This window comes from Streptomyces sp. NPDC048383, assembly GCF_040651775.1.
GTDB lineage: Bacteria > Actinomycetota > Actinomycetes > Streptomycetales > Streptomycetaceae > Streptomyces.
In genome coordinates this window covers 1-42154 of the sequence record NZ_JBEZKS010000068.1, presented here as the reverse complement: position 1 = coordinate 42154, position 42154 = coordinate 1, and the positions used below count along the sequence as shown (strand labels likewise).

At 72.5% G+C, this 42154-nt stretch carries 33 protein-coding genes; 19 read left to right on the top strand and 14 right to left on the bottom strand.

The window, feature by feature from the left end; translation table 11 throughout:
- Positions 1-134: 134 nt before the first annotated feature.
- Entirely contained in the window at positions 135-1649 is a 1515-nt protein-coding gene (locus AB0D46_RS33470) for a glycosyltransferase family 39 protein (protein WP_362883112.1), read from the bottom strand.
- A gap of 305 nt (positions 1650-1954) precedes the next feature.
- On the opposite strand from AB0D46_RS33470, the gene AB0D46_RS33465 reads away from it, so the two are divergent.
- From AB0D46_RS33465 to AB0D46_RS33455, 3 genes are all read left to right on the top strand, one after another.
- Entirely contained in the window at positions 1955-3319 is a 1365-nt protein-coding gene (locus tag AB0D46_RS33465) for an acyltransferase (RefSeq protein WP_362883111.1), read from the top strand.
- 99 nt (positions 3320-3418) lie between these two features.
- Positions 3419-4501 carry an NDP-sugar synthase gene (locus tag AB0D46_RS33460; RefSeq protein WP_362883109.1) on the top strand — a complete coding sequence of 361 codons (1083 nt, stop codon included), beginning with the start codon at positions 3419-3421 and terminating at the stop codon, positions 4499-4501.
- A gap of 114 nt (positions 4502-4615) precedes the next feature.
- Positions 4616-5332 (top strand): polyprenol monophosphomannose synthase, encoded by a 717-nt coding sequence (locus tag AB0D46_RS33455; protein ID WP_267091545.1) that lies wholly within the window; start codon positions 4616-4618, stop codon positions 5330-5332.
- Between the two features lie 96 nt (positions 5333-5428).
- Here AB0D46_RS33455 and AB0D46_RS33450 read toward each other — a convergent pair whose 3' ends face one another.
- Positions 5429-6769, bottom strand: a complete 1341-nt coding sequence (locus AB0D46_RS33450; RefSeq protein WP_362883107.1) for an LCP family protein — start codon at positions 6767-6769, stop codon at positions 5429-5431.
- Between the two features lie 106 nt (positions 6770-6875).
- Here AB0D46_RS33450 and AB0D46_RS33445 point away from each other — a divergent pair, with 106 nt between their 5' ends.
- Positions 6876-7412 carry an acyl-CoA thioesterase gene (locus AB0D46_RS33445; RefSeq protein WP_362883105.1) on the top strand — a complete coding sequence of 179 codons (537 nt, stop codon included), beginning with the start codon at positions 6876-6878 and terminating at the stop codon, positions 7410-7412.
- 24 nt (positions 7413-7436) lie between these two features.
- On the opposite strand, the gene AB0D46_RS33440 is transcribed toward AB0D46_RS33445, so the two are convergent.
- On the bottom strand, positions 7437-8813 hold the full coding sequence (locus AB0D46_RS33440) for an LCP family protein (protein WP_362883103.1): 1377 nt from the start codon (positions 8811-8813) through the stop codon (positions 7437-7439).
- 276 nt (positions 8814-9089) lie between these two features.
- On the opposite strand from AB0D46_RS33440, the gene AB0D46_RS33435 reads away from it, so the two are divergent.
- On the top strand, positions 9090-10115 hold the full coding sequence (locus AB0D46_RS33435) for a glycosyltransferase family 2 protein (RefSeq protein WP_362883101.1): 1026 nt from the start codon (positions 9090-9092) through the stop codon (positions 10113-10115).
- Positions 10116-10186: 71 nt separating this feature from the next.
- Here the strand turns inward: AB0D46_RS33435 and AB0D46_RS33430 are convergent, their stop codons facing one another.
- The 4 genes from AB0D46_RS33430 to AB0D46_RS33415 all read right to left on the bottom strand — a co-directional run bounded on the left by AB0D46_RS33430 (position 10187) and on the right by AB0D46_RS33415 (position 16357).
- On the bottom strand, positions 10187-11698 hold the full coding sequence (locus tag AB0D46_RS33430; protein WP_362883116.1) for an LCP family protein: 1512 nt from the start codon (positions 11696-11698) through the stop codon (positions 10187-10189).
- 455 nt (positions 11699-12153) lie between these two features.
- Positions 12154-13896, bottom strand: coding sequence for an LCP family protein (locus tag AB0D46_RS33425; protein ID WP_362883100.1), 1743 nt, complete (start codon positions 13894-13896; stop codon positions 12154-12156).
- Positions 13897-14119: 223 nt separating this feature from the next.
- Positions 14120-15382: an LCP family protein gene (locus AB0D46_RS33420; RefSeq protein WP_362883098.1), complete on the bottom strand. Its 1263-nt coding sequence runs from the start codon at positions 15380-15382 to the stop codon at positions 14120-14122.
- A gap of 231 nt (positions 15383-15613) precedes the next feature.
- Entirely contained in the window at positions 15614-16357 is a 744-nt protein-coding gene (locus AB0D46_RS33415) for a TIGR03089 family protein (protein ID WP_362883097.1), read from the bottom strand.
- 139 nt (positions 16358-16496) lie between these two features.
- Here AB0D46_RS33415 and AB0D46_RS33410 point away from each other — a divergent pair, with 139 nt between their 5' ends.
- Positions 16497-17924, top strand: a complete 1428-nt coding sequence (locus AB0D46_RS33410; RefSeq protein WP_362883095.1) for a peptidoglycan recognition protein — start codon at positions 16497-16499, stop codon at positions 17922-17924.
- A gap of 491 nt (positions 17925-18415) precedes the next feature.
- The gene (locus tag AB0D46_RS33405) at positions 18416-19414 is read left to right on the top strand and encodes a DNA-3-methyladenine glycosylase 2 family protein (RefSeq protein WP_362883093.1); all 999 of its coding nucleotides are present in this window, start codon (positions 18416-18418) and stop codon (positions 19412-19414) included.
- 91 nt (positions 19415-19505) lie between these two features.
- On the opposite strand, the gene AB0D46_RS33400 is transcribed toward AB0D46_RS33405, so the two are convergent.
- Genes AB0D46_RS33400 through AB0D46_RS33390 form a run of 3 tightly spaced genes read right to left on the bottom strand, consistent with a single transcriptional unit; the run spans position 19506 to position 22352 of the window.
- Entirely contained in the window at positions 19506-20810 is a 1305-nt protein-coding gene (locus AB0D46_RS33400; RefSeq protein WP_362883091.1) for a coenzyme F420-0:L-glutamate ligase, read from the bottom strand.
- Positions 20807-21766: a 2-phospho-L-lactate transferase gene (gene cofD / locus AB0D46_RS33395; RefSeq protein ID WP_362883089.1), complete on the bottom strand. Its 960-nt coding sequence runs from the start codon at positions 21764-21766 to the stop codon at positions 20807-20809. Before cofD ends, AB0D46_RS33400 begins: the two co-directional genes overlap by 4 nt.
- A gap of 13 nt (positions 21767-21779) precedes the next feature.
- A complete protein-coding gene (locus AB0D46_RS33390; RefSeq protein ID WP_362883087.1) occupies positions 21780-22352 on the bottom strand; it encodes a cysteine dioxygenase family protein in 573 nt (190 codons plus the stop codon).
- Between the two features lie 638 nt (positions 22353-22990).
- Here AB0D46_RS33390 and AB0D46_RS33385 point away from each other — a divergent pair.
- The 3 genes from AB0D46_RS33385 (at position 22991) to AB0D46_RS33375 (ending at position 28541) form a co-directional block, all read left to right on the top strand.
- Positions 22991-23254: a WhiB family transcriptional regulator gene (locus AB0D46_RS33385; RefSeq protein ID WP_003983763.1), complete on the top strand. Its 264-nt coding sequence runs from the start codon at positions 22991-22993 to the stop codon at positions 23252-23254.
- Between the two features lie 215 nt (positions 23255-23469).
- On the top strand, positions 23470-27066 hold the full coding sequence (locus AB0D46_RS33380) for a glycosyltransferase family 2 protein (protein WP_362883085.1): 3597 nt from the start codon (positions 23470-23472) through the stop codon (positions 27064-27066).
- Positions 27063-28541, top strand: coding sequence for a DUF5719 family protein (locus AB0D46_RS33375; RefSeq protein ID WP_362883084.1), 1479 nt, complete (start codon positions 27063-27065; stop codon positions 28539-28541). The genes AB0D46_RS33380 and AB0D46_RS33375 overlap by 4 nt, the downstream gene beginning before the upstream one ends.
- A gap of 82 nt (positions 28542-28623) precedes the next feature.
- On the opposite strand, the gene AB0D46_RS33370 is transcribed toward AB0D46_RS33375, so the two are convergent.
- Positions 28624-29007 (bottom strand): metallopeptidase family protein, encoded by a 384-nt coding sequence (locus AB0D46_RS33370; protein ID WP_281210154.1) that lies wholly within the window; start codon positions 29005-29007, stop codon positions 28624-28626.
- Positions 29008-29272: 265 nt separating this feature from the next.
- On the opposite strand from AB0D46_RS33370, the gene AB0D46_RS33365 reads away from it, so the two are divergent.
- The 6 genes from AB0D46_RS33365 to AB0D46_RS33340 all read left to right on the top strand — a co-directional run bounded on the left by AB0D46_RS33365 (position 29273) and on the right by AB0D46_RS33340 (position 34952).
- A complete protein-coding gene (locus tag AB0D46_RS33365) occupies positions 29273-29692 on the top strand; it encodes a DUF3499 domain-containing protein (protein WP_362883114.1) in 420 nt (139 codons plus the stop codon).
- Positions 29693-29771: 79 nt separating this feature from the next.
- Complete coding sequence (locus tag AB0D46_RS33360) at positions 29772-31142, top strand: phosphomannomutase/phosphoglucomutase (protein ID WP_362883082.1); 1371 nt, start codon at positions 29772-29774, stop codon at positions 31140-31142.
- Between the two features lie 176 nt (positions 31143-31318).
- Positions 31319-31504 carry a Trm112 family protein gene (locus AB0D46_RS33355; protein ID WP_362883080.1) on the top strand — a complete coding sequence of 62 codons (186 nt, stop codon included), beginning with the start codon at positions 31319-31321 and terminating at the stop codon, positions 31502-31504.
- Positions 31505-31603: 99 nt separating this feature from the next.
- Entirely contained in the window at positions 31604-32737 is a 1134-nt protein-coding gene (locus tag AB0D46_RS33350) for an SIS domain-containing protein (protein ID WP_362883078.1), read from the top strand.
- Positions 32738-32783: 46 nt separating this feature from the next.
- Complete coding sequence (gene manA / locus AB0D46_RS33345) at positions 32784-33941, top strand: mannose-6-phosphate isomerase, class I (protein WP_362883076.1); 1158 nt, start codon at positions 32784-32786, stop codon at positions 33939-33941.
- 75 nt (positions 33942-34016) lie between these two features.
- Positions 34017-34952 carry a cation diffusion facilitator family transporter gene (locus AB0D46_RS33340; protein ID WP_362883074.1) on the top strand — a complete coding sequence of 312 codons (936 nt, stop codon included), beginning with the start codon at positions 34017-34019 and terminating at the stop codon, positions 34950-34952.
- An 81-nt stretch (positions 34953-35033) separates the two neighbouring features.
- Here the strand turns inward: AB0D46_RS33340 and AB0D46_RS33335 are convergent, their stop codons facing one another.
- On the bottom strand, positions 35034-37103 hold the full coding sequence (locus tag AB0D46_RS33335) for a fructose-specific PTS transporter subunit EIIC (protein ID WP_362883072.1): 2070 nt from the start codon (positions 37101-37103) through the stop codon (positions 35034-35036).
- 357 nt (positions 37104-37460) lie between these two features.
- Here AB0D46_RS33335 and ahcY point away from each other — a divergent pair, with 357 nt between their 5' ends.
- Complete coding sequence (gene ahcY / locus AB0D46_RS33330) at positions 37461-38897, top strand: adenosylhomocysteinase (protein ID WP_362883070.1); 1437 nt, start codon at positions 37461-37463, stop codon at positions 38895-38897.
- 125 nt (positions 38898-39022) lie between these two features.
- Complete coding sequence (locus tag AB0D46_RS33325) at positions 39023-39643, top strand: hypothetical protein (RefSeq protein ID WP_362883068.1); 621 nt, start codon at positions 39023-39025, stop codon at positions 39641-39643.
- Here the strand turns inward: AB0D46_RS33325 and AB0D46_RS33320 are convergent.
- Positions 39640-40578 carry an RDD family protein gene (locus AB0D46_RS33320; RefSeq protein WP_362883066.1) on the bottom strand — a complete coding sequence of 313 codons (939 nt, stop codon included), beginning with the start codon at positions 40576-40578 and terminating at the stop codon, positions 39640-39642. The two genes, AB0D46_RS33325 and AB0D46_RS33320, sit on opposite strands and share 4 nt — an antisense overlap.
- A gap of 110 nt (positions 40579-40688) precedes the next feature.
- On the opposite strand from AB0D46_RS33320, the gene AB0D46_RS33315 reads away from it, so the two are divergent.
- Entirely contained in the window at positions 40689-41696 is a 1008-nt protein-coding gene (locus tag AB0D46_RS33315; RefSeq protein ID WP_362883065.1) for a stage II sporulation protein M, read from the top strand.
- A 182-nt stretch (positions 41697-41878) separates the two neighbouring features.
- Here AB0D46_RS33315 and AB0D46_RS33310 read toward each other — a convergent pair.
- Positions 41879-42154: hypothetical protein (locus AB0D46_RS33310; RefSeq protein WP_362883063.1), on the bottom strand; the 276-nt coding region annotated here is incomplete at its 5' end.

Genomic DNA, 42154 nt, shown 5'->3' with positions numbered 1-42154 from the left:
CTGGGGTTCTTCTGGGCGAGCACCCTGCCTAACCCCCACCGGGCGGCCGGGGCGCCCGCGAGACCGCCCGCGGGGTGCGCCGGGGGCCTTCTCGTGCGTTCGCGCCGTACGTCGCGCGGGGGCGGTCCGTGCGCTCAGCGCTCCAACAGGGTGATGGTCATTCCGGGCACCTTGGTCACCGTCCGCCGGGGGAACGCCCGGTCGAGCGCCTTCACCTCGGCCGGCTCCAGACCCTGGAGCGGCGCGCCCTCGGGGGTGTCCTGCGTCACGGCCCAGATCCGAGGCGTCGTACCGATGCAGGCGGCCGGATCCGCGCACATCCGCGCGTACAGGTCGCCGCGTGCGGCGGAGCTCTCGGCGACGAGGACGTCCTTCAGCCGGACGTCGGACGGGAGGTAGTAGTCGAGGGCGATGTTGAACTGCAGGTACTTCAGATCGCCGCGGATCGTCACGAGCCCGTCCCCGGGCCGGTGGTGCTTCGCGATGACGGAGGCCGCCGCGCGGGCGTCGAAGTTCTCCCGGGAGAACGGCTCGCGGATCAGGCGTTGGCCCGCCATGCCCAGGACGAGCACCGAGACCAGGCCCAGGGCCGCGAGCGCCCGGGGCCGCAGGGCCGTCAGGCCCGCGCCCGCGAGGACCGCCCAGGCGGGCAGCGTGAAGAGCAGGTAGCGGTCCAGGAAGTAGGGCGTCGAACCCTGGGAGGCGATCCACAGGGCGAGGATCGGCAGGGCGGCGGTCGCGCCCATCTCGTAGGCCGGGCGGCGGCCCTGCCGCCACGCCAGGGGCAGGACGGCCATCGCCAGGAGGCACAGGCTGACCCAGGCCGAACCGTACAGACCGCGCCAGAAGACGTCACCGACGTACTGGAGGCTCGGCCTCACCAGCCAGTCCAGCTGTCGGCCCACCTGGCGCTGACCCAGGATCACGAGCGGCACCATGGGGAGCAGGGCGACGACCACCGAGAGGAAGAACCCGGTGAGGACCCGTCGCTCGCGTCCGTCCCACCACCGGCCCAGCACGATGAGCCCGTGCGCGCCGAGGAACACCAGCGAGACCATGTGGAAGAGGCCGGCCCCGGCGACGGCGGTGGTGTAGAGCGCCCAGCGCCCGATCGTCGGTCGTTCCAGAGCGCGCAGCAGCAGGAAGGTCGCGGCAGCCGCCGCGAGCACGACGAACGCGTACCCGCGGGCCTCCTGCGCGTAGCGCGAGACGGACGGGATCAGGGCGAACAGCAGGCCCGCCACCAAGGCGGTACGGGTGTCGAACAGTTTCCTGGCGGTCAGCGCGACGAACGCCGCCGCACCGGCCATCGCGAGGGCGGACGGCAACCTGAGCATCGGCAGCGAGTGGCCGAACAGCGAGGTCCACTGCTGGATGAGGAGGTAGTAGAAGCCGGTGACCGCGTCGAGGTTGTCCAGCAGGTGCAGGAGTTCGCGGGGGGAGCGGTCGATGGCGTTCCAGGTGGCCAGCTCGTCACGCCAGAGTCCGACGCGGCCGCTGCCGTGGAGGCCGAGCGCGAGGGTCAGCAGGGCGGGCCACAGCCAGACGGGGCGCAGGACGCGGGCGACGACGTCCTTCGTCCCGCGGCGGCGTCCGGAGTGCCGTTGCCCGTCGGCCGGATCACCGACCGGGGGAGCACTGCTGGTCATGTGCACGCTCATTGCGGCAAAGCCCCTGACATGTCTCGCCGGGACCTGGCCGATCCCTATGCATACGAACTTTCACGGATGACGCTCGCGCCGGCCCGACAAGGCTCGTGCGGCGACGGAGGCCGTGCCACGGCGCCGGCGCACCCACCCCAGTATGGCCGCCCCCGAAACCGATTCTCCCTGTCCCGATGGCGGCCGCGGAACCATGGAGAAAGGTAACAAGTGGACTACGGTTGGTCCTCAGGCCCTGGGCGGAGCCGCCGATACGAAGGGGCGGCCGATCTTCTGGGCTAGCCTGCACTGCTGTGACCGTGATTGAACAGCAGTCGGAAACCCGACCGAACCGCACCGGCGCCGTCGTCGCCGATCGGCCCGTGGTGCGGCTCGGCTGGCTCGACGCCCTCCGCGGAATAGCCGCACTGCTCGTCGCCGTACACCACTTCCGGATTCTGGAACTGATACCCGGCGGCACGTTCTTCACCAGGAACTTCGATCTCGGTATCTACTCCGTGATGCTGTTCTTCCTCGTCAGCGGATACATCGTGCCGGCCTCGCTGGAACGCCGCGGTGACGTACGGGGATTCTGGATCGGCCGGATCTTCCGGATCTACCCGCTGCTGATCGTCGTGATCGCGGTGTCCCTGATCGTCCTGCCCGCCGCTCATTCCGCGGTGCCGGACGTGGTCGTGGACCACCCGGTGCGATCCACCCTCGCCAACGCGCTGTTGATGCAAGAGGTGCTCAATGTGCCCAGCGCGATCGGTGTGATGTGGACCCTCTCCTACGAGATGGTCTTCTACTTCTTCGTCACCGCCCTCTTCGTGATCGGCCGCCACCGCCTGAGCGCCCAGGTCTCCCTGTTCTTCGCCGCGGTGGGCCTGCTCTTCGGCGGCGCCGTCGCCTCGCAACTGATCACCGCGGACCGGGTCTCGACGCGCAACCTCATCCTCGCCTGCTCCGTCGTCATGGTCATGGGCCTGTTCTGCGTGCTGAGCGGCCGCAAGGAACTCACCCGGGTCGGCGCGCTGCTGCTCGGTGGGCTCGGCCTGGTGCTGATGCTCACCAACGCGCGGGCGCCGTTCTTCGAGACCATGGTCATCTTCGCGACGATGTTCGCGGGCACGGCCGTCTACCGCATCCAGAACCATCAGGGCGACCGCCTGGTCGGCCTGCTGTGCTGCGGGTTCGTCCTGGTCGCCGGCCTCGCCGCCGGATACATGTACAACCGCGGCCCGGCCAGGCACCAGACGTGGACCGAGGGATGGGTCGGCTTCGTGCTGCCGTACTTCGCCGCGTGGTTGACGTTCGGCATCGGCATGCTGCTGCGCGGGGCGCGGTTCCCGCGGGTGCTCACCTGGCTCGGCGCGATCAGCTATTCCGTCTACGTCACCCACGTTCCCGTGCTGCACGGCGTGCGCTGGATGGTCGAGGGCATGGACATTCCCAAGTCCGGCCCCGGCAAATTCATCCCGACCGTCATCTTCCTGGCCCTGGTCTTCCTCATGAGCCACCTGACCTACAAGCTCGTGGAACTGCCCGGACAGCGCCTCGGCAAGCGTCTGCTCACCCACCTGGCACGTAGGCGCAGCGACGGATCGGCGAATGTGTCGAAGGACGCCCCGGGTCTCGGGGAACCGGCGGCGCCCCGGTATTCATCCCTGCCGAAGTAGGGACCGGGACCGGTCGGGGCGCTTCTGCCCGGCCTTCGCAAGCCCTCCGATGGGCTAAATTTGACGCTTCGTACGCCTGAACCGTTTGGGGAGAAAATAATGACGGAAGCGATCCTGCTGGTCGGTGGGCAGGGGACGCGACTGCGCCCCGTGACGGTGAACACGCCCAAGCCGATGGTTCCGGCCGCAGGAGTCCCCTTCCTCGCCCACCAGATAGCCAGGGCCGCGGCCGCCGGCGTCACGCACATCGTGATGGCCACCTGCTACCTCGCCGAGGTCTTCGAGCCCTACTTCGGCGACGGTTCCGACTTCGGCATCACCCTTGAGTACGTCGTCGAGGACGAGCCCCTCGGCACCGGCGGCGCCATCCGCAACGCCGCGCAGCGCCTGACCGGCGGCCCGGACTCCTCCGTGCTCGTCTTCAACGGCGACATCCTCACCGGCCTCGACATCGCCGGCCTCGTCGAGTCCCACCGGACCGCCGACGCGGACGTCTCCCTGCACCTCGTGCGGGTCGAGGACCCGCGCGCCTTCGGCCTGGTGCCCACGGACTCCGAGGGCCGCGTCCTCGCCTTCACCGAGAAGCCGCAGACTCCCGAAGAGATCGTCACCGACCAGATCAACGCCGGCTGCTACGTGTTCCGCCGCAGCGTGATCGACTCCATTCCGGCCGGCCGATCGGTATCCGTCGAGCGGGAGACCTTCCCGGGTCTGCTCGCCTCCGGTGCCAAGCTGCACGGCGTGACCGAGGACACCTACTGGCTGGACCTCGGCAAGCCCGAGTCCTTCGTCCAGGCCTCCGCCGACCTTGTCCGCGGCATCGTGGCCTCCCCGGCCGTCCCCGGCCCGCGCGGTGAGTCCCTCGTGCTCCCGGGTGCCCATGTGGCCGACGGCGCGAAGCTGTCGGGCGGCACGGTGGTGGGCGCCGGCGCCCGGATCGAGGCCGGCGCGAGCGTCCACGGTTCGATCGTCCTGGACGGTGCGGTCCTCGGCACGGACACGGTGGTGGACGCCAGCCTCATCGGCGCGGGCGCCTCGGTGGGCCCGCGCACGGTGGTGAACGGCGCGGTCATCGGCGACGGCGCCGTCGTCGGGGCCGACAACGAACTTCGCGCGGGGGTGCGGGTGTGGTGCGAGGCGGAACTTCCCGCTGCCGCCGTCCGCTTCTCCTCGGACCGGTGACCAACTCCAGTGAGGCATAACCCTGTGATAGGCGAGCAGCAGACTCCCCGCGCGACCGACGTCGCGAGCACGAAGCTTCCGGACACCTGGGCGCACACGCCGCTCACCGTCGTCATGCCCACGTACAACGAGGCGGGCAACCTGCCGGGCATGGTCGAGCTGCTGATGGGCCTCGACCAGCCGGGCCTGCGCCTGCTGATCGTCGACGACTCCTCGCCCGACGGCACCGGCAAGATCGCCGACGAGCTCGCGGAGGGCTTCCTCACCGAGGACGGCAAGCCGCGCATGTCGGTGCTGCACCGCACCGCGAAGGACGGCCTCGGCCGCGCCTACGCCGCCGGCATGGCCAAGGCCGTCGAGGACGGCGCCGAGTACGTGCTCCAGATGGACGCGGACGGCTCCCACCCCGCCGGCAAGATCGCCGAGATGCTGGGCGTCGCCCGCTCCACCGGCGCCGGTCTCGTCGTCGGCAGCCGCTACGTTCCGGGCGGCACCCTGTCCGACGCCTGGGGCGCGCACCGCAAGCTGCTGTCCCGCTGGGCCAACGCCTACGCGAGCACCATCCTGGGCACCCGCGTCCGTGACATCACCGGCGGCTTCAACCTGTGGAGCGCCGACGCGCTCAAGGCCATCGACCTGGCGTCGATCGGCAGCGCGGGCTACAGCTTCCAGGTGGAGATGAAGTTCAAGGCGCTGCGCCGGAACTTCCAGGTCATGGAGGTCCCGATCCACTTCGAGGACCGCACCGTCGGCGAGTCCAAGATGAACCTCGCGGTCCAGCTGGAGTCCATCGCGATGCCGTGGAAGCTCCGCGCCCGCGCCGGCAAGTAACCGCGCCGACCGGCCCGTCGTACGGAAAGGGGCACCCCCGAGGGGGTGCCCCTTTCCGTCATGTCCGGCCCGGACGCCATGTCCGGCCCGGCCCGGTCACTGACCCCGGACGGTGACCTTCTCGTCGTTCTGGATCTGCTTGACGAGCTGCTGGACCTTGGCCTTGTCCCAGACCAGGTTGCCGCCCCGCTGGCCGGAGATCGGCATGTTCATCGAGACGCCGTCACCGCTGTTGACCCCCTTCATCGCGAAGAACATCTGGCCCAGGTCCCACAGGCCCATGTCCTTGTCCACGATCAGGGTGTCCAGACCCGCCCCCATCACCGGGTACAGCGAGAACGGGTTCAGGACGGTGGTCGGGGTGGCCGCCTGGCTCGCCAGCGCGCCGAGGAACTTCTGCTGGTTCTTGGTGCGCTGGAGGTCGGACTCCGCGAAGGCGTAGCGGGTCCGTACGAAGGCCAGCGACTGCTCGCCGTTGAGGGTCTGGCGGCCCGCCTGGAAGTCGGCGCCGGACTTCTCGTCCTTGAAGGCCTTCTCGATGTCCAGTTCGACCCCGCCGAGCGCGTCCACGATGTTCGCGAAGCCGGCGAAGCCGATCTCGGCGTAGTGGTCGATGCGCAGCCCCGTGTTGAACTCCACGGTGCGCACCAGCAGCTCGGGGCCGTCCTCCGCGTACGCCGCGTTGAGCTTGACCCGTCTGCCCTGCGCGGGGAACTTCTTCCCGGACTGCGAGCCGACGAAGGAGGGGATCTCCACGTCGGAGTCGCGCGGCAGGGAGATCATCGTGTTCCCGCTGGAGCACTTCGCCAGGATCATCATCGAGTCCGTGCGCTTGCCCTCGGCGGAACCCGTGTGGAGCTTCTTCTTCTCCTCGTCGGACATGCCCTCGCGGCTGTCGGAGCCGACGATCAGATAGGTCGTGCAGTCGCCCTCCTTCGGGCGCTCGACCACCTTGGAGAGGTCGACCTCGCGGCGCACCTTGGAGTCGGCCCAGAAGTAGGTGCCGATCGTGGTCACCACGAGGACGGAGACCACGACGATCGAGCCGACCTTGATGCGCCGGCGCCAGTCGACGGGTCCGCGGGCCGGCCCGGGTCCCCCGGTGCCACCGCCGCCCGGCGGTCGCTGCCCCGGGCCGCCGGGGCCCGACGGCGAGCCGTAGACCTGGCCGGTGTTCCAGCCGCCGTCGTGGCCGTCGGGGCCGCCCTGACCGCGGGTCTGCTGCGGCGGGACCCCGTACGCGGGCGGGCCCGCCGGGGGAGCGGACTGCGGCGGGACCGGCGGCCGGGCCGGGCGCTGCGGCGGCTGCGGCTGCCGTTGGACGTGCCGCATCCGCTGCGCGCCCTCCGGCTGGGCCTGCCCGCTGCCGTGTCCGTACCCGTCATCGCGGCGGCCGCGCGCATCGCGCTCGCCGCTCCACCCGTCCCAGTCACTCATGCGGACAAGGATGCCCGCACCGGCGTGTCGCTCGACACCCCGGTGGGGGGTTCGTACCGGTGCTGTTGCACACCTGATGCCTCCGGTACCGATTTAAGGTGTCCGTATGACAGACATACCGGTCGAACCGCAGGGCAAGCCCGTCTCGGCCTCCCGCACCACGCTCAGCCACATCATGACCGCGAGCGATACGAACCTCCTGGGCACCGTGCACGGCGGCGTGATCATGAAGCTGGTGGACGACGCGGCCGGCGCCGTGGCCGGCCGGCACTCCGGCGGTCCGGCCGTCACCGCCTCCATGGACGAGATGGCCTTCCTCGCCCCCGTCCGGGTCGGCGACCTGGTCCACGTGCGGGCGCAGTGCAACTGGACCGGCCGCTCCTCCATGGAGATCGGCGTACGGGTGCTGGCCGAGCGGTGGAACGAGTCCACCCCCGCCACCCAGGTCGGCAGCGCCTACCTCGTCTTCACCGCCGTCGACGCCGAGGGCAAGCCCCGCCAGGTGCCGCCGGTGCTCCCGGAGACCGGGCAGGACAGGCGCCGCAACCAGGAGGCCCAGATCCGCCGCACCCACCGGCTCGCCCGGCGCCGCGCGATCACCGAGCTCCGCGAACGGCGGACCGCCGAGGGCCTCGACGACTGACCGGCCGCGCCCCGCCCGCAGCGGTCACTTCCCGCACACCACCTGGTCGCCCGTCACCACGCCGAACGTGCCCTGGTACGGGTCCTCCGCCCGTACCGGCACCACCTTCTTGAAGTCCGTGCCCGCGATGACCAGCACCGTCCGGCCCTGGCGCGGCACCGCGCGCAGCTCGCTGCCGGGCAGGGCCGTGGCGACCGTCCGGGCGGTGCGGTCCCACCGGGGGTCGTACGCGATCACCGTGCGCCGCACGTCCCGGCCGGCGCCGTTGCCCGGGGCGCCGGTGGTGTTGAAGCCGGTGGCGCGCAGCGCGGAGTCGACCCGGCCGCCGAGCCCGTCGATCCGGGTCCCGTTCTCCACCTGCACCTTGATCTGGCCCGGCGGCACGTCCACCGGTGTCGCGGCGGGCCGCCGGGTCCCCGCGGCGCGGGCGGGGGCCAGCGGCCGGTCCTGGCGGACCGACTCGAACAGCTGGGCGGCCTTCGCCGCGTCCCACTTGACCGTCGACCCGATGCCCTTGACCGGGTACGAGGGGTCCCCGACCGGGACCGAGGCGAACTCGGACGACGAGGGCGTGAAGTCCCGCATGGCCTGCCCCAGGGCCAGCATCTGCTCCGAGCCGAAGTCCCGGTCGGCCCGTACCGAGCCCAGCAGCGTCGAGCTGACCTCCTTGAACTTCACCGGGTTCAGCAGCACCCCGCCCCCGGTGGCCTGCTTGATCAGGGCCGCGACGAACCGTTGCTGGCGCTGCATCCGGCCCAGGTCGGAGGCCCCGTCGATGTGGCGCGAGCGTACGTACTGCAGGGCCTGGCCACCCGTCAGCCGGTGCGTGCCGGGGAGCAGGTCGAGGCCGGTGGAGGAGTCGCGCATCGGCTTGGCCGTGCAGATCTCGACGCCGCCCATGGCGTCGACGGTCTTCATGAAGCTGGTGAAGTCGACCTCCAGGTAGTGGTCGATCTTCACCCGGGTCATGTTCTCCACCGTGCGCACCGTCAGGTTCGGCCCGCCCTCGGCGTAGGCGGCGTTCAGCTTCACCGGGTGCGGCTTGTGCGGCTTGCCCGTCACCAGGTCGTGGTGGGCGGGCACCTCGGCGTAGCTGTCGCGGGGCAGGCTGATCACGCTCGCCCGCTCCTTGTCGGCGGACAGGTGCACCAGCATGATCGTGTCGGTGCAGTGGCAGGGGGCGCCGCCGAGGCGGTACTCCCGCTTCTCCTCCTTGGTGATCCTGTCGCGGCCGTCGGTGCCGACGAGCAGGAAGTTCAGGCCGTGCCCGGCCTGGGGGCGGTTCTTCATGTCCTTGAAGGGGTCCACCCGCTGGATCCCGGTGTCCAGGCCGGTCATCACCGCGTGCCCGACGGCCCCGGATCCGAGCACCACGACCGCCACCCCGGCCGCGATCCGCACCCCCCACCGGGGTCTGTCCCCCCGGCGCCGGGCCTGCGGGCCGCCCCGCCGCGCACGCTGTGGCTGGGGTGGCCTGGCGGGTCGGGTGGGACGGTGCGGCTGGGGCACGAGGGACACCTCCGCGGGGGAACGGCAGGGACACGGTCGGCTGATTCTTAGGATTCGTCAGAACAGTAGGCCCATACGATCAGCTGCTGTCCGTACCGCTCGTCCGGCGCGCACCCGTTTCCCCCGTACGCGGTAACGTGACACCGATACCCGACCTTGAAGGACCACATGCCCGCGCAGCAGCCCGCAGTCTCGGTGATCATGCCGGTGCTCGACGAGGAGCGCCATCTGCGCGACTCCGTCCGGCACATCCTCGGACAGGAGTACGCAGGCGAGATGGAGGTGGTGATCGCACTCGGGCCGTCCACGGACCGCACCGATGAGATCGCCGCCGAGCTCGTACGCGAAGACCCGCGTGTCCACCCCGTCCCGAACCCCACCGGCCGGACGCCCGCCGCCCTGAACGCCGCGATCGAGGCCTCGCGCCACCCGATCGTCGTCCGCGTCGACGGCCACGGCATGCTCTCCCCGAACTACATCGCCACCGCCGTCCGCCTCCTGGAGGAGACCGGCGCCCAGAACGTCGGCGGCATCATGCACGCCGAGGGCGAGAACGCGTGGGAGCAGGCCGTCGCCGCCGCGATGACCTCGAAGATCGGCGTCGGCAACGCGGCCTTCCACACCGGGGGGCAGGCCGGCCCGGCCGAGACCGTCTACCTCGGCGTGTTCCGCCGCGAGGCCCTGGAACAGCAGGGCGGGTACAACGAGGAGTTCATCCGCGCCCAGGACTGGGAGCTGAACTTCCGCATCCGCGAGGCCGGCGGCCTCATCTGGTTCTCGCCCGAGCTGAAGGTCCGGTACCGCCCCCGCCCGTCCGTGCGGGCGCTGGCCAAGCAGTACAAGAACTACGGCCGCTGGCGGCACGTGGTGGCCCGCTACCACTCCGGTTCGATCAACCTGCGCTACCTGGCTCCGCCCGCCGCCGTCTGCGCGATCGCGGCCGGCCTGGTGGCGGGCGCGACGCTGACCCCGTGGGCCCTCGTGGTGCCGGCCGGCTACCTCGCGGCGATCACCGTCGGCTCCGTACCCGCCGGCAAGGGGCTCCCGCTGCGGGCGCGCGCGCAGATCCCCGTGGCCCTGGCCACCATGCACATGAGCTGGGGCTTCGGCTTCCTGACCAGCCCGCGCTCGCTCGCGGCGAAGGTCATCGCCAGCCGCCGCCCGTCGGTGCGCCGGGACTCCTCCGAGGTCTGAGCGGAACGCGCGCGGGGTGACCCCGTCCCACACGGGACCGGGTCACCCCTCGCGTCCGCCCACCGCCGGAGCTACCAGCGGTACGGCTTGTAGACCTCCATGCAGGCCCCGCTGTCGGAGCCGTTGATCGCGTCGGCCGTGTCCGGCACCGCGCCGGCCTCGGGCGGCGCCTGCTGCGGGAACGTCGCGCCGTCGCGCCAGTCCGCGCCCACGACCAGCGTGAGCCGGGAGACCGTCGCCGACTGCTGCGCCGCGCTCGCCGGGATCCCCAGCGCGGTCGCCACGGCCTGGGCCTCGTCGGCGAGGTCCGCGGTCGGGTAGCGCACGACGGTGGTCTTCTCCGGGGTCAGCGCGCTGTCCGCCCGGGCCGCGGTGAAGCCCTTCGCGACCAGGGCCTCCGTCACCGCGGCCGCCCGTCCCGGCGCCAGCGGCATCCCGGCGGCGGTGCCGTTGACCACGTGCACGGCGATCTTGTCGTTGGCGGTGACCGGCGCCTTCGACGGCTCCTGCACGGTCCCGCCGGGCTGCGCGGAACTCGCGACCGGCTGCGGGGTCCCCGCGGCGGGCGAGCCGGTGTCGCCGGGCTCCTTGGCGGCGCCGTTCTTGTCGAAGGCGACGTCCTTGCGGAGCATCGTCCACATCTTCTCGGCGTCCGTCGTGTTCACCACGAGCCGGTTCTGGTCCCGCGGGTCCGGGAAGGTCGGCATCGTCGTCATCGTGATGCGGTTGGTCGGGACGTGCTTGAGCTCCATGGCCAGGTTGAAGAGCTTCTTGACCGACCCGATCTCCTCGGAGACCTCCAGCGCCCTGGTGCCCGCCTCGGCCAGGGCCGTGATGCGGCCGACGTCGGTGAAGGCGTTCTGGCCCTTGAGCTCGCGCATCATCGAGTTCATGTACATGTGCTGCGCCTGGGCCCGGCCCAGGTCGCTGCTGAAGGCGTGGCGGGTACGCAGCCACTGCAGGGCCTGTTCGCCCTTGACCTTCGTGGTGCCGGCGGGGAGCTTGAGGCCGGAGCCGCCGCCGTCGGTGCCGAGCGCGCGGTCCCAGACGTTGTCCTTGACGCAGACCGGGACCCCGCCTATCGCGTCGGCCATCTGCACCACACCGGTGAAGTCGATCGTCATCCAGTGGTCGATGTAGATGTTGGTCAGCTTCTCCCAGGTGGCCAAGGTGCAGCCGGGACCCCCGCGCCCGAGGGTCTCGTTGATCATCGCCGTGGTCTTCTTGTACTTCTCGCCGGTCTTCGGGTCCGTGCACTCGGGTATCTCGACCCGGGTGTCGCGCGGGATGCTCACCACGGAGGCGTTCTCCCGGTCCGCCGACACGTGCAGCAGCATCTGCACGTCCGCCAGCGGCGGCGCCCCGACGCTGTCGTGGCTGCCGCCGAGCGCCAGGTTCTCCGGCTTGTTCCGGCTGTCGGAGCCCAGCAGCAGGATGTTCAACGGGCGCTGGCCCTTGGCGTTGGCCCGGGACTTCTCGACGCCGCTGTCCCCGCTCAGGCGCTGCCCGCTGCGGATGTTCCCGTCGAGGTGGCGGTACCAGAGGTAGCCGGCCGCCGAGGTCCCCAGGATCAGGAACGCCATGACGGACGCCACCCAGAACAGGGTCCGGCGCTTGCGCCGCCGGGCCGGTCCGCCACCGGGGGTCCCGGAGCCGCCGGAACCCCGTCTCTGCGGGGGTACCGTGCCGCCCGCCTCCGCACCGCCGGATATGCCTCCGGCGGCCCGGTCGGGCGTCCCCTCCCCCCGCACGCTGCTGTGCCTCACGCGTCCCCCCTCAAGATCACTATCGTGGTGTGGTGCCGGTTCCACCGGCTACTGCCCGCCATGTTCGGCGATCATCCTGTGCGCCGCCGCTGAGCGCGGTCGGGCGTCGCTCGCCGGTCGGTGCGCCGGTCCGTTCTCGTGCGCCGGTTCGTTCTAGTGCGTCGGTCCGTGCTGGTGCGTTGGTCCGCGTTCGTGTCCGTGTCCGTGTGCGTGTGCGTCGCCGGGCCCGCGCGCCGAGCGGGTCCGGCGTCTCGCCGGACCCGGTCGGTCGGTCACTTGGCGCAGACCGCCTTGTCCGCCTCCAGGCGCTGGAGGCCCTCCGGCGCCTGCGGCGGAGTCGCCGCGGCCGGGTTCAGCGGAGCCCCCGGCTCCTTGAAGTCGGCGCCCAGCGTCAACTTCATCGGGGCCTTCGGCGCCGCGTCCGTCGTACCGATCTTCAGGGCGGACGCGGACAACCCCATCATGTCCGCCAGCGCCCGGGCCTGGTCGGCCTGGTTGGGGGCGTACTCCAACTGCGTGCTGCCGAGCTTGACGGCGGCGTTGCCGTGGTTGCTCGCCCGGTAGACGCCCTTGCTCTGCTGGAGCCAGGTCAAAGTGGTGGAGGCGGAGCCCGAGGGCCCGCCGCCGTTGTAGACCTCCACCCGGACGTCCCCGGCGGGTGCGCGGTTGCCCTGGAGCAGCGCGTCCTGCTTGCTCTTCGCCTCGCTGTCGGCCGCCTCCTTGGCGGCCTCCTTCTGCTTCTCCACCTCGGTCAGGGACACGTCACCGCGGATCATCTCCAGCAGCGGATCGGCCTGGGCGGAGTTCACGACCACCGTCAGGTTCTGGTTCGGGGGATCGTTGGGGTTGTCGAGCACCGGCAGCGTCGTGAACGTGACGTTCTTGAGGTCGATGTCCTTCAACTCGCCCGCCAGATCGGTGAGCTTGCCGATGGACCCGAGGCCCTGGTCCACGGTCAACGACTTGGTGGCGGCCTCGGCCAGCGAGAAGAACTTCTTCGGACTGGTCAGCGTCTCCTTGGACTTCATCTCGCGCATCATCGAACCCAGGAACTGCTGCTGGGTCTTGATCCGGTCGAGGTCGCTCTTGAGGCCGAACGCGTGCCGGGTCCGTACGAAGGCCAGCGCCTGCTCGCCTTCCAGCCGGTGCTCGCCGGCCTTCAGGTCGAGCTTGGAGGCCTGGTCCTTGACGTCCTTCTCCACACACACCGGAACGCCGCCGACCGCCGTGCTCAGGCTCTTCACGGCGTTGAAGTCGACCATCATGAAGTTGTCGACCGGGACACCGGTGAGCTCCTCCACCGTCCGCATCGTGCAGCCCGGGTCCCGCCCCTCCTGGCCCAGGCTGTTGTTGAAGCGGGTGGCCTTGGTGGCGGGGATGTCCTTGACCGACCCGTCCACCTTCGTCGGGCAGGCCGGGATGTCGGTGATCAGGTCGCGCGGGATGGACAGCGCGGTGGCGTTCGAGCGGTCCTTCGACACGTGGAACAGGATCGTGGTGTCGGCGTGGCCGACGCTGTCCGTGTCCCCGTACCCCTGGTTGCCGGCGCCGCTGCGCTTGTCGGTGCCGATGACCAGGATGTTGATCGGCTGGTCCCTCTTGAAGCTGCCCGCCTTGCGCCCCGTGTCGATGACGTTCAGGTTGCTGTTCAGGTGCTCGAAGTACAGGTACGCCCCCACCGAGCCGCCGACCAGCAGGAACGCCACCGTCCCGCCGGTGATCGCCAGCCGCTTGCGGCGCCGCTCCGAGGCGCCGCCGGCCTTGCGCGAGCGTCCGCCGCGCCGTCCGCCGGGCGGTCCGTCGCCCCGACGGGGCTTCGGGACGGCCGGGGAGGGAACCGCGGGCGCGGCCGGCGCGGCGGGGGTTCTGCGGCGGGATCGGCGCGGTGGCGCGACGGTGGGCTGCTGCGCAGGGGAATGGTCCAGTTGCAGTTCGTAGTTGCCAGTGCGGGGATTGAGGACCCACTGGTCTGCGGGGTCGATCTCGTCCGCCCGCCCACGGCTTTGCGCATCCACGGTTGCTCGAATCCTCCGTCGGTGCTTCGCGACGCGCCTCCCCCCAGGCACGCGGTCAACGATCCGGCTGCTGGTGCGCGGCCTCTTGAACGGCCGGTGCACCGGATCGCTCACCTTATCCGGCCTGGTCGGCAGCAAACCATGCCGGGGACAAAATCCACTCCCCTCATAACGGCCCAAAACCCCCAAGCGGCTCGGCGGGGTCCCGGCTTTTTGGATTGCTTTACCGGCAATCGACCTGACCTGCGGTCGTTCCCGTGAAAGTGGGGACGGGGGTGGGGGTCGCGCCGGTTCCGATTTTCTCGCCCTCGTCGTCCCTGTCGGCCGCCCGTTCGCCCTCCGCGCGCCCGTCCGCACGTTCCCGCAGCTCCTGCCCGTCGTCCCGACCCGACTCCGACTCCGACTCCGATTCGGGGTCGGGCGGGGTGACCGTCAGCGGGCGGTCCTCGCGCAGTTGCCGGAACAGCCGGCCCGCGTCCGGCTCGACCAGTTCGTCCCGGTTCGGGTTGCTCGGGTACGGATGCCGGGGCACCGTCAGGAACTTGACCTGCTCGGTCGGTATGTCCCGCACGCTGCGTACGAGTTCGTACAGGCCGCGCAGCGAGGCCAGCCCGGGGTCGGTGGTCACCGAGGACGTCGCCGCGTCCAGCACCGGGTACAGCCGCGTCGGATTCAGCAGCACCCCGTTGCCCTGCACCTTCTTCACGAGCGAGCCGAGGAACTGCTGCTGGCGCTGCATCCGTTGGGTGTCGCTGCCGTTGCCCAGGCTCTGCCGGGCCCGGACGAATCCCAGGGCCTGCTCGCCCCGGAGCACGTGGCGCCCCGCCGTGAGCCGCAGCCGCGCCTCGGTGTCGTCCACCGGCTCCTTGAGGCACACCTCCACCCCGCCGACCGCGTCGACCATCCGCTTGAACCCGCCGAAGTCCACCACCATGTGGTGATCGATCCGGATCCCGGTGAGCTTCTCCGCCGTACGGATCGTGCAGGCGGCCCCGCCCCACTCGAAGGCCCAGTTGAACTGGACGAACCGCTCGCCGGTGCGGGTGCCGTCGGGCTTGAGGCAGCTCGGGACGTCCGTCATCAGGTCCCGCGGTATCGACACCGCCGTCGCGCTCTTCCGGTCCTTGGGCAGGTGCAACAGGATCGTGGTGTCCGAGCGCTGGGTGCCGCGGTCCCGGCCGTACCCGGAGTTCCCCTTGCCGGCGCGCGAGTCCGAGCCGATCAGCAGGATGTTCTGCGCGCCCGTCGCGAGGTGGGCCGGGCGCTCCCGCTCGTAGCGCTCCAGCTCGGCGGCGGCCGAGGCGTCCGCCGTGATGTTCCCGTCGAGCTTCACGTACAGCCACCAGCCCACCGCGGTGCCGGTGAGCACCAGCAGGGCAGCGCCGAGGGCGATCCAACGCAGCAGCCGGCGCCGGCGGCCGGTCAGGGGCCTCCAGGAGCCCCCGGCCGGCCCGGCGCCGTCAGGTATGCCCGCGCGGTCGGTCACTCGCGTTCCGTCCCCTCGGCCGCCGTGGAACTACGGGCCGTGCGGGTGAGCACGACCTGGAGCCGAGTCTCCCCCGGGGCGCCGGGACCGGCCCGGGGACGGGGTGCCGTCAAGGGCCATGTGGGTGACAAATAGCCCGAAGTGGGGCAGGTGGAGGCGGGGGAGGGGCGTACGCGTCAGGCGGACGTACGGGGGAGTGGATGGACGGGCGGGCCCGGGTCGGTCGGCCGGTCAGAGCGTGTGCGTGACGCGCTCGCTCTCCACCCGTTGCGCCAGCCCGGCCTGTGACAGGGCGTCCAGGTTCCGGCACAGCACCACGGACCCGCCGCCGGCCAGCGCCGCGAAGAGCCCCGCCGACAAGCCCTCCCAGGTGTCGTAGCCCAGCCCCGACAGCACCCGGGCCCCGTCGCCGCGGCCGGCCGCGTCCGCGCGGGCCCGCGCGACGAGCTCCGCGTACGAGAGCTCCTCGCCGCCGACCACCAGGCCCGGCCCGTCCGCGTCGACGGGGGCGAACGGCGCGAACCGGTCGCCCTGCCCCGGCACCTCCACGGCGTAGTCCACGAACCCGGCGGGCGGCTGCGGGAAGCGCCCGCCCAGCGGGCGCAGCGCGAGGGCGACCCGCTCGCCCTCGCAGGCGCGGGCCGCGTCCAGCGTGTCCGGACCGCTCACCACGAGGTCCGCCCCGGCCGGATCACCGCCGACCTCGGCGACCACCCCGACCGACGCGCAGGCGAGCAGCCACACGGCGCTCTGCCAGTGCGCGGGGAGCAGCAGCGCGAGCCGGTCGCCGGGCTCGGCGGCCAGGTCGCCCTGGAGCAGGTTGGCGGTCTTGGCCACCCAATTGGCGAAGGTGGCGACGGACAATTCCACGCGCTCGCCGGTGGCGTCGTCGTAGAAGGTGACGAGCGGGCGGCCCGGGTCCGCGGCCAGAGCGGATCGCAGCAGGTCGGCAGGGGTGCGGTCAGTGGCGTTCACCCGCCCCAGCGTACGCGGGCCCTTCCCCCGTACGGGGGGCGACGGCTCGGCCGTCCAGGGGAGGCGGCGCGCGCCGCCACCGGACGGATCGTCAGTTCTCCGATGGCGGTTCGTGGTGAGCGAGTTCAGCATCGCTTCCATGCGTGGATTCCTTGCTTCCTCGATCGGCGTCGCGACGGCTGCCGCACTGGTCCTGCCGCTCGCCCTCACCACTCCGGCCCTGGCCGTCCAGTCCGGCACGGTCGCCCCCGAGACCCCGGCCGGGTCCACCCAGTCGCTGCCGCTCGTCCCCATGGGGCCGTCGGCCGGCCGGATCCCCGGCGTCCCCGGCATGAGCGCCTCGCCCGACCTGCCCGAGGCGCGCGGCCTGCCCGAAACCCAGGGCCTCGACGCACCCCAGGTCACGACGTTCTCCCTGGTCGGCATCGTCTGGGACGACGCCTCCACCCAGCTCCACGGCCTCGTCCAGGTCCGCACCCGCTCCGTGGAGACGGCCGCCTGGTCCGACTGGCAGGACGTGGAGACCCACAACAGCGAACACGCCGCCGACCCCGACGCGGCGGAAACCGGCTCCGGCCGGGTGCGCGGCAGCACCGCGCCCCTGTGGGTCGGGCCGTCCGACGGGGTGGAGGTGCGGGTCCAGGCGGAGGCCGGGGCCGGTGGCACGGGCACCCGGGCGGCGTCCCGCCGGTTGCCGTCCGGCATGCGCATCGAACTCGTCGACCCGGGGGCGGACCGGCCGCCCACCGTCATCGACGGCAAGAACGGCATGCCCACCGAGGACGACAAGGGCCAGGTGGGCGCGGCGCCCGGGATGACCATGGAGATGACGGAGTCCTCCTCGGCCAACCTCCCGCACGCCCCGCTCGGCGCCAACGAGATCGTCGCCCTCGACAAGGCCGACTCCACCGCCGACGCGATCCTCGCGGGCGGGGGCAGCATCGGGAAGGCCGCCCCGTACATCGGGCCGCGCCCGCGCATCGTCACCCGTCAGGGCTGGGGCGCGGACGAGAGCCTGCGCGAGAAGGGCTTCGTCTACACGAACACCGTCAAGGCCGCCTTCGTCCACCACAGCGCCTCCGGCAACAACTACGCCTGCAAGGACGCCCCGGCGGTGCTGCGCAGCCTGTACCGCTACCACGTCGTCAGCAGCGGGTGGCGGGACATCGGCTACAACTTCGCCGTCGACAAGTGCGGGACCGTCTACGAGGGGCGGGCGGGCGGCGTCGCCAAGGCCGTGCTCGGGGCCCACACCATGGGGTTCAACACGGACAGCATGGGCATCGCGGTGATCGGCTCCTACTCGACGACGGCCCCGCCGGCGGCCGCGGTGAACGCCGTCGCGCAGCTCACGGCGTGGAAGCTCGGGCTGTTCGGGGTGGACCCGCGGGCCAAGGCCACCCTGAAGTCGGGTGGCGGCAACCTGTACAAGAAGGGCAGCAACGTCAAGCTGAACGTCATCTCGGGCCACCGCGACGGCTTCGCGACGGAATGCCCGGGCCGCCTGCTGTACGGCCAACTCCCCCCGGCCCGGACCTCATCGGCCAAACTCCAGGGCCGCCCCTGACCTGGCCGGTCGGGGGTGGGGCTGGGCGGGCGGGGGCTGCGGGTGGGTCGGGGCCGGTGCCGGGGTGGGGTGTCGTCCGGGGCGGGCATGATTTATGGCGCCCTGTCCGCAGCTTCGTTTGCCGAGCGGCACCGCGCGCCAACAAATCACGTTTGAGCCCCGGACGACACCCCACCCCGTCCCCGACCCCGACCTGCGCGCCCCCCGCCGGATCGGACTGCCCCGACCCATCAGGCCCCGCCCATCCGCCCTTGCTGCGCAGCCCCGCCGGCGTTTGAGGCTTGGGGTCCGGGGCGGAGCCCCGGGGGTTTGTGCCCGCGCTGACCAGGGGCGTCGGCTGCTTCGCGCCGCTCCATCCGCCGAGTCCGGCCGTCGCGGTTTGGTTCGGGGGCGGGCCGCCCGGCCGGCCCCGCCGGCGCGGAGCCCCGGGAGGGGGCGGGGCCGGGCAGCGGGCCCCCGGGTAGACCCCGGCCAGGGGATAGGCTCGGGGGGTGGCTTCACCCCGGGACCCCCTGACGCGGAGCGGCGTGCGCGGTGGCCGTACCGTCGTCCCGCCGGGCCCCGGCAACGGCACGCCGGCCGGAGCCGGCTCCCGGCCCCGGACCTGGGCCCCCGGCACCCCGTTGGACCTCGGGCTCACGCTCGGCCCGCTGCGCCGCGGCCCCGGCGACCCCACCTTCCGCACCACCCCCGACGGCTCCGTCTGGCGGGCGACCCGTACCCCCGACGGCCCGGCCACCCTCAGGGTGGCCCTCCGCGGGGAGGCGGTGGACGCCGAGGCGTGGGGTCCGGGCGCCGACTGGGTCCTCGCGCACCTGCCCGCGCTGCTCGGCGCCGGCGACGACCCGACCGCGTTCGTTCCCCGCCACCGGCTCCTGCACACCAGTCACCGCCGCCGCCCCGGGCTCCGCCTGACCCGTACCGGGCTGGTCCTGGAGTCGCTGGTACCGACCGTGCTGGAGCAGAAGGTCACCGCCGACGAGGCGTACCGCGCCTGGCGCCGGCTGGTGCGCCGACACGGCGAGCCCGCCCCCGGACCGCTCGACCTGTACGTGATGCCCGACGCCCGCACCTGGGCGCTGATCCCCTCCTGGGACTGGCACCGCGCCGGCGTGGATTCCAAGCGGTCGGCGACCATCGTGCGGGCCGCCCGGGTCGCGGCCCGGCTGGAGGAGGCCGCCGCGATGGAGCTGCCGCAGGCGATGCGCAGGCTGGAGGCCGTCCCCGGCATCGGCCCCTGGACCTCCGCCGAGACGCTCCAGCGCAGCAACGGCGCCCCCGACGCGGTGACCACGGGCGACCTGCACCTGCCGGGCATCGTCGGTTACGCCCTGACGGGCGACCGCGACGCCGACGACGCCGTCATGCTGGAGCTGCTCGCCCCGTACGCGGGCCAGCGCCACCGCGCCGCCCGGCTGATCCTGCTCGCGGGCCGCACCCCGCCCCGCCGCACCCCGCGCATGCCCCGCGGGGACATCGGCCTGCTCTAGTGCTGTGCGTCGCGTCCGGACCTCGCCCGACCCGCCCCGCCCCGGACGACGCGGGCGACCGGCAGGATCCGAACGAGACGAACGAGACGACCTATCGGACCTCGACGTACTCCTCCACCGGCCGGTCCGGCCGCTCGCGGGGCGGTTCCGCGGCGTGGCCCACGGCCACCGCGCCCATAGGGTCCCAGTGGTCGGGCAGCCCGAGCACCTTGCGGACGACGTCGCGGCAGAACATCGTCGAGGACACCCACGCCGAGCCGAGCCGTTCGCCGGCCAGTGCGACGAGGAAGTTCTGCACGCCGGCGCCCATCGCGACGACGAACATCTCCCGCTCGGCCGCGTCCCGCCGGGCGTGCCCGTAGTCGTGCGCCCCGTCGGTGACCATGCAGGGGACGACGAGGTAGGGCGCGGCCCGCAGGACGTCGCCGCGCCGGATCCGGCGGGCGATGGACTCCTGCGACTTTCCGTCCCCGCGCAGGTCCTCGATCCAGGCGTCGCGCATCGCGTCGAGGAGTTCGAGGCGGGCGGCCGGCGATTCCAGCAGGACGAACCGCCAGGGCGTCGTGTGGTGCGGGGCCGGTGCGGTGACGGCGGCGGCCACGGCCCGTCGCACCGCGCCCGGGTCCACGGGCTCGTCGGTGAAGGCCCGTACGGTGCGCCGCTGCGTGACGGCCTCCCGTACGGCCTCGGAGGTGCCGAGCCGGAACATGTCGTCGGCGGGGGCGCGGACGAGGTCCCGGGCGGTGGGGCCGTCGCCCAGTACGTGCCCGAGGCCGCGGACGACGGCCACGGGCAGCCCGGCGGCCTTGCCCTTGACGAGGTCACCGGCGGCGGCGAGTTCGTCGGCGGTGGCCACGACGGTCGCGCCGAGCGGGTTGCCGTGGGCGTCGTGACCGCCGCGCAGGTCGTCCAGGACCCGGACGCCGGCCGCGCCGATGGCGACGTCGGTCAGCCCGGTGCGCCAGGGTCGCCCGAAGGTGTCGGTGACGATGACGCCGACGTCGACGGCGAGGGCCGCGCGCAGCCCCGCGCGGATCGCGGCGGCGGAGGCGTCCGGGTCCTCGGGCAGCAGCAGGACGGTTCCGGGCGCGGTGTTGGAGGCGTCGACCCCGGCGGCGGCCATGACCAGGCCCTGCCGGTTCTCGACGACGCGCAGCGTGCCGCGGCGGGCGACGACCCGTACGGTCTCGGCGTCGATGGCCTCCTCGCGGGAGGAGGCCCGGGTGACGCGGCCCTCGGCCTTGGAGACGATCTTCGAGGTGACGAGCAGGACGTCGCCGTCGCGCAGGTCGGGGGCCGCGGCCGCGATCAGCGCCGCCAGGTCGTCGCCGGGCTTGACCTCGGGGATCCCGGGGACCGCGCGTACCTCGTACGAGGGATACGGGGGCACGGTCACCGGGAGGACTCCGCCAGTTCGAGGGCGGCCCGTGCCATGGCGGCGGTCGCTTCGAGGTCGGTCATCATCAGCGGCACCGCGCGGCAGGTGATGCCGGCGGCCTCGACGTCGGCGACGGCGTCCGCGTCGGCGGTGTCGACGAGCCAGCCGTCGAGCAGTTCGGTGCCGTAGTGCAGGGCGACGGCCGCCGCGGTGGACTCGACGCCGACGGCGGCGAGCACCTTGTCGGCCATGCCGCGCACGGGGGCGCCCCCGACGATGGGGGAGAGGCCGATGACGGGGGCGTCGGCGGCGGCCACGGCCTCGCGGATGCCGGGTACGGCGAGGATGGTGCCGACGGAGACGACCGGGTTGGACGGCGGGAACAGGATGACGTCGGCGGCGGCGATGGCCTCCAGGACGCCGGGCGCCGGCTCGGCCCGTTCGGCGCCGACGGGGACGACGGCCTCGGCGTCGAGCGAGGCGCGCAGCCGGACCCAGTACTCCTGGAAGTGGATGACGCGGCGTTCGCCGGTCTCGGCGTCGGTGACGGCCACGTGGGTCTCGACGCGGTCGTCCGACATGGGCAGCAGCCGCACGCCGGGCTGCCAGCGGTCGCAGAGGGCTTCGGTGACGGCGCTGAGCGGGTAGCCCGCGCCGAGCATCTGCGTACGGACGATGTGGGTGGCGAAGTCGCGGTCGCCGAGGCCGAACCAGGTGGGTCCGACGCCGTAGGCGGCGAGTTCCTCCTTGACGGTGAAGGACTCGTCGGTGCGGCCCCAGCCCTGGTCCTCGTTGATGCCACCGCCGAGGGTGTACATCACCGTGTCCAGATCGGGGCACACCTTCAGCCCGAACAGGTGAATGTCGTCACCGGTGTTGCCGATGACCGTGATGTCCGCGTCGGGGACCGCGACCTTGAGGCCGCGCAGGAAACGGGCGCCGCCGATGCCGCCGGCCAGAACAACAATGCGCATGCCGCGCAGTCTGTCAGGCGGTGACCTGCGCCTGCTGGGCCGGGGAGCAGCTGTGCATCGGCATCTCGGTCAGGCCGGGGAAGTAGACGTGCAGGCTGACCGCTCCGTCGAGGCCGTCGTTGACGACCTCGTGGGCGTAGCCGGGGGCGAAGACGCGCTGGGAGCCGGGGCCGAGGGCGAGCGTGCCGCGCGCGTTGTGCTCGGTGAGTTCGCCGTCCAGGACGGTCAGGACGCCGGAGGAGTCGCCGTGCCCGTGGAGGCCGCTGCCCTGCCCGGGGACCCAGCTGAGCAGCCAGACCTCGTAGCCGGGGCCGGTGCGCAGGCGGTGGTACCAGCGGGTGGTGGCGTCGTACTGGACCAGGTGCTCCCAGCCGGCGCGGTCGGCGGCGATCGAACGGGCGAGGCCGACGAACTCGGCGATGGTGCTCGGGTGCTCACGGGCCGGCTGGAGGAGGTGCTGGACGGCGAGGATGTCGCCGGCGATCTGGAGGTCGCTCTCGACGACGGCCGGGGCGGTGGGGGCCGGGACGGCGGTGGTGAGGGCGGCACTGGTGAGGGCCGTGGTGGCTGCGGCTGCGCTGTTCATCGTGGGGGGTTCCTCGACGGATGTCAGTCGTGCGGGGCGGTTGCTGTGGGGGAGCCGGTGCTCAACGGGAGCCGGAGCTCCTGGGGCATCAACAGCTGCAACAGCAACAGCGAACCTGGGCAGCGCACAGGAACCCACGAATGGGGGTCCGGGTGGCTGCGGGCGCTGACATGAGAACAAGGAGAACGGGGGAAGGGTCGCACTGTCAACCCAATGTCCGGATTGAGAGAAAAGTTTCACCTCATCCGGTTACCGTGCGCGGAGAAAGGTTTGTGCAGTCCGTACCAGGGGATGTGCCGCTCAGTACCGCTGAAACCGCCCTCAAACCCACGACCTCGACTCGTGACCGGAATGTGATCCGCGCCGCATGTTCGGCCGAATCGCAACCCCTCCTTCGGAGTGACGCGTCGATCAAGGGGCAAGAGCGCATCATCGTGAGGCCCGTGCCATGTGTCACGATTTTTGGCGATATGAACACTTTCTGCATAGGCTTGGTTCCGCAGAGTGAATAAGAGGCCCAATAGCAGATCCCGGCTTGACTGGGCAGGAGCCACACACTTGTAATTTCACTCGTGTCGTTACCTAACGATCAGTGACGACATCACCACGGGGACGCACAGACAGAGCGAGGGGCGCACATGACCGAGCTGTTTCAGGAACTGCTGGTCGAGGAGGCGGACGAGGAGCTCGGATGGCAGGAGCGCGCTCTGTGCGCCCAGACCGACCCCGAGTCCTTCTTTCCCGAGAAGGGCGGCTCCACCCGCGAGGCCAAGAAGGTCTGCCTCGCCTGCGAAGTCCGCTCCGAATGCCTTGAGTACGCCCTCGCCAACGACGAGCGATTCGGCATCTGGGGCGGCCTCTCCGAGCGCGAGCGCCGCAGGCTGAAAAAGGCGGCGGTCTGAACCCCCCGGAGCACCACCGGCCGGGCACCGACAACGCCGGCCACCGCATATCGAACGGCACCACCAGCAGGACCCGGTAGAGCAAACGGTCCGCCTCCCGCACCTTCCCCGCAGGAGGCGGACCGTCGTCTTTCCAGCCGTTAGGGTGGGGCGCTGTCCAGCAGCCTCCGAGGGCACACCACCCCCGGATCCCCGGTGGGAGGGCCCGTACCGCGATGTCCCTGCACAGCAACCCGACGGCCTCCCACCGGAGTCCCGCCACCCCCGAGTTCCCCCGGCACGTCGTCACCGCGGTCCTCGTCGCCCACGACGGAGCCCGCTGGCTGCCCCAGACCCTCGCCGGACTCCTCGCCCAGGAACGCCCCGCGCAGAACCACGTCGCGGCCGACACCGGAAGCGCCGACGAATCCGCTCGCCTGCTCACCGAGGCCTTCGGCCGCGAACGCGTCCTGCACCTCGCCCGACGCACCGGATTCGGCGCCGCCGTCGACGAAGCGGCCCGCACCGCGGGCGTCCTGACGGCCGAGGACCTCCCCTACCTCAAGCGCCCCAGCGGCTGGGACCCCGTCAGCCGCACCTGGCGCGACGACGCCTACGACCTCCCCGAACACCCCCACGGCGAACCCGTCCAATGGCTCTGGCTGCTCCACGACGACAGCGCCCCCGAGCCCGACGCCCTCACCGAACTCCTGCGCGTCGCCGACGACAACCCCGACGCCGCCGTCATCGGCCCCAAACTGCGCGGCTGGTACGACCGGAAGCAACTCCTCGAAGTGGGCGTCACCATCGCCCGCGGCGGCCGCCGCTGGACCGGCCTCGACCGCCGCGAACAGGACCAGGGCCAGCACGACCAGGTCCGCTCGGTCCTCTCCGTCTCCACCGCCGGCATGCTCGTGCGCCGCGACGCGTACGACGCCCTCGGCGGCTTCGACCGCCGACTGCCCCTCATGCGCGACGACGTCGACCTCTGCTGGCGCGCCCACAGCGCCGGCCACGACGTCCTCGTCGCCCCCGAAGCCGTCCTGCGTCACGCCGAGGCCGCTGCCCGCGAACGCCGCACCGTCGACTGCGCCGGCCGCTTTGCCGTCGGCGCCCACCGCGTCGACAAGGCCGGCGCCGTCCACACCGTGCTGGCCAACACCTCCGGCCGGGCCCTGCCCCTCGTCCTGCTCCGCCTCCTCCTCGGCACCCTACTGCGCACCCTCGGCTACCTCGTCGGCAAGGCCCCCGGCCAAGCCGTCGACGAGATCACCGGCCTGCTCACCACCCTGCTCAGGCCCGGCCGGCTCCTCGCCGCCCGCAAGGCCCGCCGCAAGCCCGTCGTTCCCGCCGCCGAACTGCGCCCCCTGTTCCCGCCCCCCGGCGCCGGCCTGCGCGCCCGCGCCGAACAGTTCCTCGGGTACCTCGGCTCCGACCGCGACACCGACCGCCACGCCGCCGGCCGCCACGGCGGCGCCCCGGAGCCCGGGCCCGGCTCCGAGGACGCCGACCACCTGGAACCCGCGCCCGCCGGCCGACTCCGGCGGATCGCCCGCAACCCGGCCCCCGTCCTCTTCGCCCTGCTCCTGCTGGTCTCCCTCGTCGCCTGCCGCGCCCTGATCGGCGGCGGCGCCCTCAGCGGCGGCGCCCTGCTCCCCGCCCCCGCCGGCGGCCTGGAGCTGTGGCGCGGCTACACGGCCGACTGGCAGCCCGCCGGCATCGGCACCACCGCCGTAGCCCCGCCCTACCTCGCCGTCCTCGGCGCCCTCTCCGTCCTGCTGTTCGACTCCACCCGGGCGGCGCTGACCCTGCTGCTCGTCTGCTCGGTGCCGCTCGCCGGACTCACCGCCTACTTCGCGTCCCGGCCGCTCGTCACCTCCCGACTGCTGCGCGCCTGGGCCGCCGTCGCCTACGCCTTCCTGCCCGCCGTCACCGGCGCCCTCGCCGGCGGCCGCCTCGGCACCGCCGTCCTCGCCGTGCTCCTCCCCCTGATCGCCCGCTCCGCCGTCGCCGCCGCGGGCTTCGCGGACGGCCCGGACGGCGCCGGCCCGCAGGGCGGCCGGCGCGCGCTGTGGACCTACACCCTGCTGCTGACCCTGGCCACCGCCTTCACCCCCGTCGTGTGGCCGCTCGCCGCCGTACTCGGGGTGGTCGCACTGCTCGTACGCCGGGCCCGCCGCACCAGGTACGCCCTCCGGCTCCTGGTCACCCTCGCCGTACCGCTCCTGGTCCTCGCCCCCTGGTCCCTGGGGCTCCTCACCCACCCCGGCCGCTTCCTCGACGAAGCCGGGCTGCCCTGGGCGGGCGCCCCCGCCGGCCCCCTCGACCTGCTCGGTGCCGGCCCCGGCGGGCCCGGCACCGGCAGCGCCCCGCTCTTCGCCGGCGCCGTCCTCGCCGCCCTCGCCGCCCTGCTCCGCGCCGACCGGCGGTTCGCCGTACGCACCGCCTGGACCGCCGCCCTCGCCGGACTGCTGCTCGCCGTCCTCCTCAACCGCGGCGGCTGGGCCGGGCCCGCCACCCTGCTGTACGGACTCGGCCTCCTCGCCGCCGCCGCCATCGGCGCCGACGGCGCCCGCGACCGGGTCGCCGCCCGCAGCTTCGGCTGGCGCCAACCCCTCGCCGTGCTCGTCGCGCTCGCCGCCGCGGCCGGACCGCTGTGCGCCGCCGCCCTGTGGGGCGCGGCCGGGGCAGACGGGCCGCTGCGGCGCCGCGACGCCGTCCAGGTCCCCGCCGTCGTCGCGGAACAGTCCGCCGACAGCAACCGCACCCGCACCCTGGTCCTCGGCGGCGACTCGCCCGCCACCGTCTCCTACACCCTGGTCCGGGGCTCCGGCGCCCGCCTGGGCGACGCCGAACTCCTCGCCGCCGCCGGCAGCGAACCGCGCCTCGCCAAGGCCGTCGCCGGCCTGGTCTCCGGATCCGGCGCCAACCACTCCGAGCAACTCGGCGCCTTCGCCGTCCGCTACGTGATGATCCCGCCCGGCGGCCCCGAACGGATGCGGCGCGTCCTCGACGGCACCCCCGGCCTCAGGCAGCGCCACCAGGAGAACGGCACCGCCCTGTGGGAGGTCCAGCGGCTGCCCGCCCGCGTCTCCGTGCTCGACGGCAAGGAGGGCCGGGCCCCGATCGCCGTCGACGCCGGCCCCGTCGAGGCCCACGCCAGGATCCCGGCCGGCGAGGAGGGCCGCACCCTGCGCGTCGCGGACCGGGCCGACCCGGGCTGGCGGGCCACCCTCGACGGGAAGCCGCTGACCCCCACCACCCTCGACGGCTGGGCCCAGGGCTTCGAACTGCCCCGCGAGGGCGGCCGCCTCGACCTCGTCCACCAGGACTCCCTCACCCGCGACGCCTGGCACTGGGCACAGGGCCTGCTCGCCCTCGTCCTGCTCGTCATGGCCCTCCCGGGCCGCGCCGCCCGCCTCGACGACGACCTCCCCGAGGGGGACACCGCCGCTTCGGCCCCCAACGGCTCCGGCCCGGGCGAGCCCGGCGAGGGCCGCCGCGCCCGCCGGCTGCGCGCCGGCGCCGCGTCCGCGCCGGAGCCGGCGCCGGCCGAAGCGATCGCCGACCCGTACGCGCAGATCCCGGCGCAGCAGGTGTACGGGGAGGAGACGTACGCCTACGACGCCCCCTACCCGTACGAGGGCCGGCCGGAGCGGCAACAGCCGCACCCGGGGTACGCCGAGCCGTACCCGCAGCCGGAGCAGCAACAGCCGCCGTTCCCACACCAACAGCAACAGCAACAACAGCAGCCCCACCCGTACGAGTACGACCAGCCGTACGACGCCTACGGACAGCACGACCCGCGTCCGGACGGGAGCCACCAGCAATGAAGCAGCGCGCCCTCCTGACGCCGGCGGCGGTGACGTTGGCGCTGGCCGCCGTCACCGGACTGGCCTTCCTGACCGCCCCCGCCTCCGCACCGGCCGTCGCGGCCCGGCAGGAGGCCGCCTCCCGCATGCCGGTGGAGCGGTCCCTGCTGGTGTGCCCCGCGCCCAGTTCCTCGGACATCGCCGAGACCACGTACGCCTCCCTGACCCCCGGCAAGGCCGACGGCCACGGCGCGGCCCGGCTGCTCACCAAGGACGGCAAGGCCGTCCTGGAGCCGAAAGAGCCCGGAAAGCCCGTCGGAGCCACCGCCTCCGGCGCCGAGGCCCCGGCGCTGACGGGGGTCGCCGAGGGGGTCCTGGCCCCCGGCTGGACCGCCCAGCAGACCACCAAGGTCTCCGTCGGCCAGGCCCGCGGCCTGCTCGGAGTCTCCTGCACCACGCCCGGCACCGACTTCTGGTTCCCCGGAGTCAGCACCGCCAAGGGCCGCCAGGACTACGTCCACCTCACCAACCCGGACGACACCGTCGCCGAGGTCGACATCGCGCTGTACGGCCCGGAGGGGCTGGTCAAGGGCAAGCCGGGGACCGCCGACAGCGTCATCGCGGTCGAGCCCCGCTCCACCGTGAAGGTCCTGCTGTCCTCCCTGGCCCAGGACGCCCATCTGCCCGCGGTCACCGCGCACGTGACGACCAGTTCGGGCCGGGTCGGGGCCTCCGCGCAGATCGCCGAGGACGGCGTCGGCGCCGACTGGCTGCCCGCCTCCTTCGGCCCCTCCGGCAGCCTCGTGCTGCCCGGCATCCCCGCGGACGCCACCTCCGTGCGCCTCGTCGCCTTCGCCCCCGGCCAGGAGGACGCCGACCTCTCCCTGAAGCTGGCCGGGCCGACCGGGCCGATCAGCCCGGCGGGCAACGAGCAGCTCCACCTCAAGGCCGGCATGACGGCGGGCGTCGACCTCGGCGACGTCACTCGCGGCGAGGCGGGCTCGCTCCTGCTGGCCCCGACGGACCCGAAGAGGGCCGTACCGGTCGTCGCGGCCCTGCGCGTGGTCCGCGGCGCCGGTGCCAAGCAGGAACTCGGCTTCATCGCGGCGAGCGGCCCCGTCGGCGCGCGGGCGACCGTCGCGGACAACCGGACGCAGGACAGGGCGACCGCGCCGGCCCTCACCGCCGTCGGCGCCGACGCGAAGGTCCGCGTCACGGCCTCCCCGGGCACCGAGGGCGGGACGCCGGAGGTCAGGGAGTTCACCGTCAAGGCGGGCACCACCCTCGCCGTGACCCCGCCTCCCGCCCCGGCGGGCGGCAAGGGCTCCTACGCCCTGACCGTCGAGACCCTTTCCGGCGGCCCGGTCCACGCCGCCCGCACCCTGACCCTGCCGCACGACGGGATCCCGATGTTCACGGTGCAGACCTTCTCCGACGACCAGTCCACCGTCTCCGTCCCGAAGGCCGTCGAGGACCCGTCGATCCTGGTCCGCTGAGGGCCGCTGAGGGCCGCTGAGGGCCGCTAGGTCCGCTCAAGTCCGCCGTACGGGCCGGCCGCCCGCCGTCGCCGCCGCGGGCTCAGTCCTGCCCGTACCGGGGGTCCACCGTCTCCGGCGAGAGCCCCAGCAGCTCCGCGACCTGCTCCACCACGATCTCGTGCACCAGCAGCGCCCGCTCGTCCCGCGTCTTGGCCCGGATCTCCACGGGCCGCCGGAACACCACGATCCGGGCCGGCCGCCCGTCGCGGGCCTCGATCAGCCCGCCCAACGGCACCGCCTCGTCGTTCCAGCCGCTCTCCGGACCGCCCGGCGGGCCGGGCACGTCCGCGACGACGAACTCCACCTCGTCCAACTGCGGCCAGCGCCGCTCCAGCCGCTCCACCGAATCCCGTACGTGGTCACCGAACAGCTCCGCCCGGCTCGCCGCCAGCGGCACCTGGGGCGGCGCCAACGGCCCGCGCATCCCCCGTCCGTGCCGGTCGCGGCGCCGCGGACCCGGCGCGTGCGGGGTCTCGGCGGAAGGGGTCGGGCGGGGAGGAAGGGCGCTGTCCGTCACCCCCGCAGCGTAGCCCTCACCCCGCCGTCCGGCAGGGCTTCGATCCGACCACGGGACGGTGTCGCACCCGCCTCGGGACCCTGGTGGTACGGCCGTGATCGGGACCCGCCGGCAACCCGAAGCCCCTTGATTCCGGGGCCCGGTGAGCACGACACGGCCCCCCGGCCGGGGGGTGAGTCGTCGCGGCCCGGTCAAGAGTGCGGTACCGTCCAACGTCGTGAGCCTTGTACGTCGCTGTTCGCGCACCGCGTGCGGCCGCCCTGCCGTCGCCACACTGACGTACGTCTACGCCGACTCGACCGCAGTTCTCGGTCCGCTCGCCACCTACGCCGAACCCCACTGCTACGACCTGTGCGCCGAGCACTCGGAGCGCCTGACCGCCCCGCGCGGCTGGGACGTCGTACGCCTGTCGGACGGTTCCGGCCCGTCCCGCCCGAGCGGGGACGACCTCGAAGCCCTGGCCAACGCGGTCCGGGAGGCGGCTCGTCCGCCGGAGCGCGCGGCCGAGGCCCGCGGCACCGGAGCCGGTCCGCAGAGCACCGGCGAGACCCGTCGCGGACACCTGCGCGTCCTGCGTTCGCCCGATTCCTGAGACGCGGATCGTCCGAACAGGGGTTCTTCCCCACAAGGTAGGTTTGCCCCACCGCACAGAACCTTCAGGAGGGCAGGCAGTGGCCGCAGATCTTTCGAACATCGTCAAGGCATACGACGTACGTGGCGTCGTACCGGACGAGTGGGACGAGCCCCTGGCCGAGCTGTTCGGTGCTGCCTTCGTCGAGGTCACGGGTGCGACGGCGATCGTCGTCGGCCATGACATGCGCCCCTCCTCGCCCGGCCTGTCCGGCGCCTTCGCCCGCGGCGCGGCCGCCCGCGGCGTCGACGTCACCCTCATCGGGCTGTGCTCCACGGACCAGCTGTACTACGCCTCCGGCAGCCTGAACCTGCCCGGCGCGATGTTCACGGCCTCCCACAACCCGGCCCAGTACAACGGCATCAAGCTCTGCCGCGCCGGCGCCGCGCCCGTGGGTCAGGACACCGGCCTGGCCACCATCCGCGAGCTCGCCGAGAAGTGGACCGACGAGGGCGCCCCCGCGATCCCCGCAGGCACCGTCCCGGGCACCGTCACCGAGCAGGACACCCTGGTCGGCTACGCCGAGCACCTCAAGGGCCTGGTCGACCTCGCCGCCATCCGCCCGCTCAAGGTCGTCGTCGACGCGGGCAACGGCATGGGCGGCCACACCGTTCCCACCGTCTTCGAGGGCCTCCCGCTGGACCTCGTCCCCCTGTACTTCGAGCTGGACGGGACCTTCCCGAACCACGAGGCCAACCCCCTCGACCCGAAGAACATCGTCGACCTCCAGGCCCGCGTCCTGGCCGAGGGCGCCGACCTCGGCCTCGCCTTCGACGGCGACGCCGACCGCTGCTTCGTCGTCGACGAGCGCGGCGCGGGCGTCTCCCCGTCCGCGATCACCGCCCTGGTCGCGGCCCGCGAGCTGGCCCGCAACGGTGGCGAGGGCACGATCATCCACAACCTGATCACCTCGTGGTCCGTGCCGGAGGTCGTGCGCGAAAAGGGCGGCACCCCCGTCCGCACCCGCGTCGGCCACTCCTTCATCAAGGCCGAGATGGCCTCCTCGGGCGCCATCTTCGGCGGCGAGCACTCCGCGCACTACTACTTCAAGGACTTCTGGAACGCGGACACCGGCATGCTCGCCGCGCTCCACGTCCTGGCGGCCCTCGGCGGCCAGGAGGGCACCCTCTCCGCGCTCGTCGCCGAATACGACCGCTACGTCGGCTCCGGCGAGATCAACTCGACCGTCGCCGACCAGGCCGCCCGCACCGCCGAGGTCAAGGCCGCCTACGCCGACGCCGACGGCGTCACCTTCGACGAGCTGGACGGCCTCACGGTCTCCGCCGCCGACTGGTGGTTCAACCTGCGCCCCTCGAACACCGAGCCGCTGCTGCGCCTCAACGTCGAGGCGCGCGACGAGGCCACCCTGGCCAAGGTCCGCGACGAGGTCCTCGCGCTCGTCCGCGCCTGACGGGCCGCGCCCGACCGCACGGCCCCCGGACCCCGGCCCCGTCCCACGACGGGCCGGGGTCCGGTTTTCGGCCCGCCCCCGGTGCGGCCGCACCCGACCACCCCTCAGGGCCGCGCCGCGGGTGACTCGGCGGTACGCTGACCTCGCCCGATCCGCATCCCGAAGGGAACCGCCCCATGCCGCTCGAAGCCGGCCTCCTGGAGATCCTCGCCTGCCCCGCCTGCCACTCGCCCCTTGAGGACAAGTCGGCCGACGAGAGCGCACCCGAGCTGATCTGCACCGGCCAGGACTGCGGCCTCGCGTACCCGGTCCGCGACGGCATCCCGGTCCTCCTCGTCGACGAGGCCCGCCGCCCCGCCTGAACCCGGGCCGCACCCCGTATCCGCACCCCCCCCGCGCAGACCGCAGACGCTGAGACCGGTTCCACCACCCCGGATCCGTCAACACCGCCGGAGGCCGCCATGCTCGACGAGCCACTCCTCGACGCACCGGACGATCTCGCCCGTGCCGACCGCCGCGGCCTGCTGCGCGGCGCAGCCGACGCCGGGGCCAGAGTCCGTACCGCCGCACGGCACGCGGCCGAGGCCGGCATCGCCGACCTGCGCCCCGACGGGCGCCCCCGCGCGGTGCTCATCGCGGGTCCCGGCACCGCCGCCGCCGGCGTCGCCGACCTCCTCGGCGCCCTCGCGGGCGCCTCGGCCCCCGTCATCCGGCTCCACCCGACCGGCGTCGCGCACGCCGCCGGGGCCCTACGCTGGACGCTCCCCGGTTGGGCCGGGCCCGTGGACCTGCTGCTGATGGTCACCACCGACGGCACCGAGCCCGGCCTCGCCCTCCTCGCCGAGCAGGCCTACCGGCGCGGCAGCAGCGTCGTCGCCGTCGCCCCCGAACGCTCCCCGCTCGGCGAGGCCGTGGACGGCGCGCACGGGGTCCTCGTACCGATGGCCAAGGCCCCGTACCAGGAGTACGACGAGTCCGCCGCGGCCGGACCCGGCGCCCTGTGGGCGCTGCTGACCCCGCTGCTCGTGCTGCTGGACAAGCTCGGGCTGGTCGCCGCCGCCCCCGACGTCCTCCAGCGGGTGGCCGACCGGCTCGACCGCACCGCCGAGCGCTGCGGGCCCGCCATCGTCACCTACTCCAACCCGGCCAAGACCCTGGCGACCGAACTCGCCGACTCCCTCCCGCTCATCTGGAGCGAGGGGGGCGCCGCGGGCCCCGCCGGCCGCCGCTTCGCCGCGATCCTCGCCGAGCTGGCCGGTCGGCCCGCCATCGCCGCCGAACTCCCCGAGGCGCTGCCCGCACACGGGGTCCTGCTCGCCGGGTCGTTCGCCGCCGGCGCCGACCCCGACGACTTCTTCCGCGACCGCGTCGACGAGCCCCGGGCCCTGCGCGCCCGCATCGTCCTGCTGCGCGACCGGCCAACCGGCGGACTCACCGCCGCACCGGCCGCCCGCGAGCTCGCCCTCAGCCACGACACGGCCATCAGCGAGCTCGAACCGGAGGAGGGCGGAGAGTTGGAACAACTCGCCGAGCTCCTCGCCATCACGGACTTCGCCACCGCCTACCTGGCGCTGACGACCCGGGGCCACGGCTGAGGAACGCACCCGTGCCCGACCACACTTCAGATCCAGGAAGACGACGATGGACCGCCTGACGAACACGATCCGCCCCTACGCCTGGGGATCCACCACCGCCATCCCGACCCTCCTCGGGGTCGAGCCCACCGGTGAACCGCAGGCCGAGATGTGGATGGGCGCCCACCCCGGCGCCCCGTCCCGGCTGGAGCGCGGCGCGGTCGCCACCACCCTCGCGGACGTCATCGCGGCAGACCCCGAAGGCGAGCTGGGCGCCGCCACCGTCGCCAAGTTCGGCCCACGACTGCCCTTCCTGCTCAAGATCCTCGCCGCGGGCGCCCCGCTCTCCCTCCAGGTCCACCCCGACCTGGCGCAGGCCAAGGAGGGGTGGGCGGACGAGGAGCGCCGCGGCGTCCCCGTCGACGCGGGCCACCGCAACTACAAGGACGCCAACCACAAGCCCGAGCTGCTCTGCGCGCTCACCCCCTTCGACGGCCTGTGCGGCTTCCGCCCGCCGCTGGAGGCCGCCGCGCTGCTCGAAGGCCTCGGCGTCGACTCGCTCAAGCCGTACGCCGACCTGCTGCGCGCCCACCCGCAGGAGGCGGCGCTGCGCGAGGTGCTCACCGCCGTCCTGAGCGCGGACCGCGCCGAGACGGCCCGTACGGTCACCGAGGCCGCGGCCGCCGCCGAACGGCTCGGCGGGCCGTACGCCCCGTACGCGGGACTCGTCCACGACTACCCCGGCGACCCGGGCGTCATCGCGGCCATGCTGCTCAACCACGTACGGCTCCAGCCCGGCGAGGCCATGTTCCTGGGCGCGGGCATCCCGCACGCCTACATCGACGGCCTCGGCGTCGAACTGATGGCCAACTCGGACAACGTGCTGCGCTGTGGGCTGACGCCCAAGCACGTGGACGTCCCCGAACTGCTCAAGGTCGTCATCTTCGAGCCGAGCGTCCCGGGCGTCATGCGCCCCGAGGCCGACGGCGAGGAGGTCTACGAGACCCCCGTCGACGAGTTCCGGCTCTCCCGCTTCCTGTTGGCTCCGGGCGGCGCTCCGCAGACCCTGCCGGACGCCGGCCCGCAGATCCTGCTCTGCACGGCCGGCGCTCCCCGGGCCGGCGAACTGACCCTCGCACCGGGCGAGTCGGTCTTCGTCCCGGCGGGCGAAAAGGTCGAACTGTCCGGATCGGGCACGGTTTTCCGTGCCACCGTGGTGATCTGACGCAGCCCCCGGGGCGCGATCGTTTGACACAATGTGCCGCCGTAGTCAGTGGCTAGGAAGGGACATCCAGCACCCATGAGCGCGTCGGGCGGTACCAGGGCGATCGTGGCGGCACTCGCCGCCAACCTCGCCATCGCCGTAGCCAAATTCGTGGCATTCCTCTTCAGCGGCTCCTCGTCGATGCTCGCGGAGAGCGTCCACTCGCTCGCCGACTCCGGCAACCAGGGGCTGCTGCTCCTCGGCGGAAAGAAGGCCAAGCGCGAGGCGACCCCGCAACACCCCTTCGGGTACGGGCGAGAGCGTTACATCTACGCCTTCCTCGTCTCCATCGTGCTCTTCACCGTCGGTGGCATGTTCGCCATCTACGAGGGCATCGAGAAGATCAACCACCCGCACGCGATCGAGGCCTGGTACTGGCCCGTCGGCGTCCTCATCTTCGCGATCATCGCGGAGTCCTTCTCCTTCCGCACCGCGATCAAGGAGTCGAACGAGATCCGCGGCGGGCAGACCTGGAGCCAGTTCATCAAGCGGGCCAAGGCCCCCGAGCTCCCCGTCGTCCTGCTGGAGGACTTGGGCGCACTCGTCGGCCTGGTGCTGGCACTCGGCGGCGTCGGCATCGCCCTCGTCACCGGCAACGGCGTCTGGGACGGCATCGGCACCCTGTGCATCGGCATCCTGCTGATCGTCATCGCCATCGTGCTGGCCGCCGAGACCAAGTCGCTGCTGCTCGGTGAGGCCGCCGGCACCGACGAGGTCGAGAAGATCAAGGCCGCCATCGTCGACGGCGAGGTCGTCACCCGCATCATCCACATGCGCACCCTGCACCTCGGCCCCGAGGAACTGCTGGTCGCCGCGAAGATCGCCGTCGAGCACGACGACACCGCGACGGAGGTGGCCCGGGCCATCAACGCCGCCGAGGCCCGCATCCGCGAGGCGGTGCCGATCGCCCGCGTGATCTACCTGGAGCCGGACATCTTCGACCCGACGGCCCCGGCCCCCGAGGTCAAGTGACCCGCGGTGCCCCGGACACCCAGGAGGGCCCCCGCAGCCGACCGGCTGCGGGGGCCCTCCTGTGTACGGTCGCCGCGCCGGCTAGCGGATCTCCCGCAGCACTTCCAGGACGGCCGGCGCGTCCGGCGCGCTCTGGAGCCGCTCCCGGAACGCGGAGTCCATCAACTTGCGCGACAGCAGCGCCAGGATCCGCAGGTGCTCGTCACCGGCGGCGGCCTCCGGCACCGAGATCATGAAGACCAGCCGGGCCTTCGTCCCGTCCGGGGCGCCCCACTCGATGCCCTCCGTCGACCGGGCGAACCCGACCGTGGGCCGTGCCACCGCGTCGGTCTTGGCGTGCGGGATCGCGATGGACTCGCCGAGGCCCGTCGTCCCCTGAGCCTCCCGCGCCAGGGCGACCCGTACGAGCTCCTCCACGTCGCGGACGTTGCCGGTGCCGGCCAGCATCTCGGCCATCTCCCGGATCGCCGCCTCCTTGGAGTCCGAGACCAGCTCGGTCCTGACCGTCCGCTCCGTCAGGTACCCGGACAGCACCTCCGGCGGCTCCACCACGCCCGGGGCGGGCGCGGACTTCGTCAGCACGGCCGTCCCCCCGGCCGCGGCGCCGCCCACGGCGGCCGGGCCCGTTCCCGTACCGGGAAGGACGCCCGCCCCCGCGCCCGCGACGGCCGGTACGGGCGGCCCGGCGGCGGGCCGCGCGGCGCCGGCGGCGCGGCGTTCCTTGATCTCGATCAGCGCGTTCGTGGTCAGCGCGGTCACCACGGTGCCCGCCGCGATCGCGACGAGGAACCAGCCCACCCCGCCGACCGCGCCCAGCACGGCCACGATCGGACCGCCGTGCGGTACGTGGTCACCGACGCCCGCGACGCCCGCGATGGCACCCGCCACCGCGCCGCCGAGCATGTTCGCCGGGATGACGACGGCCGGCCGGGCCGCCGCGAACGGGATCGCGCCCTCCGAGATGCCGAACACGCCCATGAAGAGCGCCGCCATGCCCGTATCGCGTTCCTGCTCGGAGTACAGCTTGCGGCGCAGCACCGTCGCCAGGCCCTGACCGAGCGGCATGACCGGGATGGCCGCCGCGCACATGCCCATGACCGCGTAGTTGCCGGACGCGATGAGGCCCGTACCGAAGAGGAAGGCCGTCTTGTTGACCGGGCCGCCCATGTCGAAGGCGATCATCAGGCCGAGCAGGGCCCCGAGCAGGATCGCGCTGGTTCCGGTCATGCCGGACAGCCAACTCGTCAGGCTCTCGAAGACCCACGAGATCGGCTTGCCGACGACGTAGATGAAGAACAGACCCAGCGCCGTCGTCGCGACGATCGGGATCACGATGATCGGCATGATCGGCTGGACGACCTTCGGAACCTTGACCTTCTTGATCCACAGGACCAGATAGCCGGCCAGGAAACCCGTCACGATCGCGCCGATGAAGCCCGCGCCCGACTTGGAGTCGTAGAGGGCGCCGGTGTTCGCGATGAACCCGCCGATCATGCCGGGCACCAGCGCCGGCCGGTCGCCGATGGCGTACGCGATGTAGCCGGACAGGATCGGGATCATCAGGGTGAAGCCGAGGGCGCCGATCTGGAAGACGTGGTCCCAGAAGGTGCCCGGCGTCACCGCGTACCCCTCGGCCGTGGCGTGACCGCCCAGCGCCAGGGCGATCGCGATCAGCAGCCCGCCGACCACCACGAACGGGATCATGTACGAGACGCCGTTCATCAGCGCCTTGTAGGCGAGGCTGCGCTCCTTGCCGCCGGCCCCGCCGCCCGCCGCCGCGACCGAACCCTCCTGGACCGGCGCGGTCCGCACCCGCTCGATCAGTTCCTTCGGCCTGTGGACGCCGTCCGCGACCCCGGTCGACAGCACGCGCTTGCCGGCGAAGCGCTCGCGGTCGACCTCCTTGTCGGCCGCGATGATGACCCCGTCCGCCTCCCTGACATCGTTGTCAGAGAGCACGTTCTCGGCCCCGATCGAGCCCTGCGTCTCCACCTTGATGTCCACGCCCAGCTCGGCGGCGGCCTGCTGGAGCTTCTCGGCGGCCATGTACGTGTGCGCGATGCCCGTGGGGCACGCCGTGACGGCGACGAGCTTCAGGCGTTCGCGCCCGCTCGCTCCCGCGTCCCCGGGACGGCCGGCTGGACTGGTCACTGGAATCTCCTTCACGCCGTGGGCCAACGAGATCGCGTCGCTTGCGCCCCGATCCCTTGGCATCCTCTCCCACATAAGGGGCGGATCAAAAGTCCGAAAGGCCCCGAACCGTTCCGCCGGAGGTCCCCGAAAGAGCGGCGACTTGTTTCCCGGCCGACTGGGGCACGCTGCGCCGATCGGTGTAGATTCGTCATCAGTGTCAGGCGTCGCTGCTGATGGCGGTCGGGCGGTCCCCGTGACCGGCCGAGGGGAGAGAGGGCCCCCGACGGACTGTGCTCGGTGCCCCGCCCTGCCCAGGCACGGACGGCGCGCGGCTCAGCCGTACCCACCCCTCTCGAACCATGAGGAGCAGCACCCATGGACTTCAAGGTCGCAGACCTTTCCCTTGCCGCTTTCGGCCGCAAGGAGATCACCCTGGCCGAGCACGAGATGCCGGGTCTGATGTCGATCCGTCGCGAGTACGCCGAGGCCCAGCCGCTGGCCGGCGCGCGCGTCACGGGCTCCCTGCACATGACCGTGCAGACGGCCGTGCTCATCGAGACCCTCGTCGCCCTCGGCGCCGACGTCCGCTGGGCCTCCTGCAACATCTTCTCCACCCAGGACCACGCGGCCGCCGCCATCGCGGTCGGCCCGAACGGCACCCCGGAGGACCCGCAGGGCGTCCCCGTCTTCGCCTGGAAGGGCGAGACGCTGGAGGAGTACTGGTGGTGCACGGAGCAGGCTCTGACCTGGCCGAACACCCCCACCGGCGGCCCGAACATGATCCTCGACGACGGTGGTGACGCCACCCTCCTCGTCCACAAGGGCGTCGAGTTCGAGAAGGCCGGAGCCGTCCCGGACCCGTCCACGGCCGACTCCGAGGAGTACGCCCACATCCTCGCGGTGCTGACCCGCACCCTCGGCGAGACCCCGCAGAAGTGGACGCAGCTCGCGTCCGAGGTCCGCGGTGTCACCGAGGAGACCACCACCGGCGTCCACCGCCTGTACGAGATGATGGCCGAGGGCGCGCTGCTGTTCCCGGCGATCAACGTGAACGACGCCGTCACCAAGTCGAAGTTCGACAACAAGTACGGCTGCCGGCACTCGCTGATCGACGGCATCAACCGCGCCACCGACGTCCTGATCGGCGGCAAGGTCGCCGTCGTCTTCGGCTACGGCGACGTCGGCAAGGGCTGCGCCGAGTCCCTGCGCGGCCAGGGCGCCCGCGTGGTCATCACCGAGATCGACCCGATCTGCGCGCTGCAGGCCGCGATGGACGGCTACCAGGTCGCCACCCTGGACGACGTCGTCGAGACCGCCGACATCTTCATCACCACGACCGGCAACAAGGACATCATCATGGCCGCCGACATGGCCAAGATGAAGCACCAGGCCATCGTGGGCAACATCGGCCACTTCGACAACGAGATCGACATGGCCGGCCTGGCCAAGATCGAGGGCATCGTCAAGGACGAGGTCAAGCCCCAGGTCCACACCTGGAAGTTCCCCGACGGCAAGGTCCTCATCGTGCTGTCCGAGGGCCGCCTGCTGAACCTGGGCAACGCGACCGGCCACCCGTCGTTCGTGATGTCGAACTCCTTCGCGGACCAGACCCTGGCCCAGATCGAGCTCTTCACCAAGCCGTCGGAGTACCCGACCGACGTCTACGTGCTGCCCAAGCACCTGGACGAGAAGGTCGCCCGCCTGCACCTGGACGCCCTCGGCGTCCGCCTCACCACCCTGCGCCCCGAGCAGGCCGCCTACATCGGCGTCAAGGTCGAGGGCCCGTACAAGCCGGACCACTACCGCTACTGATCCTGATCACCCGCTGATCAGCAGAGGTTGAAGCAGGCCCCCGGCACCCGTGCCGGGGGCCTGCCCCGTCTCCCGATCCCGTCTCCCGACCACCGTCTCCCGCCCCCCTCGCAGAAAGCGCGTCGATGCCACGCGGCCGGTACTCGCTCCACGACCCGCACGACCACGCCCCCCTCGGCGAGGAGCACTTCCACTGCGCTCCCGGCCCGTCCGGCTGGCGCTACGTCGCCCAGCTGACCTTCCCCGACGGCGAACACCGCGGCTCCGTCGACCTCGCCGTCGACGAACTCGGCCGCCCCATCCGCCTCCAACTCAACGCGGGCGGCTGGCAGTTGCGCGGGGCCGCCATCGACGGGGTCACCTGGGTCCGCACCGACCCCACCGGCTCCGAGGCCGCCGAGGGCAACGTCGACGCCCCCGGGTTCACCGGCACCTCACCGGCCTTCCTCATCGCCACGGCCCGCCTGCTGCGCCTGACGCCCGGCGCCGCCGCCACCCGGGTCCGGCTCGTCGCCCTCACCGACCCGGTCCTGGCGGCCCGTACCGTCGACCAGGCGTGGGCCCTGCTCGACCGGGCGGAGCACACCACGGACAGCGGCCCGCTGCTGGTGGACGAGTACCGGGTGACGGCCCTGGACACCGGCGAGGTGCACACCGTCCACATCGCGGGCGACGTGGTCCTCGCGGCCCCCGGCATCGAACTCGAACACCTGGAGACCCCGCCCTCCACCTTCGGGACGTCCTAGGCCGGCGGTGCGAACCCGCTCCGCGGCGCGGAACTCTCGGGCGGGGCGGGCGCCGCGGCCGGAGCCGGGTACGGAGCCACCGGGGCGCTGACCGGCATGACCGGCGGCGCCACGGCCGGTGCGGCCTGCCGGGCCCGGGCCGCCTGCGCCTCTTGCGCCGCGCGCGCCGCCTGGGCCGCCTGGGACGGAGAGCCGAACGCCCGGGCCGCGTCCCGCGACTGCCGTTCGTGCACGACCGCCATCAGGAACGCGGCCGCCGGCACCCCGGCCGGCGGCGGCGTCCCGGTCCGGGCCACCACGTCGTCCGCGAGCCGCGCCGCCAGGGCGGCGCCCACCTGCGGGTCCAGCTGGTTCATCCGCGTCAGGTACTGCCGCACCGCCAGCCACAGCCCGTCCGGCACCGTCGAGAGGTCCAGCGCGGTGAACCGCCCGGCCAGCCACGGCGGCGGCGGGGGCACCGGCATCACCCGCGCCCCCGGCACCCGCTCGCGGATCACCAACGTCCCCGCGAACACGTCACCGAGGCGCCGCCCACGCTCCGACACCAGCGAGGAGACGCAGGCCACGACCCCCATGGTCATCAGCAGTTCCACGACGCCCATGGCGCCGCGCACCAGCGCGTGCCGGAACCGGATCGGCCCGCCGTCCTCGCGCACCACCCGCAACCCACAGGCCATCTTCCCCAGCGACTTCCCGTGGGTCAGCGTCTCCACCGCGATCGGCACGCCGACCAGCAACAAAAGGAAGCTCGCCACGGCCACGGCGGCCTGCAGGGCGCGGTCCAACCCGTACGTGGCGGCGACCAGACCGATGCTGACGACCCCGTAGCCGACGAGGTACACGGTGAGGTCGACCACGATCGCGAGGGCCCGGCTCGGCAGCCTCGCGGGCCGCAGCCCCAGAACGACAGCGTCCCCCGTCACCAGATCGCTCACGCGTCCACCTTTCACCGACCTGATCCGCCCCTGTGGGGCCCAGTCTGCCAAGCTGACCACAGGAGTAGTAAGCCGAATCGGGTGGCCTGGGGCAGGGGAGCGGTAACCGGATGGATCTCGACGTCTTCGTGGTGGCCCACCAGGCCGAGTGGGCCCGCCTGGAGCAGCTCCTCGGCCGCGGCCGGAAGCTCACCGGAGCGGAGGCCGACGAACTCGTCGCGCTCTACCAGCGCACCTCCACCCACCTCTCCCTGGTGCAGTCGAGCGCACCCGACCCGATGCTCACGGCCCGCCTCACCCAACTCGTCGCCCGCGCCCGCTCCACGGTGACCGGCACCCGGCGCGCGAGCTGGCGCGACGCTGCCCGCTTCTTCACCGCGGGCTTCCCCGCGGCCGTCTACCGCAGCCGCCGCTGGTGGATACCGACGGCCCTGCTGTCCACGGCGCTCGGCGTGCTCATCGGCTGGTGGATAGCCACGCACCCGGAGGTCCAGGGAGCCATCGCGGCACCGGCCGAGCTCAAGCAGCTCACCGAGCCCGGCGGCGAGTACGAGACGTACTACTCCAGCCACCCGGCCGCCTCCTTCGCCGCCCAGGTCTGGACGAACAACGCCCAGGCGGCCGCGATCTGCCTGGTCCTCGGGGCGTTCCTCGGCATCCCGGTGCTGTGGATACTCTTCCTGAACATGGCCAACCTCGGCGTCGGCATCGGCCTGATGAGCTCGGCCGGCCGCCTCGACGTCTTCCTCGGCCTGATCCTCCCGCACGGCCTGCTCGAACTGACGGCGGTCTTCGTCGCCGCCGGCACCGGCTTGAAACTGGGCTGGACCGTCATCGACCCGGGCCCCCGCACCCGCCGCACCGCTCTCGCCGAACAGGGCCGCGCCGCCATCGGCATGGCCATCGGCCTGGCCCTGGTCCTCTTCGTCTCGGGCCTGATCGAAGGCTTCGTCACCCCCTCGGGCCTGCCCACCTGGGCCCGCATCGCCATCGGCATCGCCGCCGAGGCCACCTTCCTCGTCTACGTGTACGTCCTGGGCGGCCGAGCGGCCCGCGCCGGCGAAGTCGGCGACGTGGAGGAGGCCGACCGAACGGCCACCCTGCCCACCGCGGCCTGATGTGCGCCGGCCCCGACCGAGCTGCTAGTCTCCTCGTCGTCCCGCAAACCCCGTTGACACGGCAGATGCGGGGAGGTAGATTCGAACGGTTGCCTCGAACTGGACAAGTTCGGCAGTGATGGTTTAAAGTCTCATCTCGCCCCCAGGAATTGAATTCCAAGTGGGCACACTCGACTCTCCATTCAGTCCTCGAAGCCGGGAAATCCGGTGGAAAGCTTCTGATAGAGTCGGAATCGCCGGAAAGGGAAAGCGCGAAAGCGCAGGACCTGGAAAGCACCGAGGAAATCGGGCCCGAAAGAGTCTGATAGAGTCGGAAACGCAAGAACAGAACAACACAGAACGAAGCCCGGAGGAAAGCCCGAAAGGGTGAGTACAAAGGAAGCGTCCGTTCCTTGAGAACTCAACAGCGTGCCAAAAATCAACGCCAAAAGTTGATACCCCGTCCATTTCGGTGGATG

Excerpts from the sequence above, each read along its gene's own strand:
- cofD (WP_362883089.1), bottom strand. The coding sequence starts at position 21,766 with ATGCGCATTGTTGTTCTGGCCGGCGGCATCGGCGGCGCCCGTTTCCTG.
- AB0D46_RS33355 (WP_362883080.1), top strand. The coding sequence starts at position 31,319 with ATGCCGCTCGAAGCCGGCCTCCTGGAGATCCTCGCCTGCCCCGCCTGC.
- AB0D46_RS33340 (WP_362883074.1), top strand. The coding sequence starts at position 34,017 with ATGAGCGCGTCGGGCGGTACCAGGGCGATCGTGGCGGCACTCGCCGCC.
- AB0D46_RS33385 (WP_003983763.1), top strand. The coding sequence starts at position 22,991 with ATGACCGAGCTGTTTCAGGAACTGCTGGTCGAGGAGGCGGACGAGGAG.
- AB0D46_RS33450 (WP_362883107.1), bottom strand. The coding sequence starts at position 6,769 with ATGAGTGACTGGGACGGGTGGAGCGGCGAGCGCGATGCGCGCGGCCGC.
- AB0D46_RS33430 (WP_362883116.1), bottom strand. The coding sequence starts at position 11,698 with ATGGCGTTCCTGATCCTGGGGACCTCGGCGGCCGGCTACCTCTGGTAC.
- AB0D46_RS33435 (WP_362883101.1), top strand. The coding sequence starts at position 9,090 with ATGCCCGCGCAGCAGCCCGCAGTCTCGGTGATCATGCCGGTGCTCGAC.
- ahcY (WP_362883070.1), top strand. The coding sequence starts at position 37,461 with ATGGACTTCAAGGTCGCAGACCTTTCCCTTGCCGCTTTCGGCCGCAAG.
- AB0D46_RS33315 (WP_362883065.1), top strand. The coding sequence starts at position 40,689 with ATGGATCTCGACGTCTTCGTGGTGGCCCACCAGGCCGAGTGGGCCCGC.
- AB0D46_RS33380 (WP_362883085.1), top strand. The coding sequence starts at position 23,470 with ATGTCCCTGCACAGCAACCCGACGGCCTCCCACCGGAGTCCCGCCACC.
- AB0D46_RS33455 (WP_267091545.1), top strand. The coding sequence starts at position 4,616 with ATGCCCACGTACAACGAGGCGGGCAACCTGCCGGGCATGGTCGAGCTG.
- AB0D46_RS33460 (WP_362883109.1), top strand. The coding sequence starts at position 3,419 with ATGACGGAAGCGATCCTGCTGGTCGGTGGGCAGGGGACGCGACTGCGC.
- AB0D46_RS33470 (WP_362883112.1), bottom strand. The coding sequence starts at position 1,649 with ATGACCAGCAGTGCTCCCCCGGTCGGTGATCCGGCCGACGGGCAACGG.
- AB0D46_RS33410 (WP_362883095.1), top strand. The coding sequence starts at position 16,497 with ATGCGTGGATTCCTTGCTTCCTCGATCGGCGTCGCGACGGCTGCCGCA.
- AB0D46_RS33350 (WP_362883078.1), top strand. The coding sequence starts at position 31,604 with ATGCTCGACGAGCCACTCCTCGACGCACCGGACGATCTCGCCCGTGCC.
- AB0D46_RS33370 (WP_281210154.1), bottom strand. The coding sequence starts at position 29,007 with ATGCGCGGGCCGTTGGCGCCGCCCCAGGTGCCGCTGGCGGCGAGCCGG.
- AB0D46_RS33390 (WP_362883087.1), bottom strand. The coding sequence starts at position 22,352 with ATGAACAGCGCAGCCGCAGCCACCACGGCCCTCACCAGTGCCGCCCTC.
- AB0D46_RS33375 (WP_362883084.1), top strand. The coding sequence starts at position 27,063 with ATGAAGCAGCGCGCCCTCCTGACGCCGGCGGCGGTGACGTTGGCGCTG.
- AB0D46_RS33445 (WP_362883105.1), top strand. The coding sequence starts at position 6,876 with ATGACAGACATACCGGTCGAACCGCAGGGCAAGCCCGTCTCGGCCTCC.
- AB0D46_RS33325 (WP_362883068.1), top strand. The coding sequence starts at position 39,023 with ATGCCACGCGGCCGGTACTCGCTCCACGACCCGCACGACCACGCCCCC.
- manA (WP_362883076.1), top strand. The coding sequence starts at position 32,784 with ATGGACCGCCTGACGAACACGATCCGCCCCTACGCCTGGGGATCCACC.